The organism is Rhizobium sp. RM, from assembly GCF_013390595.1.
Taxonomy (GTDB): domain Bacteria; phylum Pseudomonadota; class Alphaproteobacteria; order Rhizobiales; family Rhizobiaceae; genus Agrobacterium.
The window spans coordinates 1,132,489-1,187,042 of sequence record NZ_JACAWV010000022.1; the positions used below are offsets into that span (position 1 = coordinate 1,132,489).

The 54,554-nt window shown below is 57.4% G+C and carries 63 protein-coding genes (1 of these 63 running past the window's edge); 40 read left to right on the forward strand and 23 right to left on the reverse strand.

The window, feature by feature from the left end; translation table 11 throughout:
- The 5 genes from livM to HWX89_RS22025 all read left to right on the forward strand — a co-directional run.
- Positions 1-136 carry the end of a high-affinity branched-chain amino acid ABC transporter permease LivM gene (livM, locus tag HWX89_RS22005; RefSeq protein WP_138791257.1) on the forward strand. It extends 1,262 nt beyond the left edge of the window, so the window shows 136 of its 1,398 coding nt (coding positions 1,263-1,398); its start codon lies beyond the left edge, outside the window; the stop codon is at positions 134-136.
- Positions 136-1,014: an ABC transporter ATP-binding protein gene (locus HWX89_RS22010; protein WP_138791258.1), complete on the forward strand. Its 879-nt coding sequence runs from the start codon at positions 136-138 to the stop codon at positions 1,012-1,014. The genes livM and HWX89_RS22010 overlap by 1 nt, the downstream gene beginning before the upstream one ends.
- Positions 1,014-1,742, forward strand: a complete 729-nt coding sequence (locus tag HWX89_RS22015; RefSeq protein WP_138791259.1) for an ABC transporter ATP-binding protein — start codon at positions 1,014-1,016, stop codon at positions 1,740-1,742. The genes HWX89_RS22010 and HWX89_RS22015 overlap by 1 nt, the downstream gene beginning before the upstream one ends.
- A gap of 168 nt (positions 1,743-1,910) precedes the next feature.
- Complete coding sequence (locus tag HWX89_RS22020) at positions 1,911-2,264, forward strand: DUF6867 family protein (RefSeq protein ID WP_138791260.1); 354 nt, start codon at positions 1,911-1,913, stop codon at positions 2,262-2,264.
- 119 nt (positions 2,265-2,383) lie between these two features.
- Positions 2,384-3,502 carry a branched-chain amino acid ABC transporter substrate-binding protein gene (locus HWX89_RS22025; RefSeq protein ID WP_138791261.1) on the forward strand — a complete coding sequence of 373 codons (1,119 nt, stop codon included), beginning with the start codon at positions 2,384-2,386 and terminating at the stop codon, positions 3,500-3,502.
- A gap of 118 nt (positions 3,503-3,620) precedes the next feature.
- Here the strand turns inward: HWX89_RS22025 and HWX89_RS22030 are convergent, their stop codons facing one another.
- Positions 3,621-4,148: an AAA family ATPase gene (locus HWX89_RS22030; RefSeq protein ID WP_138791262.1), complete on the reverse strand. Its 528-nt coding sequence runs from the start codon at positions 4,146-4,148 to the stop codon at positions 3,621-3,623.
- A gap of 435 nt (positions 4,149-4,583) precedes the next feature.
- Here HWX89_RS22030 and sciP point away from each other — a divergent pair, with 435 nt between their 5' ends.
- Positions 4,584-4,859 carry a CtrA inhibitor SciP gene (gene sciP, locus HWX89_RS22035; RefSeq protein WP_003491799.1) on the forward strand — a complete coding sequence of 92 codons (276 nt, stop codon included), beginning with the start codon at positions 4,584-4,586 and terminating at the stop codon, positions 4,857-4,859.
- Between the two features lie 200 nt (positions 4,860-5,059).
- The gene (locus HWX89_RS22040; RefSeq protein WP_138791263.1) at positions 5,060-5,341 is read left to right on the forward strand and encodes a GNAT family N-acetyltransferase; all 282 of its coding nucleotides are present in this window, start codon (positions 5,060-5,062) and stop codon (positions 5,339-5,341) included.
- 24 nt (positions 5,342-5,365) lie between these two features.
- On the opposite strand, the gene HWX89_RS22045 is transcribed toward HWX89_RS22040, so the two are convergent.
- Both HWX89_RS22045 and HWX89_RS22050 read right to left on the reverse strand, forming a co-directional pair.
- Entirely contained in the window at positions 5,366-5,569 is a 204-nt protein-coding gene (locus HWX89_RS22045) for a DUF1059 domain-containing protein (RefSeq protein ID WP_138791264.1), read from the reverse strand.
- A gap of 372 nt (positions 5,570-5,941) precedes the next feature.
- Positions 5,942-6,292, reverse strand: coding sequence for a flagellar export protein FliJ (locus HWX89_RS22050; protein WP_045017704.1), 351 nt, complete (start codon positions 6,290-6,292; stop codon positions 5,942-5,944).
- 448 nt (positions 6,293-6,740) lie between these two features.
- Here HWX89_RS22050 and ctrA point away from each other — a divergent pair, with 448 nt between their 5' ends.
- Positions 6,741-7,445 carry a response regulator transcription factor CtrA gene (gene ctrA / locus HWX89_RS22055; RefSeq protein WP_027675781.1) on the forward strand — a complete coding sequence of 235 codons (705 nt, stop codon included), beginning with the start codon at positions 6,741-6,743 and terminating at the stop codon, positions 7,443-7,445.
- Positions 7,446-7,576: 131 nt separating this feature from the next.
- Positions 7,577-8,086, forward strand: coding sequence for a GNAT family N-acetyltransferase (locus HWX89_RS22060; RefSeq protein ID WP_138791265.1), 510 nt, complete (start codon positions 7,577-7,579; stop codon positions 8,084-8,086).
- Between the two features lie 31 nt (positions 8,087-8,117).
- Here HWX89_RS22060 and HWX89_RS22065 read toward each other — a convergent pair whose 3' ends face one another.
- The gene (locus tag HWX89_RS22065) at positions 8,118-8,711 is read right to left on the reverse strand and encodes a TetR/AcrR family transcriptional regulator (protein WP_138791266.1); all 594 of its coding nucleotides are present in this window, start codon (positions 8,709-8,711) and stop codon (positions 8,118-8,120) included.
- A 142-nt stretch (positions 8,712-8,853) separates the two neighbouring features.
- Here HWX89_RS22065 and HWX89_RS22070 point away from each other — a divergent pair, with 142 nt between their 5' ends.
- Positions 8,854-9,252, forward strand: a complete 399-nt coding sequence (locus HWX89_RS22070) for a RidA family protein (RefSeq protein ID WP_138791267.1) — start codon at positions 8,854-8,856, stop codon at positions 9,250-9,252.
- Positions 9,253-9,349: 97 nt separating this feature from the next.
- Here the strand turns inward: HWX89_RS22070 and chpT are convergent, their stop codons facing one another.
- Positions 9,350-10,000, reverse strand: coding sequence for a histidine phosphotransferase ChpT (gene chpT, locus HWX89_RS22075; protein ID WP_138791268.1), 651 nt, complete (start codon positions 9,998-10,000; stop codon positions 9,350-9,352).
- A 148-nt stretch (positions 10,001-10,148) separates the two neighbouring features.
- Between chpT and HWX89_RS22080 the strand changes: the two genes are divergently transcribed.
- Complete coding sequence (locus tag HWX89_RS22080) at positions 10,149-10,745, forward strand: DUF1134 domain-containing protein (protein ID WP_178340895.1); 597 nt, start codon at positions 10,149-10,151, stop codon at positions 10,743-10,745.
- 230 nt (positions 10,746-10,975) lie between these two features.
- Complete coding sequence (locus HWX89_RS22085; protein ID WP_138791270.1) at positions 10,976-12,154, forward strand: coiled-coil domain-containing protein; 1,179 nt, start codon at positions 10,976-10,978, stop codon at positions 12,152-12,154.
- An 8-nt stretch (positions 12,155-12,162) separates the two neighbouring features.
- Here the strand turns inward: HWX89_RS22085 and HWX89_RS22090 are convergent, their stop codons facing one another.
- Positions 12,163-13,017 (reverse strand): TrmH family RNA methyltransferase, encoded by an 855-nt coding sequence (locus HWX89_RS22090; RefSeq protein ID WP_138791271.1) that lies wholly within the window; start codon positions 13,015-13,017, stop codon positions 12,163-12,165.
- On the reverse strand, positions 13,007-13,399 hold the full coding sequence (locus HWX89_RS22095) for a hypothetical protein (RefSeq protein ID WP_138791272.1): 393 nt from the start codon (positions 13,397-13,399) through the stop codon (positions 13,007-13,009). Before HWX89_RS22095 ends, HWX89_RS22090 begins: the two co-directional genes overlap by 11 nt.
- Positions 13,400-13,437: 38 nt before the next feature.
- Between HWX89_RS22095 and HWX89_RS22100 the strand changes: the two genes are divergently transcribed.
- The 3 genes from HWX89_RS22100 (at position 13,438) to rpoH (ending at position 16,658) form a co-directional block, all read left to right on the forward strand.
- On the forward strand, positions 13,438-14,472 hold the full coding sequence (locus HWX89_RS22100; protein ID WP_138791273.1) for an RluA family pseudouridine synthase: 1,035 nt from the start codon (positions 13,438-13,440) through the stop codon (positions 14,470-14,472).
- Positions 14,473-14,765: 293 nt separating this feature from the next.
- A complete protein-coding gene (locus tag HWX89_RS22105) occupies positions 14,766-15,590 on the forward strand; it encodes a class I SAM-dependent methyltransferase (RefSeq protein WP_138791274.1) in 825 nt (274 codons plus the stop codon).
- Positions 15,591-15,755: 165 nt separating this feature from the next.
- Positions 15,756-16,658 carry an RNA polymerase sigma factor RpoH gene (gene rpoH / locus HWX89_RS22110; RefSeq protein ID WP_138791275.1) on the forward strand — a complete coding sequence of 301 codons (903 nt, stop codon included), beginning with the start codon at positions 15,756-15,758 and terminating at the stop codon, positions 16,656-16,658.
- 141 nt (positions 16,659-16,799) lie between these two features.
- Here the strand turns inward: rpoH and HWX89_RS22115 are convergent, their stop codons facing one another.
- Both HWX89_RS22115 and HWX89_RS22120 read right to left on the reverse strand, forming a co-directional pair.
- On the reverse strand, positions 16,800-19,088 hold the full coding sequence (locus HWX89_RS22115) for a hypothetical protein (RefSeq protein ID WP_138791276.1): 2,289 nt from the start codon (positions 19,086-19,088) through the stop codon (positions 16,800-16,802).
- Between the two features lie 70 nt (positions 19,089-19,158).
- Positions 19,159-20,457 carry an adenylosuccinate synthase gene (locus HWX89_RS22120; protein WP_138791277.1) on the reverse strand — a complete coding sequence of 433 codons (1,299 nt, stop codon included), beginning with the start codon at positions 20,455-20,457 and terminating at the stop codon, positions 19,159-19,161.
- A gap of 245 nt (positions 20,458-20,702) precedes the next feature.
- Here HWX89_RS22120 and HWX89_RS22125 point away from each other — a divergent pair, with 245 nt between their 5' ends.
- Entirely contained in the window at positions 20,703-21,590 is an 888-nt protein-coding gene (locus HWX89_RS22125; protein WP_178340896.1) for a DMT family transporter, read from the forward strand.
- 55 nt (positions 21,591-21,645) lie between these two features.
- Here HWX89_RS22125 and HWX89_RS22130 read toward each other — a convergent pair whose 3' ends face one another.
- On the reverse strand, positions 21,646-22,179 hold the full coding sequence (locus tag HWX89_RS22130) for a transglutaminase-like cysteine peptidase (RefSeq protein WP_138791279.1): 534 nt from the start codon (positions 22,177-22,179) through the stop codon (positions 21,646-21,648).
- 317 nt (positions 22,180-22,496) lie between these two features.
- On the opposite strand from HWX89_RS22130, the gene HWX89_RS22135 reads away from it, so the two are divergent.
- Positions 22,497-23,294 carry a creatininase family protein gene (locus tag HWX89_RS22135; RefSeq protein WP_138791281.1) on the forward strand — a complete coding sequence of 266 codons (798 nt, stop codon included), beginning with the start codon at positions 22,497-22,499 and terminating at the stop codon, positions 23,292-23,294.
- A 10-nt stretch (positions 23,295-23,304) separates the two neighbouring features.
- Here the strand turns inward: HWX89_RS22135 and HWX89_RS22140 are convergent, their stop codons facing one another.
- Positions 23,305-24,264: a LysR family transcriptional regulator gene (locus HWX89_RS22140; protein ID WP_138791282.1), complete on the reverse strand. Its 960-nt coding sequence runs from the start codon at positions 24,262-24,264 to the stop codon at positions 23,305-23,307.
- Between the two features lie 186 nt (positions 24,265-24,450).
- Between HWX89_RS22140 and HWX89_RS22145 the strand changes: the two genes are divergently transcribed.
- The 7 genes from HWX89_RS22145 (at position 24,451) to HWX89_RS22175 (ending at position 31,519) form a co-directional block, all read left to right on the forward strand.
- Positions 24,451-25,467, forward strand: coding sequence for an ABC transporter substrate-binding protein (locus HWX89_RS22145; protein WP_138791283.1), 1,017 nt, complete (start codon positions 24,451-24,453; stop codon positions 25,465-25,467).
- A gap of 65 nt (positions 25,468-25,532) precedes the next feature.
- Positions 25,533-26,357 carry an ABC transporter ATP-binding protein gene (locus tag HWX89_RS22150; protein WP_138791284.1) on the forward strand — a complete coding sequence of 275 codons (825 nt, stop codon included), beginning with the start codon at positions 25,533-25,535 and terminating at the stop codon, positions 26,355-26,357.
- Entirely contained in the window at positions 26,357-27,202 is an 846-nt protein-coding gene (locus tag HWX89_RS22155) for an ABC transporter permease (protein ID WP_138791285.1), read from the forward strand. The genes HWX89_RS22150 and HWX89_RS22155 overlap by 1 nt, the downstream gene beginning before the upstream one ends.
- A complete protein-coding gene (locus HWX89_RS22160; protein ID WP_138791286.1) occupies positions 27,202-28,515 on the forward strand; it encodes a cytosine deaminase in 1,314 nt (437 codons plus the stop codon). The genes HWX89_RS22155 and HWX89_RS22160 overlap by 1 nt, the downstream gene beginning before the upstream one ends.
- 1 nt (position 28,516) lies before the next feature.
- Positions 28,517-29,932, forward strand: a complete 1,416-nt coding sequence (locus HWX89_RS22165) for an FAD-binding oxidoreductase (RefSeq protein WP_138791287.1) — start codon at positions 28,517-28,519, stop codon at positions 29,930-29,932.
- Between the two features lie 222 nt (positions 29,933-30,154).
- Positions 30,155-30,736, forward strand: coding sequence for an NAD(P)H-dependent oxidoreductase (locus tag HWX89_RS22170; RefSeq protein WP_138791288.1), 582 nt, complete (start codon positions 30,155-30,157; stop codon positions 30,734-30,736).
- Positions 30,737-30,934: 198 nt separating this feature from the next.
- The gene (locus HWX89_RS22175; RefSeq protein WP_138791289.1) at positions 30,935-31,519 is read left to right on the forward strand and encodes a transglycosylase SLT domain-containing protein; all 585 of its coding nucleotides are present in this window, start codon (positions 30,935-30,937) and stop codon (positions 31,517-31,519) included.
- 66 nt (positions 31,520-31,585) lie between these two features.
- Here the strand turns inward: HWX89_RS22175 and HWX89_RS22180 are convergent, their stop codons facing one another.
- The 6 genes from HWX89_RS22180 to HWX89_RS22205 all read right to left on the reverse strand — a co-directional run bounded on the left by HWX89_RS22180 (position 31,586) and on the right by HWX89_RS22205 (position 36,179).
- Complete coding sequence (locus tag HWX89_RS22180) at positions 31,586-31,978, reverse strand: RidA family protein (protein WP_178340868.1); 393 nt, start codon at positions 31,976-31,978, stop codon at positions 31,586-31,588.
- Positions 31,979-32,058: 80 nt separating this feature from the next.
- Positions 32,059-32,673, reverse strand: a complete 615-nt coding sequence (locus HWX89_RS22185) for an alpha/beta hydrolase (RefSeq protein ID WP_138791290.1) — start codon at positions 32,671-32,673, stop codon at positions 32,059-32,061.
- A gap of 130 nt (positions 32,674-32,803) precedes the next feature.
- Positions 32,804-33,748 carry a VOC family protein gene (locus HWX89_RS22190; RefSeq protein ID WP_138791291.1) on the reverse strand — a complete coding sequence of 315 codons (945 nt, stop codon included), beginning with the start codon at positions 33,746-33,748 and terminating at the stop codon, positions 32,804-32,806.
- Positions 33,749-33,905: 157 nt separating this feature from the next.
- Positions 33,906-34,976, reverse strand: a complete 1,071-nt coding sequence (locus HWX89_RS22195) for a DUF2218 domain-containing protein (protein WP_138791292.1) — start codon at positions 34,974-34,976, stop codon at positions 33,906-33,908.
- 78 nt (positions 34,977-35,054) lie between these two features.
- Entirely contained in the window at positions 35,055-35,768 is a 714-nt protein-coding gene (gene ung, locus HWX89_RS22200) for a uracil-DNA glycosylase (protein WP_138791293.1), read from the reverse strand.
- 15 nt (positions 35,769-35,783) lie between these two features.
- The gene (locus HWX89_RS22205) at positions 35,784-36,179 is read right to left on the reverse strand and encodes a VOC family protein (RefSeq protein ID WP_138791294.1); all 396 of its coding nucleotides are present in this window, start codon (positions 36,177-36,179) and stop codon (positions 35,784-35,786) included.
- A 191-nt stretch (positions 36,180-36,370) separates the two neighbouring features.
- Between HWX89_RS22205 and HWX89_RS22210 the strand changes: the two genes are divergently transcribed.
- A complete protein-coding gene (locus tag HWX89_RS22210) occupies positions 36,371-36,733 on the forward strand; it encodes a YbaN family protein (protein WP_138791295.1) in 363 nt (120 codons plus the stop codon).
- Positions 36,734-36,759: 26 nt separating this feature from the next.
- On the opposite strand, the gene HWX89_RS22215 is transcribed toward HWX89_RS22210, so the two are convergent.
- Genes HWX89_RS22215 through HWX89_RS22225 form a run of 3 tightly spaced genes read right to left on the reverse strand, consistent with a single transcriptional unit; the run spans position 36,760 to position 39,517 of the window.
- A complete protein-coding gene (locus HWX89_RS22215; protein WP_138791296.1) occupies positions 36,760-37,542 on the reverse strand; it encodes a heme ABC transporter ATP-binding protein in 783 nt (260 codons plus the stop codon).
- Positions 37,542-38,627: a FecCD family ABC transporter permease gene (locus tag HWX89_RS22220; RefSeq protein WP_138791297.1), complete on the reverse strand. Its 1,086-nt coding sequence runs from the start codon at positions 38,625-38,627 to the stop codon at positions 37,542-37,544. Before HWX89_RS22220 ends, HWX89_RS22215 begins: the two co-directional genes overlap by 1 nt.
- Complete coding sequence (locus HWX89_RS22225; RefSeq protein ID WP_138791298.1) at positions 38,624-39,517, reverse strand: heme/hemin ABC transporter substrate-binding protein; 894 nt, start codon at positions 39,515-39,517, stop codon at positions 38,624-38,626. The genes HWX89_RS22220 and HWX89_RS22225 overlap by 4 nt, the downstream gene beginning before the upstream one ends.
- 188 nt (positions 39,518-39,705) lie before the next feature.
- Here HWX89_RS22225 and hmuQ point away from each other — a divergent pair, with 188 nt between their 5' ends.
- The 4 genes from hmuQ (at position 39,706) to purU (ending at position 42,579) form a co-directional block, all read left to right on the forward strand.
- Complete coding sequence (gene hmuQ / locus HWX89_RS22230) at positions 39,706-40,053, forward strand: heme-degrading protein HmuQ (protein WP_138791299.1); 348 nt, start codon at positions 39,706-39,708, stop codon at positions 40,051-40,053.
- Between the two features lie 10 nt (positions 40,054-40,063).
- Positions 40,064-40,588 (forward strand): heme utilization cystosolic carrier protein HutX, encoded by a 525-nt coding sequence (gene hutX / locus HWX89_RS22235; RefSeq protein WP_138791300.1) that lies wholly within the window; start codon positions 40,064-40,066, stop codon positions 40,586-40,588.
- 136 nt (positions 40,589-40,724) lie between these two features.
- Positions 40,725-41,501 carry a YbaY family lipoprotein gene (locus HWX89_RS22240; RefSeq protein ID WP_138791301.1) on the forward strand — a complete coding sequence of 259 codons (777 nt, stop codon included), beginning with the start codon at positions 40,725-40,727 and terminating at the stop codon, positions 41,499-41,501.
- 193 nt (positions 41,502-41,694) lie between these two features.
- The gene (gene purU, locus HWX89_RS22245; RefSeq protein WP_138791302.1) at positions 41,695-42,579 is read left to right on the forward strand and encodes a formyltetrahydrofolate deformylase; all 885 of its coding nucleotides are present in this window, start codon (positions 41,695-41,697) and stop codon (positions 42,577-42,579) included.
- A gap of 12 nt (positions 42,580-42,591) precedes the next feature.
- Here the strand turns inward: purU and HWX89_RS22250 are convergent, their stop codons facing one another.
- Positions 42,592-43,986, reverse strand: coding sequence for a sensor histidine kinase (locus HWX89_RS22250; protein ID WP_138791303.1), 1,395 nt, complete (start codon positions 43,984-43,986; stop codon positions 42,592-42,594).
- A complete protein-coding gene (locus HWX89_RS22255) occupies positions 43,983-44,663 on the reverse strand; it encodes a response regulator (RefSeq protein WP_138791304.1) in 681 nt (226 codons plus the stop codon). Before HWX89_RS22255 ends, HWX89_RS22250 begins: the two co-directional genes overlap by 4 nt.
- Positions 44,664-44,716: 53 nt before the next feature.
- Between HWX89_RS22255 and HWX89_RS22260 the strand changes: the two genes are divergently transcribed.
- The 5 genes from HWX89_RS22260 (at position 44,717) to HWX89_RS22280 (ending at position 49,542) form a co-directional block, all read left to right on the forward strand.
- Positions 44,717-45,814: an ABC transporter substrate-binding protein gene (locus HWX89_RS22260; protein WP_502707608.1), complete on the forward strand. Its 1,098-nt coding sequence runs from the start codon at positions 44,717-44,719 to the stop codon at positions 45,812-45,814.
- A 300-nt stretch (positions 45,815-46,114) separates the two neighbouring features.
- On the forward strand, positions 46,115-47,059 hold the full coding sequence (locus HWX89_RS22265; protein WP_138791305.1) for a Bug family tripartite tricarboxylate transporter substrate binding protein: 945 nt from the start codon (positions 46,115-46,117) through the stop codon (positions 47,057-47,059).
- A complete protein-coding gene (locus HWX89_RS22270; RefSeq protein ID WP_138791306.1) occupies positions 47,056-47,550 on the forward strand; it encodes a tripartite tricarboxylate transporter TctB family protein in 495 nt (164 codons plus the stop codon). Before HWX89_RS22265 ends, HWX89_RS22270 begins: the two co-directional genes overlap by 4 nt.
- Positions 47,551-47,637: 87 nt before the next feature.
- On the forward strand, positions 47,638-49,155 hold the full coding sequence (locus tag HWX89_RS22275; protein WP_138791307.1) for a tripartite tricarboxylate transporter permease: 1,518 nt from the start codon (positions 47,638-47,640) through the stop codon (positions 49,153-49,155).
- A 132-nt stretch (positions 49,156-49,287) separates the two neighbouring features.
- On the forward strand, positions 49,288-49,542 hold the full coding sequence (locus tag HWX89_RS22280) for a hypothetical protein (RefSeq protein WP_138791308.1): 255 nt from the start codon (positions 49,288-49,290) through the stop codon (positions 49,540-49,542).
- Positions 49,543-49,581: 39 nt separating this feature from the next.
- Here the strand turns inward: HWX89_RS22280 and HWX89_RS26485 are convergent, their stop codons facing one another.
- Complete coding sequence (locus tag HWX89_RS26485) at positions 49,582-49,707, reverse strand: hypothetical protein (RefSeq protein ID WP_286086216.1); 126 nt, start codon at positions 49,705-49,707, stop codon at positions 49,582-49,584.
- Between HWX89_RS26485 and HWX89_RS22285 the strand changes: the two genes are divergently transcribed.
- The 6 genes from HWX89_RS22285 (at position 49,700) to HWX89_RS22310 (ending at position 54,519) form a co-directional block, all read left to right on the forward strand.
- Positions 49,700-50,638 (forward strand): siderophore ABC transporter substrate-binding protein, encoded by a 939-nt coding sequence (locus HWX89_RS22285; RefSeq protein ID WP_138791309.1) that lies wholly within the window; start codon positions 49,700-49,702, stop codon positions 50,636-50,638. The genes HWX89_RS26485 and HWX89_RS22285 overlap by 8 nt on opposite strands.
- 75 nt (positions 50,639-50,713) lie before the next feature.
- Positions 50,714-51,673 carry an ABC transporter permease gene (locus HWX89_RS22290; protein ID WP_138791410.1) on the forward strand — a complete coding sequence of 320 codons (960 nt, stop codon included), beginning with the start codon at positions 50,714-50,716 and terminating at the stop codon, positions 51,671-51,673.
- Positions 51,666-52,634 carry an iron chelate uptake ABC transporter family permease subunit gene (locus HWX89_RS22295; protein ID WP_138791310.1) on the forward strand — a complete coding sequence of 323 codons (969 nt, stop codon included), beginning with the start codon at positions 51,666-51,668 and terminating at the stop codon, positions 52,632-52,634. Before HWX89_RS22290 ends, HWX89_RS22295 begins: the two co-directional genes overlap by 8 nt.
- Positions 52,631-53,389 (forward strand): iron ABC transporter ATP-binding protein, encoded by a 759-nt coding sequence (locus HWX89_RS22300; RefSeq protein WP_138791311.1) that lies wholly within the window; start codon positions 52,631-52,633, stop codon positions 53,387-53,389. Before HWX89_RS22295 ends, HWX89_RS22300 begins: the two co-directional genes overlap by 4 nt.
- Positions 53,386-54,063: a DNA starvation/stationary phase protection protein Dps gene (gene dps, locus HWX89_RS22305; RefSeq protein ID WP_400964907.1), complete on the forward strand. Its 678-nt coding sequence runs from the start codon at positions 53,386-53,388 to the stop codon at positions 54,061-54,063. Before HWX89_RS22300 ends, dps begins: the two co-directional genes overlap by 4 nt.
- Before the next feature lie 162 nt (positions 54,064-54,225).
- Positions 54,226-54,519: a hypothetical protein gene (locus HWX89_RS22310; protein ID WP_178340869.1), complete on the forward strand. Its 294-nt coding sequence runs from the start codon at positions 54,226-54,228 to the stop codon at positions 54,517-54,519.
- The last annotated feature ends 35 nt before the right edge of the window (positions 54,520-54,554 follow it).

Below are 54,554 nucleotides of genomic sequence, written 5' to 3' on the forward strand. Positions count from 1 at the left end.
GCTGCTGTTCGGCCTCGCCATGGTCATCGTCATGCTGTTCAAGCCGCGCGGCTTTGTCGGCTCACGCGAACCGACGGCCTTCCTGAAGGAGCGCAAGGCCGTTTCCGGAAGCTTTACCAAGGAAGGTCACGGCTGATGACCTCCGGGACGACGACTATGACATCCAATGCAACTGGCGATACGATCCTCAAGGTCGAGCATCTCTCTATGAAGTTCGGCGGCCTGATGGCCATCAACGACTTCTCCTTTGAAGCAAAGCGCGGTGATATCACCGCGCTGATCGGACCAAACGGCGCAGGAAAGACCACAGTCTTCAACTGCGTTACCGGTTTCTACAAACCGACGATGGGCATGATCACGATGCGCCGCGCCAATGGCGAGACGCACCTTCTCGAACGTCTGCCCGACTTCGAGATCACCAAGAAAGCCAAGGTGGCACGTACCTTCCAGAACATCCGCCTGTTTTCCGGCCTGACAGTTCTGGAAAACCTGCTGGTGGCACAACACAATGCCCTGATGAAAGCCTCCGGTTATACCGTGCTTGGCCTCCTGGGCTTGCCGGCCTACAGGCGGGCAGCCGACGCGGCGATTGAAAAGGCAAAGTACTGGCTGGAAAAAGCCGATCTGGTCGAGCGCGCCGACGATCCCGCCGGTGACCTTCCCTATGGTGCACAGCGTCGCCTGGAAATTGCCCGTGCGATGTGCACCGAACCGGAACTTCTCTGCCTCGATGAGCCAGCCGCCGGCCTCAACCCAAAGGAATCGCTGACACTCAATGCGCTGCTTCGCGGTATTCGCAACGAGGGAACATCGCTGCTCCTGATCGAGCACGACATGTCCGTGGTCATGGAAATCTCCGACCACGTCGTCGTTCTCGAATACGGTCAGAAGATTTCGGATGGCACACCGGAGCATGTGAAGCACGACCCGAAGGTCATTGCCGCCTATCTCGGGGTCGAGGATGATGAAGTGGAAGACGTGATTGCAGAAGAACTCGACGGGGGAGCGGCCTGATGACCGGTGAATCCCTTCTCAAGGTTCAGGGTGTCGAAACCTATTACGGCAACATTCGTGCACTGGCCGGTGTCGACGTCGAGGTGAACAAGGGTGAGATCGTCAGCCTTATCGGCGCCAACGGCGCCGGCAAGTCGACGCTGATGATGACCATCTGCGGCAGCCCGCAGGCCCGCACCGGGCAAATCACCTTTGATGGTGAGGACATCACCCGTCTGCCAACGCATCTGATCGCCCGCAAACGCATCGCTCAGTCGCCGGAAGGCCGCCGCATTTTTCCGCGCATGACCGTGCTGGAAAACCTGCAAATGGGCGCAAATCTCGACAACCTCAAATACTTCAAGGAGGACGTCGAGAAAATCTTCGTGATGTTCCCTCGCTTGAAGGAGCGTCAGAGCCAGCGTGGCGGCACGCTCTCGGGCGGTGAGCAGCAGATGCTGTCGATCGGTCGTGCACTGATGGCAAGGCCAAAGCTCTTGCTTCTCGACGAGCCATCGCTTGGTCTGGCGCCACTGATCGTCAAGGGCATCTTCGAGGCAATCAAGAAGCTCAACCAGGAAGAAGGCCTGACTGTCTTCCTCGTGGAGCAGAATGCCTTCGCCGCACTCAAGCTTTCCGACCGCGCCTATGTCATGGTCAACGGCAAGGTGACGATGAGCGGTTCTGGTAAAGAACTGCTTGCCAATCCGGAAGTACGCGCCGCCTATCTTGAAGGCGGACGTCACTGAAAGATTTTACTTGCGCCGGAGATTTTGCGGCGCAAAACTACACATGGCGTTCCGCAAATCACCAAAGAGTTGCGGAACGTAAACAACAAAAATGCCTGCCGGAAAAACGGTGGGACGCTCAAAAATGGCAGGGCCGGAACGTCGCCTCCGGTACTGATGGGGAAAGAAATGCAGGGCCTTTTTTTCGAGACCGATAACGGTGTCCGTTACATTCTGCGCGCTCTGGTTGTCATCCTTGGCTTCTGGACAGCCTGGCGAACAGGCAAGTCCGTTGCCGATGGCTGGGGCAGCTACACGCGGGTGGTCATCTACACGCTGGCGCTTGGCCTTGCCTTGCGCTTTCTGCACCACGCGCTTTTCAACGGACCGTTCCTGAACGGTTTCTACTACATCCTGGACGTGGCTCTCCTGCTGGTATTTTCCAGCGCCGGATTCCGCGTTCGCCGGACAAGCCAGATGGTGAATAATTACTATTGGCTCTACGACAGAAGTTCGGCTTTTTCCTACAAGAAGAAAGATTGACAGTCAGATTTTTCTGGCTGCACAATACTCGTTAGAGTGGAACAGTTTCCTGTTCAGTTAAGGTGGGTACTGAACAGGTTCGTGCGATCAACCCATCCAAAGGAACTGGGAGTAAAGTAATGAAGAAGTCTCTTCTTTCCGCCGTTGCGCTGACCGCCATGGTCGCCTTCAGCGGTTCGGCCTGGGCCGATATCCTGATTGGTGTCGGCGGTCCGTTGACCGGCCCGAACGCTGCTTTCGGCGCTCAGCTTCAGAAGGGTGCTGAACAGGCTGCTGCAGACATCAATGCTGCAGGCGGTATCAACGGCGAGCAGATCAAGATCGTGCTCGGCGACGACGTCTCGGACCCAAAACAGGGTATTTCGGTCGCCAACAAGTTCGTCGCTGACGGCGTAAAGTTCGTCGTCGGTCACTTCAACTCCGGCGTTTCCATCCCGGCGTCTGAAGTCTATGCCGAAAACGGCATCCTCGAAATCACCCCTGCCGCTACCAACCCGGTCTTCACCGAGCGCGGCCTGTGGAACACTTTCCGCACTTGCGGTCGTGACGACCAGCAGGGCGGCATTGCCGGCAAGTTTCTAGCCGACAATTTCAAGGACGCGAAGATCGCCATCATTCACGACAAGACCCCGTACGGTCAGGGTCTTGCCGATGAAACCAAGAAGGCTGCAAACGCAGCTGGCGTTACCGAAGCCATCTACGAAGGCGTCAACGTCGGCGACAAGGACTTCTCGGCCCTCATCGCAAAGATGAAGGAAGCTGGCGTCTCGATCATCTACTGGGGCGGCCTCCACACCGAAGCCGGTCTCATCATCCGCCAGGCTGCCGACCAGGGCCTGAAGGCGAAGCTCGTTTCGGGTGACGGTATCGTTTCGAACGAACTGGCCTCCATCGCTGGCGACGCTGTTGAAGGCACGCTGAACACCTTCGGTCCTGACCCGACGCTGCGTCCGGAAAACAAGGATCTCGTTGCCAAGTTCAAGGCAGCGGGCTTCAACCCGGAAGCTTACACGCTCTACTCCTACGCTGCAGTTCAGACGATTGCTGAAGCCGCCAAGGCTGCCGCTTCTCTGGAAGCGGAAAAGGTTGCTGAAGCGATGAAGTCTGGCAAGTTCGCAACCGTTCTCGGCGAAATCTCCTTCGACGAAAAGGGCGACCCGAAGCTTCCTGGCTACGTCATGTACGAATGGAAGAAGGGCCCGGACGGCAAGTACAGCTACTTCCAGCAGGGCACGTGATCCCTTCAGAACGCCAATATCGAAGCCCGGTCGCGAGACCGGGCTTTTCTATGTGTAACAAACCGAACGAAGCGTCCTTCTCGCCCTCAGGGATGACCACAGGTGGCGTTCGCCTCACTTACGACGTCAGGCTCCTAAGAACGACGTCCGCGCGCTCCTGAACGTCGATTTTGGGCAAAACGATCGTCTCATAGTCCAGTCGTGCATAATCGCGTAGCAGCCGTTCATACTCATCCATCGCCGTGTCGAGATCATGTTGTCGCTCACTGTCGCTGCAGTAGATTTCCGGCCACGGCGGTGTAATGAAAACCAGCCGGTTGTATCGGTGCTCACGTTGCAGCGTGTCGATAAAGGTGTCGCCCGCGGCATTATGAAGAGCGGACGCGGCATCGACGAGACCGCGATCGAAAAACACTCGCCCCTCTGCCGGTGCGCTTTGACGATCCTCAAGCGAGAGCGCAACCGCACGACGGGCAAAAGCCGCCATATTGTTCCACGGCAGCGCCAGACCGCCATTCAACATCTCCTCGGCGACAATGCGCCTCCCCGGTTCCTCCACCGTTGAGAAACCGCGACGGCCGAGCTCCTCAAGCAGCGTGGATTTTCCACCACCCGAGCAGCCGGAAAGAATTACGAACCGATCCACGATCGTCCTCCAGGTTCAAAGTTTTTGAGAAAGCGTCCTTGGCTTGGAGCCATAACGGTCTCGATCGGACCGACAAGGAGCCAACAGTAAATAAGAAAGCCGACATCGCGCACAACCAGCCATTGTTGATAAGGCGCGATATCCAGTTCTCGGTCACCCTTCCAGCTCAAGACAATTACCCAGCGTCGTGGAACGATGACATCGCTTTCGTGTCCAGGCGTCATGCAGAACGACGCGATTGCACAGAAAATGACAGGTGGTGAGAAAAAAATCGCGTAGAGGAAGAAAAATTTAGCCCGCGAAATAAGGCAACACGAACAAATCAGGCGAAATCATTCAAATTCTTAATAAATCGTCACGAACTGCTTAGGCAATTTTTAAAGGTACCGGGCTAGAGTTCCCGTCATATGGTCTTGAGTTTGTATAGAGTGTCCAATGACCGAAATGATACGCCCACGAGTTAAATATGTCATCGGCCCCGATGGCAGCCCCCTGACGATCGCGGATCTTCCGCCTGCCAACACCCGTCGCTGGGTCATCCGCAGAAAGGCAGAGGTTGTTGCCGCCGTGCGCGGAGGACTGCTGAGCCTCGAGGAAGCATGTGAGCGCTACACGCTCACTGTTGAAGAATTCCTATCCTGGCAGTCTTCGATTGCCGATCATGGCCTTGCCGGCCTGCGCACAACGCGCATCCAGCAATATCGCCACTAACCTGTCGTTTTCGCCGCATTCGTGCTGGCATGATGTTTTCAAACGCCCCGTCGGACCGATCCAGCGGGGCGTTTGTACGTCGACCACAGGCATTGTCGCACTTTTGTGTCCAGTGCGTTCGCCACCCCGACTGTTTCCATTTTAACCGAGCCGGCTAAAGTGCCTGTGAAGCGAACAACAAGATCGAAGGGACAAACTTCATGGACATCATCACCGCGGAAACGGGATCGCACGGCGAATATTCGGCAATCCTCGACGGCCACAAGGCCGAAATGACCTATTCCAGAACATCCCCCTCCCTCATCATCATCGATCACACCGGCGTGCCGGATGCTCTGCGCGGCAAGGGTGTCGGTCAGGCTCTTGCCACCCACGCCGTCGAGGAAGCGCGTAAGGGCGGCTGGAAAATCATCCCGCTCTGCCCATTTTTCAAGGCGCAGACGCTTCGCCATCCGGAATGGGCCGACACTATTCAGGGTTGAGGATCAGGCTGTCACGACACGTCTTCACGCCACCATCATTGGCGGGGTTCCCTGATGAATGCTCTTGCGAACTTCGTCACGGAATTCAGGTGTGTCTTCAGCACCATGCACGGCAATCGCGTGCTGAACAGCCGCCTCGATCAACTCGTCGGCGGTATCAGCGGAGATGGCAATCGTGCATTTGCTTTCACTCGGAAATTCACGGCAATCGATATATTGACGGGCCATTGTCTTCCTCCCTTTTTGCCGCTGGCGTCAGCTGAAGCAGCGAGAGACTGTTAACGCGGTTTCGCAAAAGCTGCTGTTCGAACAACATATTTGGAACAGTCGGACCGTGTCCTATTCCCTCTCCGCCCTAAAGGCGCACCTGCGGTCAGTCTCCGGCTCACGGTCGGAACCTTCACAGATTACTCCCATCCCGTAGCGTTAACAAATGCAAAAAAGGCACGAGCCTGCAGCCCATAGGAACGAAAACGGCCGCCTGAACGGCGGCCGGTTTCATAAATAAGGTCATGGCATCCCATCATTGAAAGCCGCCACCTGATCCACCGGCAGCCGTCAATGAGGACGCAAAGTTCGTCCGGTTACCTTGCCGGCCGATCAGGCGCGGGCGCGGATTGCTCCGTCGCGGTTTTCCAGTGCTGCGGCCTTTTCGTATTCGGCCTGCACTTCTTCCAGCGAAGCTTCGGCAGCTTCTTGCTGCGTCTTCAGTTCTCGGATGGAAACCTGAAGATTGTCGGCCCGCTGGCGCGCCGCTTTTGCAAAGGTCGGATAGGCGAAATGCGTCGGATCGGTAATTCCCGACTTGCTTTCTTCCAGAGAGATCTGGTGTACCAGCTCCTTGGCCATCCGTTCGAATTCGGACATCATCTGCTGCAACTGCTGCAGCTGCCGCCGTTTTTCGTTGACCTGAAATTCTTTCAGGCGAACTAGGCTGTCACGCGACTTCATACGCAATACTCCATGGATAGCGAGACCCAGGCCAAAAAAGGCATTAACCGCCCGTATTCGTCCCGGCTGTACCGGAATGATTCCTAAAAGTTACCCGGCGTTAATAAAAATCAGCCGCCGTTAACCTTTCGTTTACGGGCATCGTTAATGATAAGCACGATCATTTAAGGGTCGGTAAATGCCAAGTCCAAAAAAATGGACACGACGATGTAAGAGTCGATTGAATCACTTAACGGGTTTTCCTCACGTTAAGCTTCAATTTTGGCGATGGCGGATTCACTTGCAAAAACAGCAGAATGTCAACTTTGCTTAATAAATTCGATACACCTTGCCAAAGGCAATTAGAATTTGTTAACCATTTGGTGGCAGCCTGCAAATCAGGCAACGTCTGGATCCGCATCGCGCGAGGCAATGTTTTACCTCCCTGCGGGCGGCAAAGGGGATAATTATGCGGGTTCTACTTATTGAAGACGACAGCGCAACAGCGCAGAGCATCGAACTGATGCTCAAGTCGGAAAGTTTTAACGTTTACACGACCGACCTCGGTGAGGAAGGCGTGGATCTCGGCAAGCTCTACGATTACGATATCATTCTGCTCGACCTGAACCTGCCTGACATGTCGGGCTATGAAGTTCTGAGAACCCTGCGTCTTTCGAAGGTTAAGACGCCGATCCTCATCCTCTCCGGCATGGCCGGCATTGAGGACAAGGTTCGCGGCCTAGGCTTCGGCGCAGACGATTACATGACCAAGCCGTTCCATAAGGATGAGCTTGTCGCCCGCATTCACGCAATCGTTCGCCGTTCGAAGGGCCACGCCCAGTCGGTCATCGCCACGGGCGAGCTGATCGTTAACCTGGACGCCAAGACGGTGGAAGTTGGTGGACAGCGCGTTCATCTGACCGGCAAGGAATACCAGATGCTCGAGCTGCTTTCGCTGCGCAAGGGCACAACGCTGACGAAGGAAATGTTCCTCAACCACCTCTACGGCGGTATGGACGAGCCGGAACTCAAGATCATCGACGTCTTCATCTGCAAGCTGCGCAAGAAGCTCGCAAATGCTGCAGGTGGTGCAAACTACATCGAAACAGTTTGGGGTCGCGGTTACGTTCTGCGCGAGCCGGATGGCGCTACCGAATATCTCGAAACCGCCTGATCTTTTCGAGACAGACTATTTGCAAACCCGCCGCGCAAACGGCGGGTTTTTTATTATGCGCCAAAGAAAGAAGTCGCACGTTATTTGCTTGTCACGTTGCGGCCTTAGAGCGCGTCTGAAAGGAAGATGCGGTGTCCTACCCTATCCCGACCCTGAAAACCGAACGGTTGACGCTACGCCCGCAAACCATTGCGGATTTTTCCGGCTATCTTGATTTCATGGCGTCTCCGCGCTCGATCGGCGTCGGCGGACCCTATGATCTGCGCGCTGCCTGGGGCATGTTCTGCCACGATCAGGCAAACTGGCATTTCTTCGGACACGGGGCGCTGATGATCGAACGAACCGCAACGCAAGAATGCCTCGGCCAGGTCGGCATCAACCACGGTCCGCTCTTTCCGGAAAAAGAACTCGGCTGGCTGCTTTATCAAGGCTTTGAAGGACAAGGATATGCTGTGGAGGCGGCGCAGGCGCTAAGGCAATGGGCGTTTCAGAGTCTCAAACTTTTAACACTGGTCAGCTACGTCGCACCGGAAAATCTCAAGTCGGCGGCTGTAGCAGAACGCCTTGGCGGCAAGCTCGACGCCACAGCGCTGCGCTCCGATCCCGAAGACCTCGTTTACCGGTATCGCGCCGACATCTGATACGCCGCCATAGCCATTGACCAGGAACCGCCTAGCGCGGCGTTTGCAACAGGCCCGATGCCAGAGCACGGAACGCCTCGACCGCCTTTGGCAGCACCGTTAACGGCTCTTCGCTTGCAGCAACCCAAAGTGCGGCATTCAACGCAGCACCGCTGATCAACCGCGCCACCGCTTCCGCATCAAGCGGCTTCACGATGCCGGCCGCGATGAGTTGCTGTACCGCGCGCTCCGTGACCTGGAGACAACTGTTCTGGCTTGGCCAGAGTGACGGATCGCCAAGTACAGCAGGACCATCCAGAAGAACGATGCGTTGAACCTCGGGATCGAGCGCCATCTCGATATAGGCCGCCCCTTCAGCAAGAAGCGCTTCCCACGCATCTGTATGTTGCGCCCCTGCCGCCTTGGCCCGCATCGCCATTTCCGTGTCGATCTGGTTCACGACCGCCGCCAGGAGGCCGCGCTTGTCACCAAAATTGTGGTACAGCGCGCCGCGCGTCAACCCGACATCAGCCGTCAGCTCGTCCATGGACGCAGCATTATAACCCTTCTCCGCGAACGCCTTGCGGGCAGCAGCGATCAACTTCAGCCTGTTTTCCTGCATCGTTTCGAGACGTCGCCCGGCCATTTTAAACCCTTAAATTCACATACGAAGCGTATCTGGATTTGACATACGGCACGTATGTCACTATTTCACATACGCAACGTATATAGTGCGGCGACTGTCTTTGTGAAGCGCCGAACGATTTGAAGCCTATCAGGAGAACAACATGAGCAAGCGCAACGCCATTTTCCCCACCGGCCGCCATAAACTTTACGAAGAGCATCGTTATTCGGCCGCCATAAAATCTGGAGATTTACTCTTTGTCTCAGGCCAGGTCGGCAGCAGGCCGGATGGCACTCCTGAGCCGGACTTCGAACGTCAGGTTCGGCTGGCATTCGAGAATCTGAAAGCAACACTAGCCGCAGCTGGCGCCACGTTTGACGACATCGTCGATGTCACCACCTTTCACACAGACCCTGAAGCTCAATTCGACACGGTCTTGAAGGTGAAAGACGAAGTCTTCAACGAGCCACCCTATCCGGCCTGGACTGCTTTGGGTGTCAATTGGCTGGCCGGGTTCGATTTCGAAATCAAGGTTATCGTCCGCATCCCGTCAACAGAGTAAGACGCCGAAAACATCCCAACAAAAAACCGGTGATTCGCATCACCGGTTTCTTTTTTGCAGGAACACACCCAAGCGAGCGCCTGGGCAGTTCGATCTATCATTCGGCCGCGACGGTAACGGCGGTGAAAACAATCCGGTCTTCGTGGACCTTGTATTCCACCTGCATGCCTGCCTCTTCCGCAAGCAACAGCGTATAATAGGGCTGAACGGAATGAGCATCGACCGCTTCTTCCAGACGGCCCTCGTAGATTTCCACGAACTTGGCGGGAACGCGCATCATCCGGCCCTTGACGGTGATTTCGAACTTGGCGTCACCATCCGGGCTTTCCAGCAACACATCCACATTGCCGCCGCGCGGGATGGAACCGTAAGCCACCAGGAACAGGTTGAGCAACAGCTTGACGCGGTTCTTGGCGACAATGGCGCGCGGCCCATTCCAGCTGACTTCCGCTTTCTTTTCAGCAGCGGCGAAATCCTTGGCAGCCTTCTCCGCTTCCCCCGTATCGATGGACGCCCCGGCAGAACCGGATGCACCGAAAGCAAGGCGGGCGAACTTCAGGCGAACTGATGCGTTGATGGCAGACGTACGGATAAGATCCATCGCATCGGCATCCGCGCCACCTTCGTCCAGAAGTTCGAGGCCGTTGTTGATCGCACCGACCGGGGAAATCACGTCATGGCACACGCGGCTGCAAAGGAGCGCCGCCAGATCGGGACCGGACAGCGTGATATTAAGTTTGGTCGTCATAAAATTCTCTCCTGCGCAAGGGCTGCGCGGACGGTGTGAACATCTAAGGCCATAATGACACCATATTTGGTAAACCGATTGTTAATAGGATGGTTTCAAAATGCCAAATGACTTAACACGGCAATCGGAATTCAACAGACGGACGGACTTGACGATGCGCTTCACGAAAACCCGCACCACTGCACGCCTCGGACTGGAAAAGATTCTTGTGCTGCTCGCAAGCCTTTTTCTGTCGGTTGCGCCTGCCGCAGCGCAGAGCAGTGACCAGTACACTTTCCAGGAGATCATCGACGCGGGGCACGGCTTCTTCGGCGAAACAACCGGTGGACTGGCCAAGGTGGTTGAACGCGCCTTTCAGCAGTACGGCCTTCCGAACGGTTACGTTCTCGGCCAGGAAGGTTCCGGCGCATTCGTCGCTGGCCTGACCTATGGTGAAGGCACGCTTTACACCAAGAACGCAGGTCAGCATCCCGTCTTCTGGCAAGGTCCGTCACTCGGTCTGGACTATGGCGGTCAGGGCACGCGCGCCATGATGCTCGTCTACAATCTGCCGGCAGTTGATGCGCTCTACCGTCGCTACGGCGGTGTCAGCGGTTCCGCCTTCATTGTCGCGGGCGTTGGCATGACCTATCTCAAAAGCTCAGACGTTACGATCGCCCCCATCCGTACCGGCATCGGCGCCCGCCTAGGCATCAATGTGGGCTATTTGAAGCTTACCCAGCAGCCAACCTGGAATCCCTTCTGATTCGCAGGCAAGCAAATCAGGGGCAAAAAACTGCATCTGCTTCGGTTATCGGGCCCCTCCCCACGGTTGCAAGAATAGCGTAGCATGTTTTCACGCCGCTCTTTCCGAGTGTAAGCAGCTTGCAACGACTATGCGTGACCCGGAAATGCGTGGAAACACAAAGAGAGAGCATTGAAGGTGGAAGCGTTTTCACCCAGAAAAATGCTCTGTAGTTTCGGAGACTGTCCCGCGTGATAGAATATGCCATTCTCTTTGGACTGGGTTTTCTGACCGCAACCCTGCTTGCCTTGCTGATTGCACCCGCAATCCATCGCCGCATTGTCGCTTATACGGAAAACCGTCTGCGCGCGACGATGCCCATCAGCCCGCAGGAAGTTCGCGCCCAGAAAGATATGGCGCGTGCCCTTTATGCGGCCGAAAACGCCAAGGTTCGCCAGGAACTCGACACCGAACGCGAGAAGAACACCTCACTCAGACTGGCCAACGAAGCCGCCTCCAGCGATGCGTATCGCCTTGGTGAGCAAAACCGTGGCCTGTCGGTAAAAATCGAGGAACTGACGCTCGAAATCGACGAGTTGCGATCCGCACTCGATCAGAACGAGGAAAACATGGCCCGCCTGCAAGCCGGGCTTTCCGAGCATCAGGAAACGGCCAATAGCCGTGCCACCCAAATGTCGGAACTGACGGCACGCCTGACCAACCTCACCCGCGAACTGGACGATTCCAAGATACTTGCCGCCACCCGCGACATTGAGGCCGAGCAGGCAAAACAGAGCGCGTCCCGTTTCCGAAAGGAAGGCGAAACGACTGCACGCGAGCTCAAGGATGTGAGCGACCGCAATCGTGAAGCAATGACAGCCGTGGCGCGTGAAAGCCGGAAGGTGACGCGTCTGGAAGAAAAACTGGCGACTGCAGTCGCCAAGAACGCTGATCTCGATACAGCGCTGACGCTCCGCCAGCAGGAAATCGCACGTCTGAAGGAACAGCTTGCGGCAACGGGCGGCAAGACCGACGACATGGTTATCCGTTTGCCGAACCCGGCATCCAGCAAGCAGCAAGCACTCGCTGAAGCTAAAACCGCCGTGGAAGCGTCACAGCCGCCAGCAGTCGCCGAGGAAGAGGCGATCCGGCCAAGCGGCCTCGAACAGCAGATCGAAGATATCCGCAATCAGGGCACGGCACTCACCGAGCGACTTATCAATGTTCGCGGAACAACCAATGACGAGGCAATCCGCCGCGAAATCGCTCGTATCGCTGCGCAGATGATCGCACTTACCGCCGCGCGCGAAGGTGAAAAATCGCCGATCCCTGCGCTTCTGTCAAAGGGTGAAACAAGCTCAGGACGTGACAGCCTCGCGAAACGCGCGACAACGCTGATGGAACAATCGTCCCAGTCACCTAGCGCATAAAAATCAGCTTATATGCGCCCGATTGCGCCGGCCATCTGGTAGAGAGCAAGACCGGATGCTGTTCCCGCATTCAGACTGTCGAGTTGCGCTGACTGCGCAATGCGTGCCGTATGAAACCGCGAAAGCACTGATTGCGGCAATCCGTCGCCCTCAGTACCGATGACCAGCGCCATGCGTTCAGATCTAGGAATTTGCCGTATCTCGGTTTCGCCATTCGGCGACAGGCTCCATATGGCAAAACCGGCAGCCGCCAACCTCTCCAGCATATCGACCGCATCACCACCGCGATGATAAGGAACGGCAAGCACCGACCCGACGGAGACACGCAATGCCTTTCGGTAGAGCGGGTCGCAGGAGGTACCGTCCAACAGGACCGCGTCGGCATGGAAAGCCGCCGCATTCCGGAACATTGCGCCCATGTTGTCGTGATTGGAAATACCGCATCCCACCAAAACCAGCGATGATGCGGGCAGTCGGGAGATAAGATCATCGGACGATGCGTCACCGACGCGACGGCCGAGCGCCAGAATGCCACGATGCAAATGGAAACCTGCAATGGCATCCAGGACAGGAGCCTCGGCGACGTAAACCGGCACATCGACGGGAAATTCAGCCAGAATATTGGCAACACCCGAAAGCCGGTTCTTGAGAATAAGGATGCTCTCTGCCGCAAAGGCACCCTGCGCCTTGTGAGCTGCCGCCAGCATACGAAGCACGACCGTGCCTTCGGCAATGAAGCGCCCTTGCCTGCCGGTCAGATCGCGCTCGCGGATATCGCGAAATGCAGCAATGCGCGGATCGTCAGGATCTTCAATAGGGATCAGCACATGGCCATCCGGCAGGTCTGCGCTTTTACTGGCCATCGACCGTAACATCGGCGATGAAGCGACCGGCAGCGACGTTGTAAACGAGTGCCTTGCGCGTTCCGTTGGCGAGCCGTCCGTAAAACAGCATGTCACCGCCGGAATAGCTGACGTTTTCAATCGTAAAGCCCTGCGGCAAGCTTGCCGTAGCGGCAACGGGACCATCAGAGGGAACTGCCATTGTCTGGCCCTGCGTCTGCGCCACCGGAGCGGGCTTCGACGGCCCCATCGCCTTGTAGACAACCGCGCCGAACACAGCCATAAGGCTGATAAACATCACGGAGCCCGACACGATCTGCAAACGGATCATCTTGCGGCGAACTTTTTCCATGGCCGGGTCTAACGGCTTGTCTTCCTGTTCGTCTTGCTCGACCTGCGTCATCGGGTTCCCTGAAATGCTGTTGGATCGGAAAAATAAGAATGAACGACCCCTTTAAACAAGGCGACGACGCAAGGAAAGTCCTGATTGCCGGGGAAGATGCCGAAGGGCGCCTTGATTCATGGCTGGCGACCGAAGTCGGCGGCGACTTGTCGCGAAGCCGCCTCAAGGCACTGATCGAGCAAGGGGCGGTATCCGTAAACGGCAAACCCATTACCGAACCCAAAAAGAAGGTCCATCCCGGTGACCGGATCGAGATTTCCATGCCGGAGCCGGAAGATCCCGAACCGAAGGGCGAGGATATTCCGCTCAACGTCGAATATGAAGATGACGATCTGATCGTGCTCGTCAAACCCGCAGGGCTGGTGGTGCATCCCGGTGCTGGCAACTGGACGGGAACGCTCGTCAACGCCCTCATCCATCATTGCGGTGACAGTCTCTCCGGCATTGGTGGTGTCAAACGTCCCGGTATCGTGCATCGACTGGACAAGGAAACCTCTGGTGTCATGGTCGTGGCCAAGAATGACGCTGCGCATCGACATCTTGCTGCGCAATTTGCCGACCATGGCCGCACCGGCCCGCTTGAGCGCGCCTACAAGGCCATTGTATGGGGTCGTCCCAAAACCCTGCGCGGCACGATCGATGCCGCTTTGGGACGGTCATCCGACCGCACCAAACGGGCCGTCAAGAACGAGCACGCCGATGACGCCCGCGAGGCAATCACCCACTACGAGGTCATCGAGCGGTTTCATGAGCGGCCGGATGCAACCTGCCTTGCCTCGATGGTGGAATGCCGCCTCGAAACCGGCCGCACGCATCAGATCCGCGTGCACATGGCGCACATTGGTCACCCATTGATCGGTGATCCTGAATATGGGGCAGCCTACCGCACCAAGGCAAACCTGCTGGAAGAACCGGCAAAGAGCATTGTCGGTCGTTTCCCGCGTCAGGCCCTGCATGCTTATCTTCTTGCATTTGAACATCCACGCACCGGTGAGGTGATGGAATTCGAGACTGATATGCCCGATGACATGGAAGAACTGTCCAACGCGCTGCGCGGCCACGAACACCCGTAACTGCTTGCTCCTTCCGACGAAACAGCGACAGGCGGGCATGGCAAAGGCTGAAAAATGCCTTGCCCGCCATCTTTGCGAAACCTTGGATAATAAAGACAGTTTTCGCTTTTCCCTATATTTTGCAGGCGGTCTCGTTTCCGGACCGCCCCAATTTCGCTTCAATCATTGCACCTTTTCATAGCTGCACCACATGCGATTGACTGGTTCGGCCAGCAATCATCACACCGGCATGTGTCCGCCGAAACCCGCCTGCAGGGCGCCCGTGAAACGACGGGAGACGGAAATGATTGCACATGAACAGCGATGAACGCCGCTTCATATTTCAGGATCTGCGGACGGTGGAGGGATATATCGATCCTCCCGATGCGCTCGTTTTCAAAGCCTTGCTGCAAGCTCAGACCGCAAGCGCCCTTGGTGGTGGCATGGCAGATATCGGCGTGTTTTACGGTCGCTCCTATTTTCTGTTGCAGCGGTTCGCGGCCGAGGGTGAAAAGGTTCTGGGGATTGACCTCTTCGAACTCGACCCGCCCGCCGATGGCAGCCTTGACCAGTATCGGCGCTTTCTTGACAACGGCCAGCGCCTTGGACAGCCGGTCGATGAAGACCTCATCATTCGCGGCGACAGCACGCGACTGAATGCCAGCGACATCACCGAACGGGTTGGTCCGGTACGCTTCTTCAGCATCGACGGGGGTCATCATCTGCATCATGTCATGGCAGACGCGAGACTTGCGATGGAAGCGATCGCCGACCACGGTATCATTGTTTTTGACGATACCTTCAATCCCGCCTGGCCTGAAGTTACAGTCGGAATGGCCGACTTCCTTCGCACCCACGGGCACAATCTCGTTTGCTTCTGCATGACGAAATACAAGACTTATGTGTGCCGCCGCGAATTTCACGCGCATTACGAACATGTCATCGCCAATGCACCGGATTTGCGTACGCTACATCACGCCGAAACGCAGTTTCTTGGCTCAAAGATTGCGCGCCTCCACAATCCCATGCGGCGGCGGGTCATGTACGAATTGATGGTTCGCTCCGGACTTGGAAATTTTTCGGAACGAATCTATCGGAGCGGGGTTAAGGACAGCACAGAGGATGTCGTAACGATGTAACGCGCGTGTGATCGTGGCTGCCGCTTGAAATGCTGCAGCCGCGTACATATCTGACATCTGGGTTCGTGCGGGGTCGATAATGATCCGCCACGACGGCATGCCTGACGTGGGACGTTAAACGTCGAAAAAGGGTGCCGCCACAGACCAAAGATAAGGGGGTGCTATATGGCCCGCAACAGTTTGCCTTCCATTACAGCCGGTGAAGCCGGTCTTAACAGATATCTCGATGAAATCCGCAAGTTCCCGATGCTGGAGCCGCAGGAAGAATACATGCTCGGCAAGCGTTACGCCGAACATGGCGACCGTGATGCCGCGCACAGGCTGGTTACCAGCCACCTGCGCCTCGTCGCCAAGATTGCCATGGGTTATCGCGGCTACGGCCTGCCGATCGGTGAAGTCGTGTCCGAGGGTAACGTCGGCCTGATGCAGGCGGTCAAGAAGTTTGATCCGGAGCGTGGTTTCCGTTTGGCGACCTATGCAATGTGGTGGATCAAGGCTTCGATCCAGGAGTATATCCTGCGTTCGTGGTCCCTGGTGAAGATGGGTACGACAGCCAACCAGAAGCGCCTGTTCTTCAACCTGCGCCGTCTGAAGGGTCGTATCCAGGCCATCGATGATGGCGATCTGAAGCCGGAGCACGTCAAGGAAATCGCCACGAAGCTCCAGGTTTCGGAAGAAGAAGTCATCTCGATGAACCGCCGTCTGCATGGCGACGCGTCGCTGAATGCCCCGATCAAGGCGTCAGAAGGCGAATCCGGCCAGTGGCAGGATTGGCTCGTGGACGACCACGACAGCCAGGAAGCCGTGTTGATCGAGCAGGACGAACTGGAAACCCGTCGTCGCATGCTGGCCAAGGCCATGGGTGTGTTGAACGAGCGCGAACGACGCATCTTCGAGGCTCGACGCCTTGCCGAAGAGCCGGTGACACTGGAAGAGCTGTCTTCCGAGTTCGACATCAGCCGCGAGCGTGTTCGTCAGATCGAGGTTCGCGCCTTCGAAAAGGTTCAGGAAGCGGTTCAGAAAGAAGCGCTGGAAGCCGCCCGCGCCCTTCGCGTGGTCGATGCCTGATATCATCACAGCGATCGACATGAAAAATTGGAGCCCACAGATCGAAAGATCTGTGGGCTTTTCGTTGTATCCTTCACAACATCCGCAAACAAAAAAGGAGCCGCCTCAGGCAGCCCCTTTTTCTTGTCTCTGGTAGCGCCCTTACTGACCCGTCGCAGGCGCGGCTGCAGCCCAGTCGCGAAGGGCAGCATCAAACGCAGCGATGCCTTCCGGTCCCTTTTGCAGGGTCAGCAAAGCACGGCGACCGTTGCGATAGGACACTGGAATGTCGATCCAGTTGCGGCTCTTCAACAGTTCGAGGTTGGTTTTCATCGCGTCAGGGAAGTCATTGAGCGCGATCATGTGGAAATCATCGGTGATCTTGGCCGGAACCGCGATCAGCGCGTTACCACGATCCTGCTCCGTGCTCTTCATCGCGATACGCTGAACGCTGTCGATCGCGCCGCCTTCAAATCCAGGCGCAACCGAGAAGACGATCTCGATCAGATGGCTGGCTGGCAACGACGGATCGGTGTTGCGCTTGAAGGTGATAAGCGCGCTCAAACCGCGACCGGGAACAGTAATCTGCCCCTGTACAGTCGGAGACGGTCGGCCTTCACTGTCGTTTTCCTGCTGCAATGTCCACGCAACCGAACCCTGGATCGCGGTTGGTACCGTCTGGCCCAGCACTTCCTCATACAGGAACATGCGCTCGCCACCGGCAACAGCACCGGGCTGGGCAGGCGTCGCTGGCGTTCCGGCCGGCGCAGCACCATTGGCCGCAGGTGTCTCGGTTGTCGCTGGCGGAGCAACGTTCTGCTCGTAGACAGACTGGCCTTCCGCCGTCACCGGCTGACCGTTTCCACCAGCAGCCGGGCCCTCGTCACGCTCGGTCCCATCGGCCATTAGGCGCTGGGTGAACTTCGTGCCGGTGACAGAACCGTCGTCGCCGGAAGGTTGAGCCTGATTGTTTGCCGTCTGCTGTCCGGCAGCCGGTGGCTGCTGCGTCGCCGGAGGCGTGGGTGTCTGCGTCTGGGCAGAGTCGGTGGAAGGCGCAGATGTCTCGCCATTGCCGTTGCCTGCTGATTGGACCAGCCCGCCGACCATGTCGTTCAGAGCGTCGCGGTTCATCCAGAGGGCATAACCGCCGCCAGCCAGAAGGCCCGCGCCAACCAGAGCAAGCACGACCGCCGCATAGTTCCGGCGCGGCTTCTTCTTGACCATATAGGCAGGCGTTGCAGCACTGGCGCCGACGCTGGGGGCCTCATCCGAAGCTGCGCGGTTCGACGACGACGCGCCATCATAACCAATCAACTCATCCAGATCATCCCAAGGGGTGCGCTCTTTATTGTCCTTGCCGTCCTTCGGTGCTTCGAAGGGATCATCATTGGCGCGCGGCATTGCCGACGTGCGCTCTGCCGGAAGGTCGATATCCGTGTCCTGGAAGTAGGTAGAGAAATCCTCCACCACGGCAGCTTTTTTCGGCGGCGTTTCAGGCTCATGCCGCGTTTCGGCATAGTCTTGACCTCCACCGAAGACAGGATCGTGATCGACATCGGCACGATGATCGGCGTAGCCGTGCTCGTCGCGCTTCTCGGGCTCGAACGCGACGACCGGTGCTGCAGCATAGGGGTGATGCCCAGCCTGGTTACGATCTTCGTATTCGTCCTCAGGCAAGTCTTCGGCGCCGTGAGGCTGCTGATCATCCTCAGTCGCCTCGTCAAGCTTGCGCCAGTCGTCCTCGTCAACGGGTTGCGCCCAATGTGCCGGAACGGATTCGTCAACAGGCGTGACCGCAGGCTCAGCCTCTACGGGATGATGATGCGCCTCTTCGTAACGCTCCTCTTCCGACGCGTAGGCGGGCTCCTCATCGGCACGGGTGAAATAGGTGCCGATGACTTCCTGCTGCGGTTGCTCCTGCTCGGCAACGGCATGAACAGGTTCTGGAGCGTCATAAAGCTCTTCCGGCTCCTCGTAAGGAGCTTCGTTGGAGACCTCGCCGTGAGCGTGCTCTTCTTCCTCAACCGGCGCTTCATCGGCGGCAGCGACCGGCGCGGCCTCAACCGGATGAGGCTCCTCGTAGACTGGCTCGACCCGATCCGCTTCGTATTCTTCAGCGTCAGCGGAATGCGCTACCGGTTCAGCAGCAACTTCTTCTTCCGGCTCTTCGTAAGAAGGTTGATGCGCCGGCTCCACCGCCGGCGCAAAGCCTTCGTCTTCCTCTTCCAGCGCAGGCAAAGCTTCGGCGAATTCGCTTTCCACCTCAGCAATGGCGCTGTCGAGTTTGGTGATTTGCCGGCGCAGCAGTTCTTCCGGCGGGCGCGGCTTCATGTTTTCAAGCTGGCGCACGACGGCACCACGCGCCTTTTCGTAAACCTTCGCCCGGTTTTCGGGAGTATTGTTCGCCAAGCCATCCACGGCTTTGCGAATGACCGCTACAAAATCCGCCATAAGCACTTTCTCGTCGCGGCCGGCGACGTACCGGCCCGATATGGTTTATGAAACTTGATCGCTGAGGACATTAATCCTCAAACGGATCAGTCACAAGTATGGTGTCGTCACGCTCGGGGCTTGTGGACAGAAGCGCAACCGGCGCTCCGATCAGTTCCTCCACCTGACGGACATACTTGATTGCCTGAGCAGGCAAATCCGCCCATTTTCGGGCACCGACAGTGGATTCTTTCCAACCTTCCAGCGTGATGTAGATCGGCTCGACACGGGCCTGAGCGCCCTGGCTTGCCGGGAGATGATCGATTTCCTGGCCGTCGAGCTTGTAGCCAACGCAGATTTTCAGCTCATCCAGACCGTCGAGAACGTCGAGTTTCGTGAGTGCGATACCGGTGATGCCGTTTGTCGCAACCGACTGGCGAACCAGTGCAGCGTCGAACCAGCCGCAACGGCGCTTACGACCGGTCACGGTGCCGAACTCATGACCCTTTTCGCCAAGGAACTGGCCGATTTCATCGTTCAGTTCGGTCGGGAACGGACCTTCGCCAACGCGCGTCGTGTAAGCCTTGGTGATGCCGAGGATGTAGCCGAGCGAACCCGGACCCATACCCGAACCGGCAGCGGCCTGACCGGCAACCGTGTTGGACGAAGTAACATACGGATAGGTGCCGTGGTCGATATCGAGCAGCGAACCCTGCGCGCCTTCGAAGAGGATGCGCGCGCCAGCGCGACGCTTCTTGTCGAGCAGCAACCATACGGTTTCGCTGAACGGCAGAATCTTGTCGGCGATGGACGTCAGTTCTTCCATGATCGTTTCATGGGAAATTTCGGCTGCACCGAAGCCGCGACGCAGCGCATTGTGGTGCGTCAGAATGCGGTCAACCTTGACCGAAAGCGCTTCGAGATCAGCCAGATCCATGACGCGGATCGCACGACGACCAACCTTGTCTTCATAGGCCGGACCGATACCGCGACGGGTGGTGCCGATCTTCGTGCCGCTGTTGGAGGCCGCGTCTTCGCGCATGCCGTCCAGTTCGCGGTGCAGAGAAAGAATAAGTGTCGCATTGTCGGCGATACGCAGATTGTCGGTCGTGACCTTGACGCCCTGCACTTCCAGACGGCCGATTTCGGCAATCAGCGCATGCGGATCGACAACAACGCCGTTACCGATGACCGCCAATTTTCCAGGACGTACGACGCCAGAAGGCAGCAGCGAGAGCTTGTAGCTCACGCCATCGATGACGAGCGTGTGACCGGCATTGTGACCGCCCTGATAACGCACGACGACATCTGCCCGCTCGGACAACCAGTCTACAATCTTGCCTTTACCTTCGTCGCCCCACTGCGAGCCGACCACCACAACATTCGTCATTTCTTGCTTTCCTGCTGATGACGCTTACGCGCCCGGTAATTCGATGGGAAACCCAAACCCGCGAATGTATACTGTGTTGTCTTGCGGAAAGCGACCCTGTTTCTTGCGGCGAAATTTGCTTTTTCCGTGACAAAATGCGGATTTCGGCTTTATCTCCGCCGGCGGGAATGATCTCGCCGATGCAACCGGCGCGATTCTCACGCGTCGTTTCCGCGCACTCCACCGTCTCCAGCCGAAAGATCAGCGTGTCCTCGAAAGCTTACATCGCCCTCATCATCGCCACGCTCTGCTGGGGCGGCAACACTGTCGCCGGAAAACTGGCAATCGGCCATATCAGCCCCATGGCATTCACCTTCCTGCGCTGGGTATTTGCGGTCGCGATGATTTTCGCGATATCGCTGCCGCAGCTTATTCGCGATTGGCCCATCGTGCGCCAACGCCTGCCGTATTTCTTCGTGCTTGGCAGCGTCGGTTATACCGCGTTCAACGTCTTTCTTTATACAGCGCTCAAACACACCTCCGCCATCAATGCCGCTGTCATTCAGGCCGGCATTCCGATGGTCATCTTCGTCCTGAATTTTATGCTGTTTCGCACGCGCGTCTTCGTCGGCCAGATCGCCGGCTTTTGCCTGACCATCGCAGGCGTTGGTCTGCTCGCCTCTCATGGCGACCCAATTTCGCTGCTACAGCTCGACATGAATGTCGGTGACGCCATCATGCTGCTCGCCGTGCTGGCTTACGCAATTTACACCGTGATCCTGCGCTGGAAACCGGCAGTTGACTGGCGCACGCTGATGGCAATCCCGGCCTTTTTCGCGCTCGTCAGCTCTGTTCCGTTGATCGGCTGGGAAGTTTCGCAGGATACCGTGTTGTGGCCGGATCAAACTGGATGGGTTCTCGTTTTTTATGCCGCCATTTTCGCATCTCTGGTTGCGCAGATCCTGTTTATCAGGGGTGTGGAGCAGATTGGCGCCAACCGCGCAGGCCTGTTCATCAACCTCGTGCCCGTTTTCGGAACCCTTCTTTCAGTGGCCGTACTGGGCGAAACGCTGCACACTTATCAGCTCATCGCACTCTTCCTGACGCTTGCCGGAATTGCTGTCGCCGAACGAAAAAAAACGCCGGCGTCCTGATCCTCTATCGGATCGGGAAAACCGGCGCAGTCAGGCAGGCATGAAACTGGATGGGTTAGAGCGCGGTTTCGCGCTCCTTGGATGTGAAAGCGGCGTTGCCGAGAACGATGTCACCCTTGTCGGTCGACACAATCAGAACCTTTTCAAGCGATCCATCGTCATTGAGAGCAAAAGCGATCCGGAGCGCATTCGACGACCAGCCAGCGCCCACCAGAGCAGAACGCTTGATCGTGGCGCAATCACCGCAATTGTCGGCGCCAACAGGCTGAATGGCTGGAACGTCGCTTCCAAAACCGGAAAAATAATCATCAAGCGCGCCCATCGTGCCGTTGATGTCACGGTTGACATTCAAAAGCTGGTCGCGGCGCTTTTCCGTCAAACGCATGGCAGCGGAGGAAACGCACTGACCCGCAACAAGCGTGCAGCCATCGAAACGATTGGAGGCGGAGATATCGATCTTCGCAAGCGCAGCCTTTTCAGCCGTGGCGAAACCGCGCGCAAAACCGGCGGCACCGGCTGCATCCGCATGGGTGGACATGGAAGCGACGACAATGCCGCAAATGGCGGCAGCAATAATCTTCTTCAGCATTTTCATACCCCGTTTCGGTTTCTGCCAGCTTTGTGCCGGTCTTGATCTGCGTTGCTTTTAATGAGGCACTCTTTTTTGTTTTGGAGCGCTCCTTCGTCTGTAGTCCCACAATGGCACAGCACTCTTTTCAGCCGCTTTAAGCCGATAGCTACAATTTTATCTGTTTTCGATTTTTTGACATTCCACGCATTTTTCTTGCCCAGGCAATCTGAACGCGCACTGAAAAAGAGAGCGGCATGCGCACAAATTGATGCTTTTCGCGCTCTACCGAAACGCCTACTCCGGTAAGGAACCACGACAACGGAGCGACAGACATCATGGCGACGGCTTTCTACTGGAACGAATTGAACACGCTGGATTTTGCGACGCTCGACCCGGAAAATACCGTTGCCATCCTGCCGATCGCCTCGACAGAACAACATGGTCCGCATTTGCCCGTCGCCACCGACGTCGCAATCGCCGAGGGCATGCTCTCGGAGTTTCGTGTCCAGAAACCTGCCGATTTGGCGACACTGGTTCTGCCCACACAGCAGATCGGCAAGGCAAACGAACATATCTACGGACCCGGCACGCTTTCCTTCGACGCCGACCTTCTGATCCGCATGTGGACCTCAATAGGTCAGAAGGTTTCGGAAGCGGGCGTCAAGAAGATGGTCATCGTCAATTCCCATGGCGGTAATGTCGACATCATGAGCATCGTCGGGCGAGAGCTGCGTGTGCGATACGGCATGGCAGTGGTCGGCACCCAATGGGGTCGCTTCGGCCATCCGGAAGGGCTGATTGGTGAGCATGAAATGAAATTCGGCATTCATGGCGGCGAGGTCGAGACATCACTGATGCTGCATTTTCGTCCTGAACTGGTGCGAATGGAGAAGGCGCAAAATTTCACATCGAAGGCCGAGTGGCAGAAAGAGCGCTCACGGTTCATCCAGCCGCTGCCACCACATGCGCTGGCCTGGATCGCCCACGACCTGAACGACAATGGCGTTGTCGGCGATGCATCGAAGGGAACCGCAGCCAAGGGCGAAGCGATCTGCAAACATCAGGTTTCCGGCTTCATCGAACTCTTGCGCGATCTCGCGAATTACCCACTTTCGGCGCTCTATTCGCGCTAAAACAAGGTCTTCAACCCGCCTGTTCGCGTTGTTTGTCCTGCAAGGGCACATGTCCCTGCTTTTGCAGATCGGCAACCAGCGCCGAAAGCTCGGACAACAGGAATTCCACATAAAGGCTCGCCGCTGTATCGAGCGTCGAGCGTGAGCGGGCAAACAGCTTCATCGGCTGATGGCGCATATGTGGTGTCGAAAACGGCCGAAACACCAAATCCCCACGCTTGCATTCGAGATAAACATCGAGCGGGTTGAGAAGTGTCAGCCCGGAGCCCGAACGCACAAGCTGCTTCATCAACTCCACCGAATTGGTTTCCAGCAGCGGTTCAACCTGCATTGGCAAAGGAGCCAGCACAAGATTGATGACATTGCGAAGGCTCGTGCCCGGCTGCGACAGAACCATCTTCTCGTGCACGATATCGGTGAGATCAAGGCTCTGGCGTTCAGCCAAAGGGTGGTCGGGCGGCAGTACCACACCAACAGGCACATCGAACAAGGCAAGTGTGCGCAGTCCCGGTGCGGCCGGAATGTTGAAACCAAGGCCGATATCCGCCTCCCCCGTCAACACCGGGTTAACAGTCGGCGTGCCGCTGTCATTATGAAGCAGAACCCGTACGCGCGGATGTTTTTCGAGAAAATTGTGCAGGATCGCCGTTAACGGGCCGGCGGCAAGACCGGTAGTCGCAACCATTGTCACTTTTCCCGCCCGCGGCATCTTGAGACCGCGAATGCGAGTCTCAAGCCTTTCATAATCCTTCAGCACCTCGCGGATATGTTCGATGCACAACTCGCCTGCAGCCGTCAGTTTAAGGCCGCGTGGCAACCGTTCGAAAATAGGTGCACCGAACTCCTCTTCGATCGCGAGGATCTGCCGGTTAACGGCCGAGGACGCAACGTTGAGACGTGCTGCCGCCTTGCGGATGGAACCGCAGCGCACGATCTCGTCGATATATTGCAGCTTGCGCGAATGAAGCACGGCGGATCAACTCTGCATAAATTTTGACCGTATCGCATCATTTGTACGCTGACATTCAAACGATGCTTTTAAGGCATCAATGTGCACGAATTTTGATGCTTTTCAATGCGCGATACGCACGATCAAATGAAGACAACAAAACAGGCTCTCACGATGCCGCAAGGTTTAACAGGGGAACAACAAGACATGACCAATGGATTGACGAAAAACGTGTTTCTGGCGGGCATGGCGCTTTGTGGCTCCATTGCCGCAACGGCGCCGGCACTGGCGCTGGACGAAGTTTCCTACGGCACGAACTGGCTGGCACAGGCGGAGCACGGCGGCTTTTACCAGGCCGTTGCCGACGGAACCTACGAGAAACACGGCCTGAAAGTCACCATCGTTCAGGGTGGCCCGAATGCCGCCAACCGTTCACTGCTGATCGCCGGCAAGGTGACATTCTACATGGGCGGCCAGCTTGGCGATATGGACGCGGTGAAGGAAGGCATCCCGCTGACCAGCGTCGCCTCCATTTTCCAGAAAGATCCGCAAGTGCTTCTCGCCCACCCGGATGCCGGCGTCGAGAAATTCGAAGATCTTGCCAAGCTCGACACCATCTTCATGGGTAAGGAAGGCTATGCCACCTATTTCGAATGGATGAAGAAGAACTACCCCGGCTTCAAGGACGAGCAATACAAGCCCTATACTTTCAATCCAGGCCCCTTCATCACCAACAAGGCTTCCGCACAGCAGGGCTATCTGACGTCTGAACCACACGAAATCGAAAAACAGGCGGGCTGGGCACCGAAAGTCTTCCTGCTGGCCGATGCGGGCTTCACGCCCTATTCGACGATGATTACCGCGCAGACCAAGACGGTCGAAGAAAACCCCGAGATGGTGCAGCGCTTCGTCGATGCCTCGCTCGAAGGCTGGTACAACTACCTCTACGGCGACAACAAGGCTGCCAACGACCTCATCAAGAAAGACAATCCGGAGATGACGGACGAGCAGATCGCCTTCTCCATCGCCAAGATGAAGGAATACGGCATTCTTGAATCGGGCGACGCGCTTGAAAAGGGCATCGGATGCATTACCGACGACCGTTACAAGGCCTTCTTCGATGCAGTCGTGAAAATCGGCCTGGAGCCCGCCGATCTGGACTACAAAAAAGCCTACACGACGAAATTCGTCTGCAAGGGCGTCGGCATGGCGCTGAAGAAATAAGACTAGCCTGACCCGCCGCGTCCCAACGTGGCGGGTCTGTCCGGCATCACAATTCCAGAGTGAAGATGAGCGTTTCGTCCCCAGCCGCCACAAGCCTTCCGGCAGAATCCCGCAAGCGGCCTCTGGTCGTCATGAAGTCCGTTTCGAAGACCTTTTCCTCGGGTACAGTGGCCCTGTCCCATATGGATCTGACGGTTGAAGGCGGTGAATTCGTCAGCCTGCTCGGCCCATCCGGTTGTGGCAAGTCGACGGCGCTGCGCATCATCGCAGGTCTTGGTGACGTTACCACCGGTTCGATCGACTGGCCAAGCTCTCGTATCAACTCAAGGGGTTTGCCGGAAGGCGATATCAGCTTCGTGTTTCAGGAACCGACGCTGATGCCCTGGCAGACGGTATTCGGCAACGTGTATCTGCCGCTGAAACTACGTGGTGTGTCCAAGGCCGCCGCCCGCGAAGAAATCATGAAAACGCTGGCGACGGTCGGCCTGCAGGACTTTGCCGACGCCTACCCTCGCGAACTTTCCGGCGGCATGAAGATGCGGGTTTCAATTGCCCGCGCATTGGTGACCAAGCCCAAGCTGCTACTCATGGACGAGCCCTTTGCGGCACTGGACGAGATCACCCGCCAGAAATTGAATGACGACGTGCTGAGGCTTTGGCGTGAGACCGGCATCACCGTCATCTTCGTTACCCATTCCGTTTATGAGTCTGCCTATCTGTCCAACCGCATCGTGGTGATGAAAGCTCGCCCCGGCCGCGTTCATGCCGATTTTCCGCTGGTGACAGCCATGGAGCGCGACGCCCATTACCGCACCTCGGAAGACTATCGCCTCGCCTGCGAAAAGGTTTCCACCATGCTTCTCGAAGCCATTGGCAACGGAGAACACTGATGTCCGCAACGAAGGAAGCGGCATTGCCGCAAGCAAAAGAAAAAAGCTTCCTCGAACGGCGCGGTGAACTCATTCTGCGAACGCTGGTCCCGATCGGTGTCGTCGCTGTGCTGGTTCTTGTCTGGTATGTGGGCGTCAAGGTCAGCGGCGTGCCTCCCTATATTCTGCCAGGCCCGGCTGCCGTCGTCGCCTCGCTCTTCAATGACTGGGGAACACTCGCCCCTGCCTTCTGGGTCACAACGAAGATCACCATGGCCTCGCTCGCACTGGCGCTGGCCGGCGGGGTCGGCATCGCCATCTTCCTGGTGCAATCGCGCTGGATCGAGATCGCCTTTTATCCGATTACCGTCATTCTTCAGGTAACCCCCATCGTTGCGATCGCACCGCTGATCCTGATCTATGCACCGAGCACCCAGGTCGCGCTGTTGATCTGTGCTTTCCTGGTCGCGTTTTTTCCGATCCTCTCCAACATGGTGCAGGGCTTGAAAAGCGTCGACCACAATCTTCTGAACCTCTTTGACCTCTATGGCGCATCCCGCTGGCAGACCCTGCTTTATCTGAAACTGCCTGCTTCTCTGCCCTACTTCATGACGGGTCTGAGGATCGGCGGTGGACTGGCGTTGATCGCTGCCGTGGTTGCCGAGTTCGCGGCGGGGTCGGCCGGTGCAGGTTCAGGGCTGGCCTTCCGCCTGCTGGAATCGCAATATCGTATGAATATTCCGCGCCTCTTCGCAGCACTTCTTCTGCTTTCCTGTCTTGGCGTAGCGATTTTCGCCATCACCTCCTTCATCTCATGGCTTTCATTGCACCGGTGGCATGAAAGCAGCCTGAAACGGGAAAACTGATGACTGCCGCCTTCATGACATTGCCCGATGCATCAGCCTTCGCTCTGACCAACGCCACCTTGCCTGCCGTGACGGTAGAAGGCTTCGAAGCGCGCGAGCGTGAGGGCCTTGTAAGCGCCGACCTGGTCATCGACGGGGGAAAGATCGCGGCAATCCTTCCGCCCGGCATGACGCCCGCCGATCTGCCGAAAGCCGATCTGCGCGACGGCATGGTCTGGCCCTGCCTTGTCGAGATGCACACCCATATCGACAAAGGTCATATCTGGGATCGCCGTCGCAATCCTGATGGCACGTTCATGGGTGCGTTGGACAATGTGCGAGCCGACCGTGAGGCGAACTGGTCTGCCGAAGATGTGCGAACCCGTATGGAGTTTTCGCTGCGTTCGGCTTACGCGCATGGCACAAAGCTGTTGCGCACCCATCTTGACAGTATAGCGCCCCAGCACCGTATTTCCTTCGAGGTTTTCGCTGAAGTGCAGGATGACTGGAAGGACCGGATCGCGCTTCAGGCCGTAGCTCTGTTTCCGACCGACCAGATTTTCGACGAGCGCTACTTCAACGATCTTGTGTCTGTGGTGAAACGTCACGGCGGCTTGCTTGGCGGTGTGCCGCAGATGTCTCCTGATCTCGACGCACGCCTCGATCTCCTCTTCCGCACGGCTGCTGACAACAGCCTCGATATCGACCTGCATGTGGACGAGACAGAAGACAGGCAGGTTCTGGCACTGAAAGCTGTGGCCGAAGCAAAACTTCGCAACGGCTTCGAGGGGGCGGTCACCGTTGGTCATTGCTGCTCGCTGGCGCGGCAGGACGACGACGTCGCGAAAGCAGTAATCGACAAGGTCGCTGAGGCTGGCCTGAATGTCGTGTCGCTACCGATGTGCAACATGTATCTGCAGGATCGCCATGAAAGCCGCACACCTCGATGGCGCGGCGTGACCTTGTTCAAGGAGCTGGCTGCGGCCGGTGTCAGAACCGCCGTTTCCTCCGATAACACGCGCGACCCTTTCTATGCCTATGGCGACCTGGACCCGGTGGAGGTGTTCCGTGAAGCGGTGCGCATCCTGCATCTCGACCATCCGCTCGACGATGCCGCGCGTATTGTCACCACCTCGCCTGCCGACAGTCTCGGCCGCGCCGATATCGGTCGTATCCGCGTAGGCAGCCCCGCCGATCTCGTATTGTTCAGCGCGAGGCGTTGGAGCGAATTTCTTTCCCGTCCGCAGGCTGACCGCATCGTGATGCGGAATGGCATGGGCATCGACCGTCGCCTGCCGGATTACCGTGACCTTGACCCTATACTGGACCGATAAGATGGTAGACTACGCCAAGATCAAGCAGGAGCTGGAAGGCATCGCCGTTGAGGACAACCCAGCGCTGGTGAGACAGAAAAGCCGCGATTTCTACTGGTATTCACCGGTGCTGAAAGCCCAGCTCGACAACGTGATCGGCGACCTCATTGTCACCCCGACAAGCGAGGAGGAGGTGATCCGCATCCTGAAAGTGGCCTTCGCACATGGCGCACCGGTCACGCCGCGCGGCACGGGAACGGGCAACTACGGTCAAGCCATGCCGCTCTCCGGCGGTATCGTCCTGAACATGGCGGGCATGAACAAGATCAAGGAAATCAAGCCGGGTCGCGTCATTTGCGAGCCTGGCATCGTGATTGCCGAACTCGACAAGCAGACGAAAGCGCATTCCGGCCAGGAGCTGCGCTTCCACCCATCTACAAAGCAGACAGCCACGATCGGCGGTTTCATTGCTGGCGGATCGGGTGGCGTTGGCTCGATCACCTGGGGCGGGCTGCGCGACCTTGGCAATATCTTGCGCCTGCGGGTCGTGACCATGGAAGCCGAACCACGCGTACTCGATCTCACCGCCTGGGACCTGCAGAAGGTCAGTCACGCCTATGGCACCAACGGCATTATCACCGAAGTCGAGATGCCGCTTGCCACCGCTTATGACTGGGTCGACGTGATTGTCGGTTACGACGATTACATGGATGCGGTAAAATTTGCCGACGCGCTGGCTCATAAGAACGGCATTCTTCTCAAGGAAATCGCGCCGATCGCAGCCCCTATTCCCTACGACTATTTCAATCGCCACAAGCCTTGGCTGAAGGAGGGGCAGTCGGTGGTGGTGCTCATGGTGGCACCGCATTCCATCGAGCCGTTCGTTGCCTTTACCGAAAGAATGAAGGGCGATATCCGTTTCCGCTCGGACACGGTCGAGAGCATGAAGGGCATTCCGCACGCCTATGAGCTGGCTTGGAACCACACCACGCTACGCGCCCTGAAGATCGATCCGTCCTGGACCTATCTGCAGGTGCAGTATCCTGGTCCGGATCACGTGGAAAAGGTCCGCAAAATGACTGAGATCTTCGGCGACGAAGTGATCGGCCATCTGGAGTTCATCAAGTTCGACGGCCACATCCAGTGCTCCGGCCTGCCATTGGTCCGCTACACCACGGAAGAACGCCTGGAAGAGATCATTCGCATCCATGAACAGAATGGCTGCCCGATCTTCAATCCGCATCGTTACACGCTGGAAGAAGGCGGCATGAAGCAGACGGACAAGGTGCAGCTTGCCTTCAAGAAGGAAACTGATCCCAAGGGCCTTCTGAACCCTGGCAAGATGATCGCCTGGGAAAATCCGAACTTTGATTTCAAGGCTGGAACCAATTACCTTTTCCCGGGACTTTCCGCCTTTGCGGAAGCACAGGAGGCCTGAGAAACAGGTAACGGCAACCACATATATTTCTTCCGAAGGTACTCCCGAACCCTCGCTCAACAAGCGCGGGTTTCGCACCTGACAAATGGTGGGGTGAACGGCGATGCGACCAGAGCAAGATGCTCGAACAGCGGATCGTCATTTATCAGGAAAACGGCGCGGAAAAGTTTTCAACCTCATGCCGGGACGATGTTCGCTCGGCTGATGACATGGAGCTTTATCATGCGCGTTCTCGTACTGCATTCGCACCCGCTGGAAGAAAGTTATGGGCGGGCGCTTTTTCACCAGACTTGCGAAAGCCTGAAAAAGGCGGGCCACGATGTCGATGCCTGCAATCTCTATGAGGAGGGTTTTGACCCTGTTCTGTCCGCACACGACCGGCGCGTCTATCATGACGTTCCTCAAAACGCCGATCTGGTGCGGTCCTATTGCGAAAGGCTGCTTGCGGCCGAAGGGCTGGTGATCTGCACACCGGTCTGGAATTTCGGTTTCCCGGCAATGCTCAAAGGCTATTTCGATCGCGTATGGCTGCCCGGTGTATCCTTTGCGTTGCAGGATGGCAGGCTGACGCCAACGCTCCGACATATCCGCAAACTCGCAGCTGTCATGACCTATGGCGCCACACCCATGCGCGCCTTTCTGGCCGGCAACCCACCCAAACGCATCGTCAAGCGTGTACTTCGCGGCCAGATAAAGCTCGGCGCCCCGGTCAGATTTCTCGCGCACTACGACATGAACAATTGCACCGTTGAGACCCGCTCTGCCTTCATGGAAAAGGTCAAACGGGAAATGGAGCAGTTCTGACGGAGCGGAGGAGAGCGCTATCGGGAGCGTGAAAGAAGGCAGATATAACCTCGCACTCCACGCTTTCGCCCTTTCCCCGACACAAGGATTTTCAGATGGTTAACAGATCCTCGATGCGCGGCATTTGAATTAACCTTGTCTTAAAACCCCACGTTAATCGTTACCAATTTAAAAACGACGGAACGAAAGGGTTCCGTGATGCGTGGCGTATTTGCCGTTGTTCTGCTGATGACTGTTCTGGCTGGCTGCGCGACAGCGCCGTCCCAGATCACCAATGCCTGTGCAATCTTCGAGCAGCGGAATGGCATCTTCAACAACTGGCAACGAGACGCGAAAGCCGCAGAACGTGAGTTCGGTGTACCAGTCCCGGTCATGATGGCGACGATTTACACCGAATCCAGCTTCCGGCCTTACGCCCGCCCGCCGCGCACCAAGCTTCTTGGCTTCATTCCGTGGAAACGCCAATCGACAGCCTACGGATACGCACAGGCACTGGATGGTACGTGGGAAGTCTACAAGCGCGAGACGGGACGCTGGTCCGCCAGCCGCACCGATTTTACCGATGCCATTCACTTTGTCGGCTGGTATCACGCCAAGAGCCGCCGTGAGAACGGCATCGCGCTGAACGATCCCTACAACCTCTACCTCGCCTATTATTCCGGTCATGCCGGCTATGCGAAGGGAAGCTGGCGCAATAATTCCGGCGTCCAGAAAGCCGCTCGCCGTTCCGCCAATATGGCGATGCGTTACGAGTCCCAACTGCAGAAATGCGGCTATCGTTGATAGCAGCAGGGCGATCGTATTGTGATCGCGAGGGCGGCTTGCGCCCTCAACGCTGCGGCAAATTGATCAAACGACCTTGGCGGCCGTAACCTCCACTTCGACCAGAAACTCCGGGCGGGTAAATCCCGACACGATGATCAGCGTGGATACCGGCTTTGGGTCGAGCGTATAACGATCACGCACTGCCATATAGGGTGCAAAATCTTCGCGCTTCGTCACAAAACCAGAAATACGGATGACATCCGCAAAGGTCATGTCTGCGTCTTCGAGGATCGCCTTGATCGCTTCGAAACAAAGTTCGGCCTGAGCCGAGACATCAGCGGGAACGGCATCATCCAGACCAATGCCTAGTTGCCCGGAAGTGACCAGCAGCGACGCGCTAGGCGGCACCAGAAGACCATGATTGTAATTGCCGAAGGGCTTGCGCACGGACGGCGGATTGAAAGTCATTTTGCTCATGAAAAACTACCGGAACAGGGGGACGAACTGTTCCGGCAGTATCGGCAAGGCGGGAGATCGTCGCAAGCCGAATATGAGTGTCAGGCCGAATAAGGCGCCACGAAATCGCGGATTGCGTCGATCTCGTTCGAACGGATCTCATGTCCGCCCGGATGCCAGATCGTTTCAACCGAACCACCCTGCGCTTTCAGATAGGTTTCAAGTGACTTTGTCAGAGGAACCGGGCAGATCGGATCACGCTCGCCGGCTGTCAGTAGCACCCGACGCGATGGTTTGGCGGCAGCCGGTTTTGGCGCGAACGGGATCAGCGGATGCATCAAAACCGCAGCATCGAAGAGATCAGGGTCTTCAATCAGCACATTGGCAAGAATGTTCGCACCATTAGAAAATCCGAGACCGATGACCGGTCCGGCCTGGTAGTGATCACGGTTCGCTCTTACGAAATCAGCAAGTTTGGTCGTCGCACGCTGCAGGTCAATCATATCGTAGACGCCCTCTCCGGTTCGCCGGAAAAAGCGCGCCGCGCCATGTTCGGAAACATCTCCGAGTGGCGAAACAACCGTGGCCTGTGGCAAAAGCCGACTGCCAAAATCGAAAAACTGGTTTTCATCGCCACCCGTACCGTGCAGCACGATAAAAAGTGGTTGGCCCGCAGCCCCTGCCCGAGCTTTGTGAAAATAAGTGTCCTGGCCCATAAATAATATCCTTCCGTTTCCAGTCCCGATCGCTCAGGCTTGGCCACCCGTCCAGATGGCGCGCAGGCCCTCGGCCTAACCCGAGGGCGACGGTTTTCGTGTTTGTTTCCAACGATCGAAAAGCCGGTCCTTATGCCGCTTTTTCGTCGCCCAGCGGTTCGAGATGCTCTTCCAGAACGGAACGCAGATGCGCGTGCTGGGTCGGCAACTTCAGTGCTTCACCGAGATGGGCCGTGTCTTCGTCACGATCGAAACCCGGCTCGTTCGTTGCCACTTCGAACAACACACCGCCTGGTGTGCGGAAGTAGATGGCCCAGAAGTAATCGCGGTCGATAACAGGCGTGACCTGATACCCCGTGTCCATCAGTGCCTTACGGACCTCAAGTTGCTTTTCGCGATTTTCGACAGCGAAGGCGATGTGATGCACCGAGCCCGCGCCGAGTTTGGCGCCGGAAATATTCGGCATGGTCTCGATATCGATGAAATCCGCACCATTGCCGCCGGGCATACCAAGACGCAACACGCCATCCTGACGATCAACTTCCTGATAACCCATGAACTTCAACAGCTCAGCCGTCGCACCTTCATCGCGCAGCCGAAGCGAGGCACCCTGGAAACCGCGGATTGCCTGATCTTCTCCGACGCCGTTGCCTGTCCACTGTGGACGCGCATCGTCGCGAACTTCAACCAGAGCAAAACCATCGCCATCAGGACCGGCAAAATGCAGGCGCCTGTTGCCGAAGGCCTCATCAGCCTTCAAGCCGTCAACACCAGCCTTGGAAAGGCGGTCCTGCCAGTATCCAAGTGAACCCTCGGGAACAGAAAACAGCGTGGTACCAACTTCGCCGGTGCCCGGACGTCCGCGAGCGATATGCGGGAACGGGAAATAGGTCATGACCGAGCCCGGCGTACCAACTTCGTCACCGTAGTAGAGGTGATAGACATCCGGTGCGTCAAAGTTGACGGTCTTCTTGACCCGGCGAAGGCCAAGCGTATCGGTAAAGAAGCTGTTGTTTTGGCGCGCACTCGCAGCCATTGACGTGACGTGGTGCAAACCCTTGATCTGGTCAATCATAATAAACCCCTTTGGCTCACTGGCTCCCGAAACGGAGCCGTCCGTGTTTCATGAGCCAAAGATGGGGCAAGACGATCGGATCGTATAGAGAGAACAATCCGAACGGATTGTTCACAAAATAGCACCAAGCCGTAGCAGCAGTCTTGAACGCTGCCGTTCAGTGGTCGTCAGACGCGCCCATCGTCCAGTATCCGACAGACCGCAACGAGGCTTTGGGAATACCGACTTCATCCGTCAGAAATGCTTTGGCAGCACGTGCTTCGTTTTTTTCGCAGGCGACGAAAACATGCTGACCATCGTGGTTCTCTGCGAAGGAATGGCCGCGCAGAGCCTGCTCGATCAAACCCGATGTTCCCGCCGGCTTGCCACGACGATAGAGCCAGGTCCATTCGACGTCGGCAGCGCAGACGACATTCTGACGCTCTGCCTCGTTGTCAATCTCCGCATAGACGCTGAGCTTTTTACCAGCCGGCATCTCCGCCGCCATCCGCAACATCACCGGTAGCGCCGTCTCGTCACCAGCAAACACATAACGGTCGGCCTCCGGGCAAACACCACTGGCACCGATAATGCCGACAACATCGCCTGGTTTCGCCGTCGCACCAAAATGCGCACCCGGCATATGGTCGCCCTCGTGCATGACGAAATCGATATGGACTTCACCACCCTCGATATCACCTGATCGGATCGTATAGATACGCCGGGTCAACAGATCATCGCCTTCCGGCCAGATGATTGCTCCGGTTTGGGAAAGATAGGGCCAGACCGGCGCACGGCCCTGGTCGGGAACCAGAAGCAATCGGACATGCATGCCGCTGGTGACCAGTTTCTCAATGCCGTTTTCGACAGACACCACCAGACGACGCATGTTGGGTGTCAGATTATAGGCGCGTGCAATCTTGCCGACGAAGAGATTGGGCAATTCGCGCTGATCCGCGCCATGGCCGACCCAACGGAAATCGAGACCTGTCTCGCCGGAAAACTCAACGATATGCTCCGCCACCATGGCCTTTACGGACATCAGCACGTTTTCAGACACGCAACTGACCCGAGCCGCAAACTGGCCGCCCTCCGCGCTGAAGCTGCCGTGACCGTACTCCGCCTTGAAACGAACCGTCGCGCCATCCCGGCGCATATCCATATGCTCGGCGAAATGATCCTCAAAGGCATTTACGATGGCGAGCGGATCGGCGAGTGCAACAGAGGTTTCAGCGGATAGAAGAGACACGGAAAACAAATCCTTCACTTTGTAGTCCGGTTATCTTTAATGCCGACAACCGCAAAGCGCAAAGAGATTTATGAGCCTCTAAAGAAGGTTTTTTTCACCACCTGCCACATCGGGCAACTGCCAATCGATCGGCTCACGCCCATGCGACGCAAGAAACTCATTGGCCTTGGAGAAATGGCGATTGCCGAAAAAGCCATTATGCGCCGAAAGTGGCGATGGATGTGGTGAGCGCAGCACCAGATGCTTCGTCTGATCTACGAAGGAAGCTTTTTTCTGGGCGTAGGAGCCCCACAGAAGGAAAACGACGTGATCACACTCGTCGTTGACGGCACGGATCACGGCATCCGTGAATTTTTCCCAGCCCTGGCCTTGATGGGACGCCGCGCGAGCCTCTTCAACCGTCAGAACGCTGTTGAGCAAAAGAACGCCCTGCCTTGCCCAGCTTTCCAGAAAACCGTGTCGGACGGGGTGAATACCGAGATCGCTCTGCAGCTCCTTGTAGATATTCACCAGAGACGGCGGAATACGGACACCCGGCTGCACCGAGAAACAGAGCCCGTGCGCCTGTCCCTGACCGTGATAGGGGTCCTGCCCGAGTATGACGACCTTGACCTCGTCGAGCGGCGTGAGATCAAGCGCCCGGAAATATTCCGGGCCTTTGGGAAAGATATGTTTGCCAGCCGTTTTTTCGGCGAGCAGGAAGTCTTTCAGCTTCTGCATATAGGGGCTGGCAAATTCAGGCGAGAGAACGCGTTTCCAGCTTTCTTCCAGTTTGACGCCTGCTTCTGCCATGAAAGCCCCTCTTGCTTACTTGAACCGGTTGCCGCGTTGCAGCACTTCAATCTTGTATCCATCCGGATCGCAGATGAAGAAATATTTTGCAAATGGAGCGCCTTTGTAATCGGCCTCGATGATCTTGCCAGCCGATAGACCAAGCTCGGTAAAGCGTTGATGCTCGGCTTCCACATTTGCAACGCTGACAGCAAGATGACCGTAACCGTCGCCCAGAGCGTAAGGTACTTCTCGTCCCTTGTTGACCGTCAGTTCAAGCTCGAAATCTCCTTCGGCATTGCTGAGATAGATGAGAGTGAAATTCTCGAACTCGGCACGTTCCGCGACCTCAAGTCCGAAAGCCTGCTTGTAAAACTCCACCGAACGTTTTTCGTCCAGCACCCGGACCATCGAGTGGATTAGCTTGGCCATGGTGTTTTCCTTCTTCTTACCGCGTCGTGGCCGGTTATGCTCCGGACATCGCGGCAACGGGATAAAGACAGAGTGAGGTGCTTTCAACCCTTAAAGACGTCAGGACAGTTGCATCCCCGCAGAACGTGATAACGCAAACGTCGCGAAATTCCACTATCATGAGTAGTGCGCTCATGATATCGGCATGACTTATGCGCCTCCTATATCTCTGTCTTGGCTGGCTTATGGTCGCAACCGGCATCGTCGGCGCGTTTCTTCCCGTTTTGCCGACCACACCCTTTCTGCTGCTTGCCTTGTGGTTCTTTTCGCGCTCCTCGCCAAAGCTCGAAAGATGGCTGCTCACCCATCCGAAATTCGGCCCGCCATTAAGGCAGTGGAAGGAAAAGGGGGCAATTGCTCGAAAGGCGAAAATTGCTGCAATATCAGCGATGTCCGTGAGCTATGCCGCTTTCTGGTTTTTGAGCGATCCGCCACCGCTGCGAGCCTTGCTGGTTGGCGCGGTGATGCTGGGCTCCGGACTTTTCATCATCACCCGGCCAGACCCGGACGCTTGAGCGTGCCGCCGGGCGGCAGCACTCCCTCAGCGATGCCGCGACTGTGGTAGTACGTAGGGGATATGAGCAGCAGGCAGCCGTCCAACAACACCACCAATGCCGTAAACCCGCGCGATCGTATCGTCGCTGATCGTCTCGAAGGACGGCCCGCTGGCTGTGACCCGTCCGTCGTGCATGACGATAAGTTGATCGGCAAATTCCGCCGCAAGATTGAGGTCATGGAGGATAGCAAGAACCAGGCCGCCTGCCGAAGCAAAATCGCGCGCCGTTTCCAGCACCGCGATCTGATGGCCAATATCGAGGCTGGCGGTCGGCTCGTCCAGAAACAGGGCGCGAACCTCGCCATTTTCGACCGGATTGGGAACCTGCGCCAAAGCGCGGGCAAATTGCACCCGCTGTTGCTCGCCTCCCGAGAGAACATTGTAGGATCGCTGCTCGAAGCCGCGAAGTCCAGCCTTGGCAAGCGCCCGTCGAGCCTGATCTTCCGGCTTCAGCGCGCCTTGCGCCACCGCTCCCATGCGGACGATTTCCAGCGCCGTGAAGGGGAAGGCAAGCTGCGTGTTCTGCGGCAACACAGCCCGGACCCGCGCCAGTTGCGCGGGCTTGTAGACCGAGATGTCGATATCGTTGTAAGCGACGACACCCTGGTCAGCGCGCATCTCACCTGAGAGCACCTTCATCAAGGTGGATTTTCCCGCCCCGTTCGGACCAATGATGACGTTGACCTTACCTGGTTTCAGATCAACGCCGACACCATCCAGGAGACGGCGACCAGAGCGGATGAGCGTGATATTTTCAGCCCGGATCATCAGAGGTTCCTCATGAAGGTGCCGCCACGACCAAGCAGCAGAAAGAGGAAGACAGGGGCGCCGATAAGCGCTGTCACAACGCCGATCGGCAGTTCGGCAGGTGCAGCCACGGTGCGGGCAAAACTATCCGCCAGCAGCAGAAGCGCGGCTCCACCAAGCGCCGACGCTGGCAACAGGAAACGGTGGGATGGACCGATCGCCAACCGTAGCAGGTGCGGCACGACGATCCCGACGAAACCGATAGAACCTGCGGCGGCAACACTTGCGCCACAAGCCGCCGCAACCGCCAGAATGACGAGGCGTTTCAGCTTCTGCACCGGAATACCCATGTGGAAGGCAGCGGCATCACCGAGGATTAGCGCATCCAGCCCCTTGGCAACGAAGGGGATGATCGCGAGGACGACGACGATAAAAGGTAAGGTTGCCAGCACCTTGGTCGGTGTCGAACCGCTGAGCGACCCGAGCGACCAGAAGGTGATGTCACGCAGCGCCCGATCGTCGGCCACGAAGATCATCAGTCCCGTCAGCGCACCACTGATGGCCGCAACTGCGATACCAGCCAGGATGAGCGTTGTGGTGGAGGTCGCACCATCCTTGGTCGCAATCAAATAAAGCACCCAGGTATTGAGGAGGCCTCCGAAAAACGCCATGAATGGCAGGAAATGCGGGCCGAAGAAAATGGCGACAGAGGCGAGTACGCCTTCACTCAACGAAATGGCTGCAACGGCAAAAAGTGCGGCACCAGAAGTGACGCCGACGATACCGGGGTCTGCCAGAGGATTGCGGAAAAGTCCTTGCATCATCGCACCCGAGACGGCAAGTCCCGCCCCGATCAGCAGACCCAGTGCCGTGCGGGGCAATCGTACCGCTTCGAGAATGACCTTTTCGCGTGCGTCGAGCCCTGCTGCGCCACCCGTCAGATACACCCAGAGTTCCTTGATCCCGACACCGGTCGGCCCTGTCACGAGCGACACGATACAGGAGACCACCAGAAGACAGACGAGCAGAACCAGAACGACGACCGCGCGTCGCGATCTGTCACCCGGTATATGCTCGTCGGCTGAACTCAAGGCGGCGACCGTCACGGCTTGATGACCTCAGGATAAAGCTTGTTCGCCAGTTCACGGCCGGCCGCTGGAGTGCGTGGACCAAAGCCGATCAGATAAAGCCCATCCATGCTGACGAGCGCCTTGTTGGCGGCAGCAGGTGTGGACTGGAATGCCGGCAGGGCAAAAATCTCGTTCGGGTTGGTGGCATGGCCACCACGCGACATGGTCAGCACCACATCGGGTGCTGCTGCGATAATGGCCTCATCGGTTAGTGGCTTGTAGCCGGTAATCTCCTGCGCAGCGTTGACGCCGCCTGCCATTTCGATGATCGCGCCAGCCTCGGTGTCCTTGCCCGCCGCCATTACGCGTCCACCGGCAGCGGAAAGCACGAAGAGAACGCGCTTCTTATCCTTATCCGGCACGGACGAAATATCCTTGGCCAGCCCCTCGAGGGCAGCCTTTGTCTCGGCGGCCAGAGCCTTGGCCTTGTCCTGAAGACCGACGGCAGCGCCAACGTCTTCGATCTTCTTCGGAATGGCGTCTCCAACAGGCGGCGTATCCACCGTGACGAACGGCACCGCACTTGCCTTGAGAACCGCGATCACATCCGCAGGACCCGAACCATCTTCGGACAGGATAAGATCAGGTTGCTGGGACAGAATGCCCTCCGAGGAAAGCGCACGCATGTAGCCGATATCCGGCTTCGACATGGCGTCGGCTGGGTAGGAACTGGTGCTGTCGCGCGCCACGACACGATCCTGTGCGCCGAGCGCGTAGAGGATTTCCGTCACCGTACCGCCGACCGCAACGATGCGTTTTGCCTCCGGGTTCCCCTTGTCGGACGCCAGTGCGGCTGGCGCGGATGCCGCGATCACAGCGGGCAGAAAGGCAGCGAAAACGAAGGGGCGGAGGCGAGACGTCAGCATGGCAAAATCCTGAAAAAACGATGCGGCGCGGCTTTCGTCGCGCCTTTTAACTTGAGTTATTTGCACATGTTTATAATCCGCGCAATCTTTTAAGTGGAGTAAATTTGTTTCCTTTGTTGCTAGCCCCTTTTCAAGTGCGCAGGGCCCCGATATCCTGACTGATACAGGAAGCTTAAAGGGAGAATTCCATGTTCATTGCCATGAACCGGTTTCGCGTCGTGCCGGGTTACGAAGATACGTTCGAAGCCATCTGGCGCGAGCGCAAGTCACATCTCAGCGAGTTGCCGGGCTACATCGAATTTCACATGCTGAAAGGCCCGAAGGCCGAAGACCACACGCTCTACGCGTCGCACACGGTCTGGGCCACCAAGGAAGACTTCCTGAACTGGACGAAATCTGAACAATTCCGCGCCGCCCACGCCAAGGCCGGCGAAAACCGCGGCAAGGTCGAATATCTGTCCGGTCCTCACTTCGAAGGTTTCGACGTCATCATTCACGAAGACAAGAACGGCGAACGCCGCTCGATCGCTGCGTGAGGCTGGAACGATGAGCGCTCTTGCCCAGGCAGCCGACGACCGTCAGGCGCGTGCCGCCGCAGCCCTCGCCGAAAAGCCGGATGGCATTGTCGAAGCGATCGCCGCCAAGGCCGAAGTAACACCGGCGGAAATTCTGGCAATTCTGCCGGAAGGCGCGGCAGTTTCCGCTTCAGCCGAAAAGTTCAACGACATCTGGAACGAAATCCGTAGCTGGGGCGAAGTCCTGATGATCGTGCAGACGCAGGATATCGTGCTCGAAGTTCCCGGCCATCTGCCGGAAGGAACGGAAGGCCACGGCTGGTTCAACATCCACGGCGATAGCCCGATCGGTGGCCACATCAAGAAGGATAGCTGCACGGCGATCACCTTTGTCGATCGCGGTTTCCATGGCCGACGCTCGTGTTCCGTCTGGTTCATGAACGCCGATGGCAAAGCCATGTTCAAGATCTTCGTCCGCCGCGACGAAAACAAGGAACTTCTTGCTGGCCAGCTTTCAAAGTTCGAAGCGTTGCGCGATACCTTTCGCGCTAACTAACGAACTCTTCGCAACCGCCGGGACACCCGGCGGTTTTTTTCTACCGGTTCATCCGTCGTTCAGCACCGTTTTTTATCATCCGCTGAAATGAGGTCGCCACGGCGGCCGAGATCAGCACCAACACGGAGCAAACACCATGAACGACCGCGTTTTCCTGCTTTCCCGCCGCAGTTTCACGGCACTCGCCGCCCTTGCCCCGCTGTTTGCCGCCGGTGGTGTCGCGGCAGCTCCTGCAAGCCTTAGAGGAACGGTTGCCTATCGTGAACGCATCGCCCTGCCGCCGGGTGCCACCGTGACCGTTCGGCTCATCGACGTTTCGCTGGCTGATGCGCCATCCCGTACCATTGCCGAAACAACAATTCGCCCACGCGGACAGGTTCCCGTACCGTTCGTGCTTCGATACAACGACCGCGATATTCGCCCGCGCCGCTCCTATGCGCTGAGTGCGGAAATCCGCGATCGCGACCGCCTGCTGTTTACCACCACGACCCGCTATTCCGTACTGACGGGTGGACGCGATAACACCGACCTTGTCCTGCAGCGTGTGGCAGGTGGCCCGGACCGCCCCGAAACGGAAGCCGGCATCCAGGGCCGCTGGTTGGTTGAAGACATCAAGGGAGAACGCGTTCGCGGCCAGAAACAGGCGACGCTCGAAATCTCCAGAGAAGGCCGCGTCTCCGGCAATGCCGGTTGCAACGGCATCGGCGGCGAAGCCCGGATCAATCGCGACCGCATCGATTTCGGCCGTATGATTTCCACGCAGATGGCCTGCGCACCCGATATCATGCGACAGGAACGGCAATTCATCGACGCGCTTGAAGCGACCCGCTCCTTCCGTCTGGAAGCCCGACGCGGAACGCTGGAACTGCTCGACGGACGTGGTCGCCGCACCATGCGCCTGCGCCGCGCCTGACAACACCCTTGCACCGTGCTGGTCGGGACATTGCATGTCGTTTCCGGCACGGTGTGGCTGTCATTCGCACCTTATGAATTTGCTCTACCGCGCCGATGCGAAAGAGCGTTTCCATTTGGCACCAAAACGCTCTATGGAACGCGCCGGCCACTCTTGTTCGTTTGGGCCGCGAAGTTGTTGAGGAAAAAAGCGAATGACGACCTATGTTCTGACCGTAGCCTGCAAATCGACCCGCGGCATCGTCGCCGCGATTTCCGGCTATCTGGCGGAAAAAGGTTGCAACATCGTCGACAGCTCCCAGTTTGACGACTTGCAGACCGGCAAGTTCTTCATGCGCGTTTCCTTCATTTCGGAAGAAGGAGCAAGCCTGGAAGCAGTCACCGACGGCTTCGCCCCGGTTGCAGAAAAATTTGGGATGGACGCCCGCATTTACAGCGACGGCCAGCGCGTGAAAACGTTGCTGATGGTGTCGCGCTTCGGCCATTGCCTCAACGACCTGCTCTATCGCTGGAAGATCGGCGCGTTGCCCATCGATATCGTCGGTGTTGTCTCGAACCACTTCGATTATCAGAAAGTCGTCGTCAATCACGACATTCCCTTCCACCACATCAAGGTAACGAAAGAGAATAAGCCGAAGGCCGAAGCACAACTGATGGAACTCATCGAAAGCACCGGTACGGAGCTTGTGGTGCTGGCCCGTTACATGCAGGTGCTGTCCGACGAGATGTGCCGCAAGATGTCCGGCCAAATCATCAACATCCACCACTCCTTCCTCCCCTCGTTCAAGGGTGCCAACCCTTACAAGCAGGCGTACGAGCGCGGCGTGAAGCTGATTGGTGCAACCGCGCACTACGTCACTGCCGACCTCGACGAAGGCCCGATCATCGAACAGGAAACGGTACGCATTACCCACGCGCAGTCGGCCGAAGACTACGTTTCGTTGGGCCGCGATGTGGAAAGTCAGGTTCTGGCACGTGCCATTCACGCCCACATCCACCATCGAACCTTTATCAACGGCAACCGCACCGTCGTCTTCCCGCCGAGCCCGGGAAGCTACGCATCGGAGCGTATGGGCTGATAGATTGCGCCGTTAAGAGGGCGTCACTGCCTGAGGGAATATCACCCGCGCTCTCAGCCCTCGGCCGTCCGCGCCATCTTCAAGTTCCAGCCGGCCGCTAAACAGGCCAGCGATTTCCTCGACGATGGCAAGGCCAAGCCCTGCACCGGGGGCGACATTGCCATCGCCACGGGCAAAACGCTGCCGCACAGTGGCGCGGTTTTCGGCCGGAATACCTGGACCGTTATCCTCGACTTCGAGCCAGGCGGCGTCCACCTCCCTGCCGACGCGCACGGTGACTTCCGCGTCTCGCCCGGCGTAGTTGAGGGCATTGCCGACCAGGTTGCCGATCAGTTCCCCAAGCAGAAGTGGCTCAGCGGCAATCAATGTAGCGCCCTCCCCTTCAAAACCGAGGTCAATGCCGGCGTCCGCCGCGCGCGGCACGAAATCCGCAGTTACCTCCTGCGCCAAAGCGACAAGGTCAACGGCCGAAAATTGCTGTTTCTCACCGGAGCCGGCGGCATCGATATTGGCCATCCGCAGAAGCTGCGCCAGAATGTGCTCGGCATGTGCGACCGATGCATCGCCCTTGCGTGCTGCGGCTTGTGCCTCTTCCAGATTTCCTGCACGTGCCGAAAGTGCCAGTTGCGTGCGGATGATGGCAAGTGGTGTGCGAAGCTGATGGCTGGCGTTGCCTGTAAAATGCCGGAGAGCATCCAGTGCCGATTGCAGCCTGACCATGAAGGAATTGACGGTCTCCACCAGGCTTTCCACTTCCACCGGCACGGATTGCTCAATGGGGTGAAGGTCGTTGGGGCTGCGCTCGGCAATCGCCTCCCCGAGACGATAGAGCGGTCTCAATGAAATCGTCACCGCCACCCAGACAATCACGGCAGCACCGACAATCATCAACAACAGGCGAACCGCAGAACGCAGGATGATGGCCTGCGCCAACTGGCTACGGGCGATCGTCGTTTCGGCAACGGTCACTGAAAACGGCACCGAATTGATGCCGGTCGAAGCAAAGCGCTGGATGGCGGCAATCCGAATGCGCTCATCACGGAACACGGCGTCCATGTAGACGGGCGTATCGCCGGTCAGCTTCTCGACCGAAGGCAACGACTGATAACCGGTCAGGAATTGCCCGTTCGGCCCGTCGACACGGTAGAATACCCGGTCCTGCGCTGCCGATGTCAGCATCTCCAGCGCGACATAGGGGATATCGACCTCGAGCGAACCATCCTCGGCTACGACCACGCGCTCCGCGATCGCCAGTGCCGACCCGGACAACACGCGGTCGGACACGACATTGGCGGTATTCACCGCCTCGCGCCAGGTATCTGCCAGCGCAATGCAGCCGATGATGGCGGTTGAAATGAGAAGCCAGCCAAGAAGCCGTCGCCGGAGCGAATAGGCGGCCTGCTTCATTCAGCCATCTCCGGCAGCTTGTCGAGATAATAACCGATGCCCCGCGCCGTCTTCACTGTCAGCCCGTGAGGGCCAAGCCGCTTGCGCAGACGGCTGACATATTGCTCGATGGCATTGCCGGAAAGTTCGTCGTCAAATCCGGTGAGCGACTGCACGATCGCCTCCTTGGCGACCACTTTGCCTGCCCTGAGAAAAAGAACCTCCAGCAAGGCGACCTCTCGCGCCGGAATGTCCAGCGGCCGTCCTTCGGCCGAAAAAGTGCGCGACGTCAGATCGAAGGACACTTTGCCGAAACTGACCGAAGACGAACGCAAACCAGCGTTGCGGCGCAGAAGCACGCGAACGCGGGCCTCGAATTCGGCAATATCGAAGGGCTTGATCATGTAGTCATCAGCGCCGAGATCCAGTCCCTTGACGCGTTCTTCCGGCGTGCCCCTTGCCGTCAGGATCAGCACCGCTGCCTTATCCTGCCGTGCCCGCATCGCGCGCAGAACCTCGATGCCGTCCATTTCCGGAAGGTTGAGGTCGAGAATGACGAGGTCGAAACTCTCCACGGCAATAGCCGCATCGGCCGAGGCACCATCGGACACCACGTCCACCGCATAACCGCTGCCGCGCAGAAGGGCAGACAGCCCCTCCGACAGCACCTGATTGTCCTCGACCAGCAATATGCGCAAATCTTTACTCCCGCAGCGTCGCCTGAACTTAACCAAGCGCTCGGCGCTTGTGAATGGCAAGCACGTGCGGCATGATCTTTTCCATGCGTATCGTCATTTCCCTCTGCCTCTGTCTTTGCTCCGGCCTGTCGGCAATGGCTGAACCGGTTCTTTTTCCTGCACTTTCAGGCAAAGCAGATGCGGTAACGCTGGTGGTGTATTCCTCGCTGGACGAGCCGCTTGCGACGCCCATGATCAAGGGTTTCCAGAAGGCCAATCCAGATATCACCGTCTCCTACGAGGACATGCTGACTGGAGAAATCTATGACCGGATCGTCAAGGAGACCGACGCGGGCCAAAAGACCGCAGACTTTGCCTTTTCATCGGCAATGGATCTGCAGGTGAAGCTCAGCAATGACGGTTATGCACAGCGCTCCGACCTGCCGATGAGCGCAAGCTGGCCTGCCTGGGCAAACTGGCGAAATACCGCCTACGCCCTCACATTCGAGCCCGCCGTTTTCGTCTATCACAAGCCGAGCTTCACATCAGAAAAGCCGCCTGCGACGCGTGCTGAATTCGTTGATTATCTGGAACGGCATGCCAACGAGGTGCACGGACGCATCGCTACCTACGATATCGAACGCTCTGGCGTCGGTTTTCTGTTCATGTCGCGCGACCAGGAACAGTTCGGCGATATCTGGAGCGTCATCAAACGCATGGGTGCGGCTGGCGTGAAGGTGTATTCGACGTCATCGGCCATTCTGGAACGGGTGTCGGACGGCCGCTTTGTGCTGGCCTACAATATCCTAGGCTCCTACGCCGCAGACTGGGCGTCGCGCCATCCCGATGTCGGTATCGTTTTGCCGAAGGACTATACCGTTGTCATGTCGCGCATAGGTCTGGTGCCTGAAGCCGCAACCCACCCCGAACTCGGCCGCCGCTATCTCGAGTTTTTCATGTCGAAAGAGGGCCAGACGATCATGGCCCGGCAGTTGCAGATACCTGCCGTCAGCCCTGAAGTGGCGGGAGAAAATACCGCCAATACCATGCAGGCGATCCACGGCGCGCAATTGCGACCTGTTCCCGTCAGCCCCGGCCTGATGGTCTATCTCGATCAGGTCAAGCGAAGCCGTCTGATCGAACGCTGGAATGAAGCACTCCGTTCGCAATAGATTGACCGAAAATCGCGCGCGACAGGTGGCGCGGTATCGTTTTGTAGACGTGCGACGGAAATTAATAGAGAGTAAACAACCAGGGAATTGCTTTGCGTCAGTTAGATGACAGCTTTCTGTGGTGCTCTGCAATCCTTCTTCATTCCGTGGAGGCGGAAGAAGATGTGGGAGGAAATCTCAAAGATCGAAAATGCCAGCGCCGCTTTAGCCGCGCCAGGGTATCTGCGTCTTTGGCACCCCTTCCCGCATAAAAACATAACGACGCCCAAAACGAACAAGGGCATCCTGAGGAGGGTTAAAGTGAAACATTTTCTTATCAGCACATTCCTGGCAGGCGCGATCGCTCTTCCGGCGGCAGCCGCCGACTACATGATCATCGCTCCGGCAAATCCGGGCGGCGGCTGGGACCAGACGGCACGCTCGCTGCAAACCGTTCTCCAGGAAGAAGGCATTTCCAAGAGCGTGCAGGTACAGAACGTCCCGGGCGCTGGCGGCACCATCGGTCTGGCACAGTTTGCCAGCCAGCAGAAGGGCAACCCGAATGCCCTGATCGTTGGCGGTTACGTCATGGTTGGTGCGATCCTGACAAACAAGTCCCCGGTAACCTTGAACGAAGTGACCCCGGTTGCCCGTCTGACCGGTGAATACGAAGCCATCGTTGTACCCGCATCCTCCGACATCAAGACGATCAAGGATCTGATCGAGAAGCTGAAGAGCGATCCGGGCAGCGTATCCTGGGGCGGCGGTTCGGCTGGCGGCACCGACCACATCACCGCGGGCCTGATTGCCAAGGCGGCTGGCGTCGATCCGACCAAGATCAACTACATCGCCTATTCCGGCGGCGGCGAAGCGCTTGCCTCGATCCTCGGCTCGCAGGTCACGGCCGGTATTTCCAGCTACGGCGAATTCGAAAGCCAGGTTAAGGCCGGCACGCTGCGCCTGCTTGCAGTCTCCAGCGAAGAAAAGCTCGAAGGCATCGATGCTCCGACGCTGAAGGAAAGCGGTCTCGATGTCGTCGTTCAGAACTGGCGTATGGTCGCGGCTCCTCCCGGCCTGACACCGGATCAGGAAAAGGCTGTTAACGCCGACATCGAAAAGCTCGCCAAGTCCGCCAAGTGGCAGGAAACGCTGAAGACCAAGGGCTGGATGGACACCTATCTCGCCGGTGACGAGTTCAAGGCACAGCTTGCCAAGGACACCACCTCCACAGAAGCGATCCTCAAAGACATCGGACTTGTAAAATGAGCCAGGGTTTTAACCCTTCCCGCGAACAAAAGCGCCGCCCTGACTGGGCGGCGCTGCTGATCGCCGTCGCCCTCGTCGCCGTTGCCTGTGTGATCTTCTGGGATAGCGCACGCCTCGCCAGTGTTACCGGATATTCGCCGGTCGGTCCGGCCACCGTGCCCTACGCCATCGGATTCTGTCTGATCGGGCTGGCCATCTGGACAGCCATCGAGGCCTGGCGCAACGATTTCCCGGCCCGTGACAAGCAGGAAGTCGGACCCGTCGTCTGGGTCGTTGCCGGTCTTGCAGCGCAGATGCTGCTGCTGAAAGTCGCAGGTTTTTCGATTGCAACCGGTCTGCTCTTTGCCTTTACGGCCCGCGCCTTCGGAAAACGCAAGCTTTGGTATTCTATCCCGCTCGGGATCGTTCTGAGCTTCATCGTGTGGTTCATTTTTGCGCGGCTCCTGCAACTTTCGCTGCCCGCCGGCCCGCTGGAACGGCTGTTCGTCTAACGGCCATTCCGACCAAATTTCGCGATCAAAGAGAACTGAGGCGCGGCATAAGCGCCATCGTTCCGCCCGACAGGGGGAAATCTGTCCATGAGTACGTTTGAATTCCTGCTGCACGGTCTTGAGGTTGCTGCCCAACCCATGAACCTGCTCTATGCGCTGATCGGCGTCACGCTCGGCACGGCCGTTGGCGTGCTGCCGGGCATTGGCCCGGCGTTGACCGTGGCGCTGCTGCTTCCCGTGACATACCGATTGGACCCTGCCGGTTCGCTCATCATGTTCGCGGGTATCTATTACGGCGGTATGTATGGCGGATCGACAACCTCGATCCTGCTCAACACGCCCGGCGAAAGCGCCTCGATCGTGACGGCCCTCGAAGGCAACAAGATGGCGCGAAAAGGCCGCGGTGGTCCGGCGTTGGCAACAGCCGCCATCGGCTCATTCGTTGCGGGCTTGATCGCCACAATCGCCTTGGCTTTCGTTGCGCCATACATCGTCAAGCTGGCGCTGGTATTCGGTCCGCGTGAGTATTTCGCGCTGATGGTACTGGCCTTCGTGACCGTCTCGTCCGCCTTCGGCGATTCTGCACTGCGTGGCCTGACATCGCTCTTCATCGGTTTCACGCTTGCCATCATCGGCATCGACCAGTTGACCGGCCAGACCCGCATGAGCTTCGGCGTTCCTGACCTGCTCGACGGCATCGAAGTAACGACGCTTGCCGTCGCTATGTTCGCCATCGGCGAAACGCTGTTCATCGTCGCACAGGGTGCCAGCGGTCCCGACAAGGTGGAGGCCGTCAAGGGTTCGATCTGGATGAGCGCACAGGACTGGGCACGCTCCTGGAAAGCCTGGTTGCGCGGTACTCTGATCGGCTTCCCCATCGGCGCAATGCCTGCAGGCGGCGCCGAAATTGGCACCTTCCTCTCCTACGCCACCGAAAAGAAGCTGACCAAATATCCGGAAGAGTTCGGTGAGGGCGCGATTGAAGGCGTGGCTGGTCCGGAAGCTGCCAACAACGCATCTGCAGCCGGCACACTCGTGCCACTGCTGACGCTCGGCCTGCCGACCACAGCGACCGCAGCCATCATGCTGGCCGGTTTCCAGCAATATGGCCTGCAGCCCGGCCCGCTGCTGTTTGCGACCAATCCGCAACTCGTCTGGGGTCTGATTGCCAGCCTCTTCATCGCCAACCTGATGCTGCTGGTCCTCAACCTGCCGCTGATCGGCCTGTGGGTGAAGCTGCTGACCATTCCGAAGCCCTGGCTTTATGCAGGCATCCTGCTGTTCGCCACGCTTGGCACCATCGGCGCCAATCCATCGGTGTTCGAACTCGGCATGCTGCTCGCCTTCGGTGTTCTCGGCTACATCATGCGCATCTTCGGTTATCCGATTGCACCAGCCGTTGTTGGTCTGATCCTTGGACCACTTGCCGAACAGCAGCTTCGCCGCGCATTGGCCATCGGTCAGGGCGATCCGACTGTGCTCTTCACCTCACCAATTGCGGTCGGACTGTTCATCGTCGCAGCCGCTGCCTTCATCATCCCGCTCATCATGCGTATTCGTGGACGTGGTGAAGTTCTGACCCAGCTCGCCGCAAGCGAAGACTGATAAAAAACTCCCAGGGTGACTGGCCTCGTATCCGCAAGGATACGGGGCTTTTTTGTTGCGACAGCAAGCGAGTTTTCCAGCGCACAAACCGCAGAAGAGTTGTAGAGTCCACCGCAATCGAAGGAGAATGATATGCGTCGGATCGCACTGATGATGATGCTCGCGCTTGCGGGCTGCACCACGGCCCCTGTTGAACCGATTCCGGGCAGCATCACCTATGGCGGGCAGCCACGTACCAAATTGACGAAATCCCCTATTGGCAGCACCCTTAGCCATGAATTCATCATGGGCGACGGACGCCTGGCAATTGAAACCTACCGCATCCAGCCGGACCGTTCGCTGTCGCTGGAAAACCGCGTGATCGTCGGTGATTGGCCTCCGCAATAACGACGCCAACGTCCCTTTTCCACTGAGCGCAATTCAGAATTATTCTAAAAGATAATTTTGATTTCCTGACGCTCTGGCAATAAAGCTGATTTTTGAAATCAGGTTAAGCTCCGGGCGGTCTCTGTTGCCCGGTGCGGTATTTGCAAGGGAAACATCCGTGGCCATGAACTTCTCCTTCCCCGTCCGTCTTCTGGCAGCCGCCGCCTTCGGCATCGGCGCGTTGACGGCTCAGGCGCACGCCGAAGACGTTACCATCAAGCACGCTCAGGGCGAAACTGTGCTGAAAGCAGCGCCGAAGAAGGTACTTGTCCTGGATATTCCGTCGCTCGATACCCTGAATGCACTGGGCTATGAGCCGGCAGGTGTTCTCGGCTCGAACCTGCCTTCTTACCTGAAGAAATATTCGGACGATAAGTACCTGAAGGTCGGCACGCTGTTCGAACCCGACTATGAGGCGATCAATGCAGCTGAAGCGGATCTGGTGATTGTCGGCGGCCGTTCGCGTGCCAAATACCCTGATGTTTCCAAGATCACGCCTGCCATTGACATGTCGGTAGATTCCAAGGACTTCATCAATAGCGTCAAGAGCAACGTCACAAAGCTTGGCGATATCTTCGGCAAGCAGGAAGAAGCGAAAAAGCTCGACGCCTCGATCGATGAAAAAGCCGCCCGTTTGAAAGCCCTCTCCCCTGAGGCTGGAACAGCGATGATCCTCGTCACCAATGCGGGCAAGATCGGCGCTTATGGCCCCAACTCGCGCGTTGGCTGGCTACACCGGGAAATCGGCTTCAAGACGGTTGAAGAAAACATCGACGATCGTTTCCATGGCGGCGATGTCGTTTCCTTTGAATACCTCCTGGAGAAGAATCCGGACTGGCTGTTCGTGATCGACCGCGACGCTGGCGTCGGCTCCAGCAAGGAAGGCAATGCTGCCCAGCAGGTTCTTGATAATGAACTGGTGCACCAGACGAAAGCCTGGAAGAACGGCCATATTGTTTACCTCGATCCACAGGCGGCCTATATCGTTTCCAGTGGCTACACCGCATTGACGACGCTGATCGACCAGGTCTACACGGCGGTTTCCGCCAAGAAATAACCGAGACGCAATATTCAGACTCCAGGCTCCAGCCGGTTCGACCGTCTGGAGCCTGCCGTGCATCAGAGACCCGCTTTGAAATATCTGGCACTCGCCCTTCTCGCCACATTCGGCCTTGCCGTCACCAGCCTTTTCGTTGGTGTCAGCGACGTGTCGATCACGGCGCTGATGTCGTCGGAGACAGAAGCCCGTGCGATGCTGGTATTGCTGGTCAGCCGCATTCCACGCACGCTTGCGCTTATCCTTGCCGGAAGCTCGATGGCGATCACCGGTCTCATCATGCAGATGCTTGTGCGCAATCGTTTTGTCGAACCCTCGACAGCCGGCACGGCGGAATCGGCCAGCCTCGGCCTTCTGGTGGTCACCATGTTGGCGCCGGAAACCCCGATCTTCGGCAAGATGCTTGTCGCGGCAGCCTTCGCTCTGGCCGGTACAGCGCTTTTCCTCCGAATTTTAAGACAGGTGCCGTTGCGCGATGTTTTGCTGGTGCCCTTGATCGGCATCATGCTGGGCGGAGTCATCTCCGCCATCACCACCTTCTTCGCCTATCGTTTTGATCTTTTGCAATCACTCGGCGCATGGATGACCGGGGATTTTTCCGGCGTTTTACGCGGCCGATACGAATTGCTGTGGGTCGGTTTCGTTTTCGCCATCGCGGCCTATCTTGCCGCTGATCGCTTCACAGTGGCGGGCATGGGACGCGACTTTACCACCAACCTTGGCCTTAACTACCGACGCGTCATGACACTGGGACTGACCATCGTTTCGCTTGTCAGCGCTGTTGTGGTCGTAACAGTGGGGATGATCCCGTTTCTCGGCCTGATCGTTCCCAACGTCGTGAGCATGATGATTGGCGACAACATGCGCCGCTCGGTTCCGTGGGTTGCGACGCTTGGCGCAATCTTCGTCCTTGTCTGCGACATCATTGGCAGAACAATCCGGGCACCATATGAAATTCCGATCGGTACGGTGGTCGGTGTGATCGGGAGTGCCATGTTCCTCTATCTGCTATTGCGGAAGCGTCGCCATGTCTGAGAGGAACCCCGATACACGAGCGCGCATCGTCCTTCTGATCTTGCTGGCGCTTGCATTGATCTCCGCCGCCGCCTTCATGACACTTGGCGCGAAAGGAAGCTGGAGCTTCGTGCTGGCATTTCGTGGCGTAAAGCTCTGGGCGCTGTTGATGGTCGCTTACGCTATCGCCGTTTCAACGGTATTGTTCCAGACGGTCACAAACAACCGCATCCTGACACCCTCCGTCATGGGATTCGATTCCCTTTACGTGCTGGTGCAAACGGCGTTGATCTTCGTTTTCACCTCCGCCACGGTGGTGATGATCGATCCGCAGATCAAGTTTCTGGCAGAAACCGCCCTGCTCGTCACCTTTTCCGCGTTGCTTTATCGCTGGCTGTTCGTAGGTGCTGAACGCAGCCTGCACCTTCTCGTGCTGGTCGGCATCGTCTTTGGTGTGTTCTTCCGAAGCCTTTCGGGCTTTATGCAAAGAGTGCTCGATCCGAATGAATTCGCCGTTCTGCAGGATTCGCTGTTTGCCAGCTTCAATTCTATCGATCCGACGCTTCTCGCCATTTCCGCCGTCATCATTGGCGCGGTGACGGTGATCGGCCTACGCCTGATGCACACATTTGATGTTCTCTCCCTTGGGCGCGCCGCGGCCATCAGCCTCGGAGTTGATTACAAACGCACCGTCACGATCATCCTGGTGCTCGTATCGGTTCTGATTGCGGTTTCTACCGCCCTTGTCGGCCCGGTCATGTTCTTCGGCCTGCTCGTCGCAGCACTTGCACACTATTTGACGGGGAGCGGCAAACACGCCCATGTGCTGCCTGCGGCAATCCTGATCGCCATCATTTGCCTCGTCGGTGGTCAGGTGGTGCTGGAGCGGCTTTTCGCCTTTGACACCGCACTCTCCATCATCATCGAGTTTCTGGGCGGCATCGTTTTCATCGGACTTATTCTCAAGCGGGGTGCGCGATGATCATCGCAAACGCGGTCAGCAAAGCGTATGGCGGCACCGTTGTCGTCAACGACGTTTCCATTTCCATTCCGGCCGGTGGCGTCACCTCCATAATCGGACCGAACGGGGCAGGAAAATCCACGCTTCTGTCCATCGTTGCCCGGTTGATGTCGATGGACAAGGGAACGGTGACCGTGGACGGGCTCGACGTCACAAAAACGCCCTCGGACACGCTAGCAAGGCGCCTCTCCATCCTGCGCCAGGACAATCACATCTCCTCCAGATTGACTGTTCGCGATCTCGTCGGCTTCGGCCGTTATCCTTATTCCAAAGGCAGACCCACCGTTGAGGACAAGGTACACATCGACAGGGCACTCGATTATCTGCATCTCGAATCCCTCGCCGATCGATTTCTCGACGAACTCTCTGGCGGCCAACGTCAGCGTGCATTCGTGGCCATGGTTCTGTGCCAGGATACGGATTACGTGCTCCTGGACGAACCGCTGAACAACCTCGACATGAAACATGCCTCAAGCATGATGAAGATCATGCGCAAGGCGGCAGACGAGCTGAAGAAGACTGTCGTTGTGGTGCTGCACGACATCAACTTCGCCTCCTGGTACTCCGACCACATCATCGCGATGCGCGACGGCCATATCAATCGCCACGGCAGCGTTGAAGATATTATCCGGCCAGAGGTTTTGCGGGAAATCTACGACATGGATATCGATGTGAAGGAGATGGACGGCCAGCGCATTTGCCTGTTCTATGCGTGACACATCGCTATCGTAAGGAATTCTGGAATGACCACCGTTTCGGGTGGAACGCGGCGCAAGCCGGAGCGTTAGTTGAAAGAACAGGAAGGGGACACAGAGCGAAGACGCCCTATCTTTGCCTCCCCTTTCCAGAAAACCGAAGATTTCCAAAGCGGCATTCCGTCCGCACCCTTCAGGAGACATCGATGAAGACGCACAAGACGAAGAACGACCTGCCCTCCAACGCGAAGTCGACCGTGATCGGCATTCTCAACGAATCGCTCGCTTCGGTGATCGACCTGGCGCTGGCAACAAAGCAGGCGCACTGGAACCTCAAGGGACCGCAATTCATCGCCGTTCACGAACTTCTCGACGGTTTCCGCACGCAACTCGACGATCATGGCGATACCATCGCTGAAAGGGTCGTGCAGCTTGGCGGCACCGCCCTCGGCAGCCTGCAGTCCGTTTCATCTGCTACAGCGCTCAAAGCCTATCCAACTGACATTTATGCAATCCACGACCATCTGGGCGCACTGATCGATCGTTATGGCGACGTGGCGAACATGATACGCAAGGCAATCGACGATTCCGACGAGGCCGGCGATCCCACCACAGCCGATATCTTCACCGCCGCCTCGCGCGATCTCGACAAGGCGCTGTGGTTCCTCGAGGCGCATGTTCAGGAAAAAAACTGAACCACATCCTGGGCTAGACATTATCCAGACACCAAAACGCCCGGACAAAACCGGGCGTTTTTCATTCGACACACTGCAGAGATACGCTCGCGTGAACTCGTAATCTGAAATGATCGTCAACACATCATCGCCGAAAATCGAAATCGATTTTCGGAGAGAACAATGGTTGATCTGCAATGTCGGAGCGTCATTCAGCGACCGACAGGACGCATACCGCTAATGCCGCCGCAATATGGCAAGGCCGATATCCCGCAGCATCTCATGGTCGAGAATACCGCGCTGCGCGCTGCGGATGAGTACCGCCGCGCACTCATTGGCGACATGACTGCTACGATCTTCAAGGCACTCAAAACATACGCCATCGAAAATGTTCTGCAGATCGGTAATCTGCTCTGGCGACAACTGCGCGCCAACTCTTTGAAAAGCCGCATACGACAAGGCTCATCCTCCCGATGACATGCCAAGTATCGTTCAACAAGTTTGTTTTTGAT

What these genes read in the sequence shown, in the direction of transcription:
- HWX89_RS22165 (WP_138791287.1), top strand. Translation starts at nt 28,517, where the DNA reads ATGGTAGACTACGCCAAGATCAAGCAGGAGCTGGAAGGCATCGCCGTT.
- HWX89_RS22135 (WP_138791281.1), top strand. Translation starts at nt 22,497, where the DNA reads ATGGCGACGGCTTTCTACTGGAACGAATTGAACACGCTGGATTTTGCG.
- HWX89_RS22185 (WP_138791290.1), bottom strand. Translation starts at nt 32,673, where the DNA reads ATGGGCCAGGACACTTATTTTCACAAAGCTCGGGCAGGGGCTGCGGGC.
- HWX89_RS22015 (WP_138791259.1), top strand. Translation starts at nt 1,014, where the DNA reads ATGACCGGTGAATCCCTTCTCAAGGTTCAGGGTGTCGAAACCTATTAC.
- HWX89_RS22145 (WP_138791283.1), top strand. Translation starts at nt 24,451, where the DNA reads ATGACCAATGGATTGACGAAAAACGTGTTTCTGGCGGGCATGGCGCTT.
- HWX89_RS22025 (WP_138791261.1), top strand. Translation starts at nt 2,384, where the DNA reads ATGAAGAAGTCTCTTCTTTCCGCCGTTGCGCTGACCGCCATGGTCGCC.
- HWX89_RS22020 (WP_138791260.1), top strand. Translation starts at nt 1,911, where the DNA reads ATGCAGGGCCTTTTTTTCGAGACCGATAACGGTGTCCGTTACATTCTG.
- sciP (WP_003491799.1), top strand. Translation starts at nt 4,584, where the DNA reads ATGACCGAAATGATACGCCCACGAGTTAAATATGTCATCGGCCCCGAT.
- HWX89_RS22295 (WP_138791310.1), top strand. Translation starts at nt 51,666, where the DNA reads ATGTCTGAGAGGAACCCCGATACACGAGCGCGCATCGTCCTTCTGATC.
- HWX89_RS22250 (WP_138791303.1), bottom strand. Translation starts at nt 43,986, where the DNA reads ATGAAGCAGGCCGCCTATTCGCTCCGGCGACGGCTTCTTGGCTGGCTT.
- HWX89_RS22190 (WP_138791291.1), bottom strand. Translation starts at nt 33,748, where the DNA reads ATGATTGACCAGATCAAGGGTTTGCACCACGTCACGTCAATGGCTGCG.
- ung (WP_138791293.1), bottom strand. Translation starts at nt 35,768, where the DNA reads ATGGCAGAAGCAGGCGTCAAACTGGAAGAAAGCTGGAAACGCGTTCTC.
- HWX89_RS22100 (WP_138791273.1), top strand. Translation starts at nt 13,438, where the DNA reads ATGAACGACCCCTTTAAACAAGGCGACGACGCAAGGAAAGTCCTGATT.
- HWX89_RS22045 (WP_138791264.1), bottom strand. Translation starts at nt 5,569, where the DNA reads ATGGCCCGTCAATATATCGATTGCCGTGAATTTCCGAGTGAAAGCAAA.
- purU (WP_138791302.1), top strand. Translation starts at nt 41,695, where the DNA reads ATGACGACCTATGTTCTGACCGTAGCCTGCAAATCGACCCGCGGCATC.
- HWX89_RS22115 (WP_138791276.1), bottom strand. Translation starts at nt 19,088, where the DNA reads ATGGCGGATTTTGTAGCGGTCATTCGCAAAGCCGTGGATGGCTTGGCG.
- HWX89_RS22205 (WP_138791294.1), bottom strand. Translation starts at nt 36,179, where the DNA reads ATGGCCAAGCTAATCCACTCGATGGTCCGGGTGCTGGACGAAAAACGT.
- HWX89_RS22050 (WP_045017704.1), bottom strand. Translation starts at nt 6,292, where the DNA reads ATGAAGTCGCGTGACAGCCTAGTTCGCCTGAAAGAATTTCAGGTCAAC.
- rpoH (WP_138791275.1), top strand. Translation starts at nt 15,756, where the DNA reads ATGGCCCGCAACAGTTTGCCTTCCATTACAGCCGGTGAAGCCGGTCTT.
- chpT (WP_138791268.1), bottom strand. Translation starts at nt 10,000, where the DNA reads ATGACGACCAAACTTAATATCACGCTGTCCGGTCCCGATCTGGCGGCG.
- HWX89_RS22215 (WP_138791296.1), bottom strand. Translation starts at nt 37,542, where the DNA reads ATGATCCGGGCTGAAAATATCACGCTCATCCGCTCTGGTCGCCGTCTC.
- HWX89_RS22300 (WP_138791311.1), top strand. Translation starts at nt 52,631, where the DNA reads ATGATCATCGCAAACGCGGTCAGCAAAGCGTATGGCGGCACCGTTGTC.
- HWX89_RS22070 (WP_138791267.1), top strand. Translation starts at nt 8,854, where the DNA reads ATGAGCAAGCGCAACGCCATTTTCCCCACCGGCCGCCATAAACTTTAC.
- HWX89_RS22150 (WP_138791284.1), top strand. Translation starts at nt 25,533, where the DNA reads ATGAGCGTTTCGTCCCCAGCCGCCACAAGCCTTCCGGCAGAATCCCGC.
- hmuQ (WP_138791299.1), top strand. Translation starts at nt 39,706, where the DNA reads ATGTTCATTGCCATGAACCGGTTTCGCGTCGTGCCGGGTTACGAAGAT.
- HWX89_RS22065 (WP_138791266.1), bottom strand. Translation starts at nt 8,711, where the DNA reads ATGGCCGGGCGACGTCTCGAAACGATGCAGGAAAACAGGCTGAAGTTG.
- HWX89_RS22170 (WP_138791288.1), top strand. Translation starts at nt 30,155, where the DNA reads ATGCGCGTTCTCGTACTGCATTCGCACCCGCTGGAAGAAAGTTATGGG.
- HWX89_RS22280 (WP_138791308.1), top strand. Translation starts at nt 49,288, where the DNA reads ATGCGTCGGATCGCACTGATGATGATGCTCGCGCTTGCGGGCTGCACC.
- HWX89_RS22175 (WP_138791289.1), top strand. Translation starts at nt 30,935, where the DNA reads ATGCGTGGCGTATTTGCCGTTGTTCTGCTGATGACTGTTCTGGCTGGC.
- HWX89_RS22155 (WP_138791285.1), top strand. Translation starts at nt 26,357, where the DNA reads ATGTCCGCAACGAAGGAAGCGGCATTGCCGCAAGCAAAAGAAAAAAGC.
- HWX89_RS22180 (WP_178340868.1), bottom strand. Translation starts at nt 31,978, where the DNA reads ATGAGCAAAATGACTTTCAATCCGCCGTCCGTGCGCAAGCCCTTCGGC.
- hutX (WP_138791300.1), top strand. Translation starts at nt 40,064, where the DNA reads ATGAGCGCTCTTGCCCAGGCAGCCGACGACCGTCAGGCGCGTGCCGCC.
- HWX89_RS22210 (WP_138791295.1), top strand. Translation starts at nt 36,371, where the DNA reads ATGCGCCTCCTATATCTCTGTCTTGGCTGGCTTATGGTCGCAACCGGC.
- HWX89_RS22260 (WP_502707608.1), top strand. Translation starts at nt 44,717, where the DNA reads ATGGCAAGCACGTGCGGCATGATCTTTTCCATGCGTATCGTCATTTCC.
- HWX89_RS22310 (WP_178340869.1), top strand. Translation starts at nt 54,226, where the DNA reads ATGGTTGATCTGCAATGTCGGAGCGTCATTCAGCGACCGACAGGACGC.
- HWX89_RS22105 (WP_138791274.1), top strand. Translation starts at nt 14,766, where the DNA reads ATGAACAGCGATGAACGCCGCTTCATATTTCAGGATCTGCGGACGGTG.
- HWX89_RS22120 (WP_138791277.1), bottom strand. Translation starts at nt 20,457, where the DNA reads ATGACGAATGTTGTGGTGGTCGGCTCGCAGTGGGGCGACGAAGGTAAA.
- HWX89_RS22130 (WP_138791279.1), bottom strand. Translation starts at nt 22,179, where the DNA reads ATGCTGAAGAAGATTATTGCTGCCGCCATTTGCGGCATTGTCGTCGCT.
- HWX89_RS26485 (WP_286086216.1), bottom strand. Translation starts at nt 49,707, where the DNA reads ATGGCCACGGATGTTTCCCTTGCAAATACCGCACCGGGCAACAGAGAC.
- HWX89_RS22090 (WP_138791271.1), bottom strand. Translation starts at nt 13,017, where the DNA reads ATGGCCAGTAAAAGCGCAGACCTGCCGGATGGCCATGTGCTGATCCCT.
- HWX89_RS22040 (WP_138791263.1), top strand. Translation starts at nt 5,060, where the DNA reads ATGGACATCATCACCGCGGAAACGGGATCGCACGGCGAATATTCGGCA.
- HWX89_RS22010 (WP_138791258.1), top strand. Translation starts at nt 136, where the DNA reads ATGACCTCCGGGACGACGACTATGACATCCAATGCAACTGGCGATACG.
- HWX89_RS22270 (WP_138791306.1), top strand. Translation starts at nt 47,056, where the DNA reads ATGAGCCAGGGTTTTAACCCTTCCCGCGAACAAAAGCGCCGCCCTGAC.
- HWX89_RS22240 (WP_138791301.1), top strand. Translation starts at nt 40,725, where the DNA reads ATGAACGACCGCGTTTTCCTGCTTTCCCGCCGCAGTTTCACGGCACTC.
- ctrA (WP_027675781.1), top strand. Translation starts at nt 6,741, where the DNA reads ATGCGGGTTCTACTTATTGAAGACGACAGCGCAACAGCGCAGAGCATC.
- HWX89_RS22225 (WP_138791298.1), bottom strand. Translation starts at nt 39,517, where the DNA reads ATGCTGACGTCTCGCCTCCGCCCCTTCGTTTTCGCTGCCTTTCTGCCC.
- HWX89_RS22160 (WP_138791286.1), top strand. Translation starts at nt 27,202, where the DNA reads ATGACTGCCGCCTTCATGACATTGCCCGATGCATCAGCCTTCGCTCTG.
- HWX89_RS22275 (WP_138791307.1), top strand. Translation starts at nt 47,638, where the DNA reads ATGAGTACGTTTGAATTCCTGCTGCACGGTCTTGAGGTTGCTGCCCAA.
- HWX89_RS22095 (WP_138791272.1), bottom strand. Translation starts at nt 13,399, where the DNA reads ATGACGCAGGTCGAGCAAGACGAACAGGAAGACAAGCCGTTAGACCCG.